The organism is Shewanella sp. S1-58-MNA-CIBAN-0166, assembly GCF_040310085.1.
In the GTDB taxonomy this organism is placed as follows: domain Bacteria; phylum Pseudomonadota; class Gammaproteobacteria; order Enterobacterales; family Shewanellaceae; genus Shewanella.
Genome location: NZ_JBEOPN010000034.1, coordinates 1 through 53,982, shown reverse-complemented (window position 1 = coordinate 53,982; position 53,982 = coordinate 1). Strand labels below are relative to the sequence as shown.

Sequence of the window (53,982 nt, the reverse complement as noted above, 5' to 3'; positions counted from 1 at the left end):
CTAAGCCACAACTCAATATTACGAATGCTGAGTTTGGCGCTATTGTTGTTATGGCTTAAACCGATCTCAGGTTAACTTATATTGTATAGATTAAACCTTGAACTCGCGTACCGACGCTTGTAGTTCTTCAGCAAGCATCGCAACTTGCTGACTTGATTGTGCCGTTTGATCCGCACCTATTGAGGTTTCTTCTGAAATAGAGGCAATATGTTCGAGCTTTTCTGAAACTTGTTGGCTAACGATATTTTGCTCTTGGGCTGCTTGGGCAATATGGTTACCAGAATCAAAGGCTCTGTGAACTGACTTACTAATGGTCTCTAAGGCAAGATTTGATTGTTCATTCTTTTCAACACAGCTCTGTGCTTGAGTACGACCCAATTCCATCACTGCAACGGCTTCTTGCGTACCAAGTTGCAATACTTCAATCATTTGCTGAATTTCACTGGTTGAGTGTTGGGTACGTGATGCTAAGTTACGCACCTCATCAGCCACAACAGCAAAGCCTCGTCCTTGTTCTCCAGCTCTTGCAGCTTCAATAGCCGCGTTTAGCGCAAGTAAGTTAGTTTGATCTGCAATCCCACGGATCACATCTAAAATAGAGCCGATTGACGCACTATCGGAATGGACTTTATTAATAACAATACCGGCTTTAGCGACTTCTTCAGCAAGGGCAATAATGGTATTTTTGCTTTCTTCTGCAAGCGTACGCATATGCTGTGTTTCTTGGTCAGCTTGTTTAATCTCATTCAGTGCTTGATCTGCGCTCATTGATACCTGTTGTGCACTCGAGCTCAGTTCCGTGGTTGCAGCAGCAACTTGGTCCACTTGGCTCTTTTGCTCTTGAATACCGATAGTGGTTTGCGAGGTAATTGCAGAGGTTTCTTCTGCTGCAGCAGCTAACTGATTTGAGCGATCAACTATTCCAATAATAAGACTTCGTAGGCTGTCGACTAACCGGTTGCAGTTTTTGGCTAATTCTGCGAATTCATCATGGCCAGTGTCGTCTAATTTATGGGTTAAATCACCTGACGCTAGCACATTTAACGCTTTATTGACTTTCTCTAACGAGCGGGTCAATGGTTTAACAACAGCAATACTGACAATAATGGCAACGATAATGGCAGTTAATACTACAAGTAACGTTTTAATGGCTGCTGAATCAATGATTTCTAAGGCTGTGGTGCTGATATCACTCGCGAAAGTGTCGATGGCTTTTGCCAAAACAGTCATTTTCTTATTGACGTCTTTTGCTTCGCTTTGTGTATCGATTAACTGTTTAGCGGCCGCAAACTCGTGATTTAATTGTTGTTGTTTTAGCTCGATAATTGAACCGCTGCCTTTTAGCAACTTAAATACTTTTGCACTTTCAGCGGTTAAATCTTCTAAAACTGAACTGCTGACAATACCACTGCCCTGACGACCAATATGATCTAATTTTGATGAAGCTTCGCTGACCATGTAATCGAGTTCTTTGATGATAAGGTCATATTTACTTTGTTCAGTTGAGGCCACCAAATCATAAATTGTGGTAATGATATTGATGAATGTACCATCAACTAAGCTGGCTGACGCAGCCAAACTGCGTTCAGTTTCATCTTCGCTGGTTTCTAGATCGATGATATCTAATAAAATAGATGAAGAGTCATCTGCTGCATTTTCCAGGTTACTGCGCATTTTGAGTAACTTCTCTTGCAAGCTAAGAGCACTCTCACGCTCTACGATCATTTTTTTTGCACTCGTTTCATACACAGTGTAGCTTTTCGTTAACGCAGCTAATGGCGCAGTAAGCTGATTCTGTTTGCTTACTAAATTATTTAAGCGTGTAAGATCTTTTTCGAATGCGTTATCTAAATCAGTGAGCTTCTTTTCTATCGCTGGAATCTTTGATGAATGCGCACTGTAATAAGCGAGTAACGCTTCAATTTGCTGGGTGCTTAAGTTTTCACTTAAAATACTCGTCGATTCAAGTGCCGGTAGGCTGATCGTCTTAAGAATAGTCGTCCCGTCTTTAATACTGTTGTTGCTCAGCATGGTCACGCCACCGAGGACCATCAATAACAGTGTCACCACGGTAAAACCGCCAATGACCCTGGTCGCTACATTAATTTTCATACAGTACTCCGGCTATTATTATTTGATCCTGATTTTTATCTTGTATGTGCTATCGCATACCACGATATGAATTTATTAAAGGGCGATTGTTTCTCAGGCAAGCGTAATAAATTCTACATTTAGCTATCGGCTAAATGGTACTTTAGTTTAACGTTAAATTAACTTTTTTTGGGTAATTTTTTCATTCTTTTCAAGATGCCATAGTGTTAAATGCTCTCCCCAGCAGCAGCCAGTATCTAATGCGAGAACGTGCGGATTACTTGTTTGGCCCATTAAGGCCGCCCAGTGCCCAAATATGATGGTGTTTTGCGGTACTGTTTTTGATTCAAATTCAAACCATGGACGTAACTCGGCAGAATGCTGTTCGCTGGGTGGTGATTTACATTTAAAATCAAGACGGCCATCAAGGTGTAAAAAACGCATACGTGTTAATGCATTGATATCATAACGTAGTCTGTCAATACCGTGCAAAGATGGAGACCAGTGCTCAGAATCTTCTGTGTACATTTTGGCAATTAATGCACTTAGATAATCATTTTGCTGTAATGCAAAGCTGACTTGCTCTGCTTCATGTTCAAGGGTTGCTATATCCCACTGTGGAGGCACTCCCGCATGGGTCATGATGATATTATGTTCAGGTAAGGTTCTGACTAAAGGCTGTTGGCGGAGCCAATTGACTAAATTATCAATATCAGGAGCGTTGAGTAATTCATCAAGATGATCTTGTGGATTGGCTCGTTTTAGCTTCCCGTGCAGAGCCAAAAGATGTAAGTCGTGATTGCCCAGTACCACTTTTGCTGAATCTTGTAATGATTGGAAGAAGCGAAGTGTTGCTAACGATTCAGTACCTCTGGCCACAAGATCGCCAACCGCCCAAAGTTGATCTTTGGATGGGTTAAAGGCCACCTTCTGTAGCAATAGTTGTAACTCGGAGTTACATCCCTGAACATCGCCGACAAAATAGTGTGCCATGGGTTATTGAAATATCCCAGGAACAGCAAGGCGAAAAGGTGGAATGGTCGCTAAAAAGCGCTCGCCTTTATGATTTTCCATACCATAAGATCCTTGCATAAAGCCCACCGGCGTTTCCATCACAGTGCCACTGGTATACTGGTAAGCAGTATTGGGTGCAATAGTGGGGGTTTCACCAACAACGCCAGGGCCTTTTACTTCATTCTGTTCGCCGTCAGCATCGGTGATGATCCAATGACGGTCTTTAAGAGTCACCTTATTATCACCTAAGTTGATGATGGTAATGGTATAGCTAAAAAGGTATTTATTATCGGCAGCATCGGATTGTTGTTCTAAATATTGGGTGTCGACTTTAATCTTAATAGGCGATTCAACTTGGGTCATGTTATGTCCTAAAGCAAAAGGGCATGCTCAATATGCATGCCCTTATAATTAATCTTTTTTATCACACAGCATATTAGCCATTGCCACATATTGTGGGACACTAATTTGTTCTGGCCGCAGACTTGCGTCAATTTGCAGTGTTGCAAAATCTTCGTCTGAGATTAAGGTTTTTAAATTATTACGCAAAGTCTTACGGCGCATATTAAATGCTGTCGTGACTAAGTGTCTTAATACATCGACATTTTTACACGGCCAAGGTTTGACTTCAAAAGGCAATAATCTTATCACTGCAGAATCGACTTTCGGAGCAGGAGTAAAGCTTGTTGGTGGCACTTCTAAAACGGGTACCACTTGGCAATAATATTGTGCCATCACCGTTAAACGGCCATAAGCTTTGGTGCCAGGACTTGCAGATAAGCGCAAAACCACTTCTTTTTGCAACATAAAATGCATCGTTTCTATTTGTTCAGCAAACTCAAACAAATGGAACATCAGTGGCGTTGAAATATTGTAAGGAAGGTTACCAAACACTTTCATTTTCTTGCCAGGCTGTTGCAACTGACCAAAATCAAACTGTAATGCATCACCTTGGTGAATGGTCAGTTTGTCTTTAAGTACTGGGTGATATTGTAAGCGTTTCACCAAGTCACGATCTAATTCAACAACGGTTAAGTTATCAATCATATCTGCAACAGGTTCAGTTAATGCACCTAAACCGGGTCCAATTTCAACCATTACATGATCATTATCAGGTGCAATAGCGCCTACGATGCTGCTAATCACGCCTTGGTCGGTTAAGAAGTTTTGTCCAAAACGCTTTCTGGCCGTGTGGCCTAAATGTACTTTATTACTCATTAAAATGGGTTACTTACTTTTTGAGGCCAATTCGATGGCTTTGTTTAATGCACAGGTAAAACTGCCGCAATCCGCTTTACCACTGCCGGCCAATTCTAGCGCGGTGCCGTGATCGACTGAGGTGCGAATATAAGGTAAACCTAAGGTGATATTGACCGACTTGCCAAAACCTAATGATTTAAGCACAGGTAATCCTTGGTCATGATACATAGCTAATACCACGTCAGCTTGTTCGAGATACTTAGGCTGGAATAAGGTATCGGCTGGCAACGGGCCAACAATATCCATGCCTTGTTCTCGTAACTCGTTGAGCGCAGGTATGATGGTATCGATTTCTTCACGGCCTAAATGGCCGTCTTCTCCTGCGTGTGGATTGAGTCCACACACATAAATTTTGGGTGAGCCTAAACCAAATTTACTGACCAATTCACGATGCAAAATGCTAATAATGTGATGTAGTCTGTCGCGGGTAATGGCCTTTGCAACGTAAGCTAATGGAATATGTGTGGTCATTAGCGCCACTTGTAACCCTGGGGCTGCAAGCATCATGACGACATCTGCGCAATTAGCTTGTAGTGCAAAAAATTCGGTATGACCGCTAAATGGAATACCTGCTTGGTTAATAATGCCTTTGTGCACAGGACCGGTAACGACCGCGTCGAATTCATTCGACATATTTTTTTCACCGGCGTAGCGCAAAGTTTCTACTACATAAGCGCTGTTAGCTTCATTCAGTACACCACACTCAACTTCTTCTGCTACTGCAAAAGGAGCAATGGTTAATGTGCCTGCTGTTTGCGGCTTCGGTGGTTGCGATGGTTGATAAGGCCTGAGTTGTAAAGGCAGTCCAAGCATTTTTGCTCGTGTCATGAGCAAATTTTGGTCGGCACAAACAACTAACTCAACAGGCCAGGCCTGTTGAGCGAGTTTGATGACTAAGTCGGGACCAATACTTGCTGGTTCGCCGGGAGTGATGGCAATACGTTTAGTCATTAATTTTGCTTAGCCTCGTTTGCTTTCTGGCTCAACGATTTCGATATACGCTTCTGAACGCATTTCGTCTAACCAGTTTTGTAGCTCTTCATTAAACTTACGACGGAAGATTAATTGATGAGCACGGTTACTGTTAAATTGTTCGGTTGCATCAGTTTTACGGCGCGATTCAAGTTGCACTACATGCCAGCCATGAGTTGTTCGGAAAGGCTCACTGTATTGGCCTTCCTGAAGACTGGCTAATGTTTGCGTAAACTCTGGCACATACATGCTTGGGTCTGCCCAACCTAACTCACCACCTTTAGCTGCAGAACCTGGATCTTCAGAGTACTGAGTGGCTAATTTAGCAAAATCTGCGTCACCTGCACGAACTTGAGTCAAAAAGTTAGCTAACATCGCTTTTGCGCGATCTTCCGATAATATCGGCGATGGCTTTAACAGGATATGGCGTGATTTTACTTCTTCAACTTCTTGGGTTTGTAAACCACGAGTGTCGACTACTTTAATAATATGGAAGCCTGAACCCGATTTAATCGGACCGATTATGTCACCTTTTTTGGCGTTACTGATAACTTCAGCAAACAAGGTTGGCATTTCGTTAATGTTCATAAAGTCCCAAATCCCGCCTTCTAACGCTTTAGGACCTGATGAAGACGCAATAGCGGTACTACGGAAATCGTCGCCATTATTTAAACGTTTAAGCACGATTTCTGCACGGCGGCTAGCACTTTCAAGTTGTTCGCTCGTTGGGTTGCTTGGTATTTCAATCAGAATGTGACCAATTTGAAACTCAACATCTTTTAAGCCTTGCTCTTGAATTAATTTCACTAAGCCACTAATTTCTTGTGGTGAAACCTGAATACGGCGTTGCACTTGAATACGCTGAATTTCACCTAGAGTGACTTCTTGACGTAACTGTTCGCGATATTGGCTAAAGCTCGTACCTTCGCTTTCAATCGTTTGTTGCATTTGCGCAACGGTGACTTTTTGTTCTTTAGCGATGTTTTCAATCGTTTGGTCTAATTGTAAATCACCAATCTGCAAGCCGATACGTTCAGCCATTTGCATTTGCAAGTGAGTTAAAATGAGACGTTCGATAACCTGGGTACGTAAGGCATCATCAGACGGTAATGTTTGTTTAGCTGCTTTAGCATTGGCTTTAACAGTTGAAACCATGTTGGTGATTTCACTCTCAAGAATGATGCCATCATTAATTTGTACTGATACGCGATCTAATGGCATTGGCGCAGCAACACTGGTGTTACTCATAGCTAATGCTAGTAATGCAAAAATTATTTTTTTACTGTGTTTCATCCACAAAATCCTTGGCACATTCGATTCAATATAAACTGGCAATACATCGCCAAAATAAGGTTACTACTTCATACTCAACAGCATGTTTGTTGTTATTGGACTATGAGTTTGTCGCTAGGTTCAGCAATCTATCACAAAAGAATGCTAATTCCTCAAGTAAAGTGGTTTACGGTAGTTAAATAAGCCTTCATTTAACATGTCGTCTACCCCTAACGGACCTGATCCGCCTAAGCCTTTAATGACAAAGTTTAGGTAAACACCGCTTTCAAACTCTTCGCGTCCGTCAACGCTTTCTGATAAATCATCATCGTAGTTGGTTTTGATACGATAATGATAACTTAAGCGCAATGCCCAGCAACATGACTCGTATTGTACGCCAGTGTAAGTTTCAATATTACGAGATTCATTGAGGTCGTAATAGTAGTTACCGACAAAATATAAGTTGTCACTAATAGGCCACGATGTGCGCACGCCTGCTTGGGAAATATCAACTTGATCATTGGTGTTGGTATTTAATAAGTCGGGTACATAACGGTAGCTTAACTGCAATAATCGGTCGCTACTTGGGCGATAATCCAAAGTGATTTCATTCTTTTTGTTTTCACCCGTTTCAGTGTCGTGTTGTACTGAACCACTCACAAACCAATCGTTGTATAACTGGGCATCTAATTCAGCCGCTAATACCGATGTTGACTGGGTTGTTTCTTCGAAAGCATCGTCAATACTGACTTTAGAGTTTTCCAAATACATGATTTGCCCCACGCTAAACTTGAGTTTTTCGCGGTTAGTTTGATCAAACAAACGAGTGGTAAAACCTAAGGTAAATTGGTTGGCATCAGCAACACGGTCTAAGCCTGAGTATTGGCGATCGCGGAACAGACCATAATAGTCTTCTTGTAATTGTGCTGTGTCATAAATACCAATATTGGATTGGTCTTCATAGCCGACATAAAGATATTGAATCTGAGGTTCAAGGGTTTGACGGTATTGTTCATCAAACAATTGGGTTGCTCGCTCAAAATTCACCTGACCGTGTAAACGCGCTTGAGGAATCGTACGGCTTATACTGTCGTCTAATGTTGAGTCTTCGTCGATGTTTTGCTGCCAATACTGAGTTTGCAGTAATTTAACTTCACTGGTAAATGAACCTGCTGGCCCTTGTATTGGCCAAATTAAGCTAGGCACTAAATGTAAGCGGGTAGCGGTATTATATTCATTATCTTGATGACGGAAATTGGTCAGTTCTGAATTAAATTTAAAGTCGATAGAGTTAAAAATGTCTGCAGAACGATAATTAAAGTTTAGCTGTGGCATCACTTGATACGGTTTTTCATCTTCACCGAGCACTTTAATGTCTTGCACGCGCATGTTGAAGTCCCAGTTGCGTTCAAAATAACTGGCTTCACCGATCCGTGATAACTGGTTGTCGGTTGACTGATTAACGTCGGAATTTAAATCGTTGAAATAATTGTTATCAGATACATCGGTATAGTCTGATCTTACTCGCCAGTTTTTGTTGACTGCGCCTTGATGGCTCCAGTGATACAAATAACGGTCAGCATTAGAGGTTAGCTTACTGTCGCTACCTAAATATTCGACATTGAACTGGCCATTTTGCTGTTCGCCAGCGAGATAGCGAAATTCCGTTTTGGTATACAACCCACGCGAAGACATGAAGTCCGGGGTGAAAGTTAAGTCAAACTCTGGGGCGATATTCCAATAATACGGGGTGCTAACTTCTACACCGTTAGTGGTGCTGGTACTAAAACTTGGGAATAAGAAGCCGGTTTTACGCTTATCTGATACAGGCACTGTCATATACGGGATATATAATACTGGGATGTTGGCAATACGCAGCTTGGCATTCCAAATTTCACCCCATTCTTCTTTGCTGTCAATTTTGATCATATCGGCTTCAAGTAACCATGATTCATCACCAGGAGGGCAGGTAGTGAAGTTGGTTTTTGTTAGCAATAGATTATTGTCTGAAGTTATCTGTAGTTTTTCTGCATCGCCATGTACTTGTTGCCCATGTAGCCAATACTGAGCCCCTTTTAAGGTGGCGTTATTAGTGCTCATTTGCGCTTCTAAGGTATCTGCTGTGACGGTAAATAACTCATCTTTAAAGATAAGGTTACCTTCTGCATTTAAGCGTTGTTGTTTTTGATCTAATACCGCATTGTCAGCAGCGATATGGCGAAGTCCCTGGCTGAAACTCACATCACCCGAAAACTCAGCTTGGTTATTGTAAGCAACGGCAGAGTGATCGCTAATGATAACAATTTGATCGTCTGATATGCCGGTTAATGCTGCACGGTCTTCGAATGAACGAGACACAGGCGGAGCAACAACGCATTGCAATGAAGGCGCTTCTGTCGTTGTAGGCTCATCGGCCAACACGATATTTGGGAGTAGGCTTAGTGCCAGAAAATAACGGATCTGCATTGTTGTCAATAATTTATGAATTCTGATTCCGGAAAGTTTTGGAGAGAAAAAGATACTCAGCTAGATGAAACATTCCATTCTTTAGCTGTTTCCAAATGTTATGCTGGCTATAATAAAGCAATTTTTCGTTAAGAGCCATTGAGATGATTTTATCTGACCCAAGATTTGTCGCGTTAAGTAACTGGTTATACCAATATTTCGGCGATAAAGTTGCCATTAACTTGATCTGCGGCGACGCCAGTTTTCGACGCTATTTTCGTCTTCATCATCAAGGTATTGATTACATTGTTTCAGATTCACCGATCGACTTAGTGCCCATCGCGCCATTTGTGGCAATGGCCAAGGCTTATCAACATGCAGGCTTACTGGTACCCGAAGTGCTTGCAACCTGCGAAGACTATGGTTTTGTCTTACAAACTGATGTAGGCGAATTACAACTTTTGTCGGTGCTGAATAAAGACAATGTGAGCGACTATTATAAGCAGGCATTAAACTTATTGCCGGTCATTGCCACGGTAACGGAAACCGAAGATGGACCTTTAGCTGATTACGATGACGTTTTTGTGGCAAGAGAATTAGCTATTTTTGTCGATTGGTTACTAAAAGAGCATTTAGATTACGCATTGACGGATAATGAGCAACAAATGATTGCGGCTACGTTTGCAGCCTTAACCGACAATGCACTGGCGCAGCCAAAAGTGGGCATGCATCGTGATTACCATAGCCGTAATTTACTGATAAATGATCAAGCGTTAGCGGTGATTGACTTTCAAGATGCAGTGCATGGGCCAGTGACTTATGATGCGGTATCATTGCTTCGCGATTGTTACGTGCGTTGGCCAGATGATATCGTTAATCACTTGATGAGATATCATTATCAGCTCGCTATAGATCACCAATTAATGGATGAAAATGTTGATTACGCTACTTATACCCAGTGGTTTGATTTAATGGGATTACAACGTCATATCAAAGCTGCGGGTATTTTTGCGCGGTTATATCATCGTGACGGTAAGCGCGGTTATCTGGCTGATATTCCATTAACCTTACAATATGTCGCAGATATTGGGATGAAATACCCACAAATTACCGATTTTAGTCTGTGGGTTCACAGGGTGATTTTACCGTTAGTAAACCACAAAAATACTCATGAGGTGGTAAGCGAAGCATGAAAGCGATGATACTGGCAGCAGGACGCGGGGAGCGTTTGCGCCCGTTAACAGACTCCTTACCTAAACCATTAGTGAGCGTTGCAGGTAAACCTTTAATTGAATATCACTTAGAAAAGCTCGCGTTAATTGGCGTGACTGAGGTTGTGATCAATCAAGCTTGGTTAGGACATAAGTTACCTGAAATGCTAGGTGATGGTAGTCGATGGGGTTTGCAGATTAACTACAGCGAAGAAACCACGGCGTTAGAAACTGCGGGGGGTATCAAGCAAGCATTACCTTGGTTGGGGGATGAACCTTTTTTGGTGATCAATGGTGATATTTTTATCGATCACTTGCCCGACATCACCTTGGCTTATCAACGCATTAACCAAGGTGAAGCACAAGCTTATTTGTGGTTAGTGGATAATCCAGAACATCATCCACAGGGTGATTTTGCTATTGATGCTCAAGGGAAATTAACCTTGAGCGATGAACAAAGGTTAACGTTTGCTGGACTGGGGATTTATCATCCTCAATTATTTAGCCAGTTGCCTGAAGGTAAACAGGCTTTGGGGCTTTTGCTTAAACAAGCCATTGGCCAGCAACAAATACAAGGTGAGCATTTTGATGCTTATTGGTGCGATGTCGGCACACTTGAGCGCCTGGATAAATTACAGCGCCGGTTAGTTGATATAGAGACTCAGTTACCGCTTTAAGCTACGCCTTTGATAATGGCTAGCTGTTTATTAATTATTAACCGTAGTGGAAAACAACATGCGAATTTGGGGTAAAGTTTTTGGATTTATCATTGGGTATATGTTCGGGCGTTTCTTTGGTGCAATTTTAGGATTATGGTTAGGCCATGCTTTCGATAGGCGCCAAGGGTTAACCTCGATAATGCGTAAAGGCAGTGAACGTCAGGCGATGTTTTTTAATTCAACATTTGCCGTAATGGGCCATGTTGCTAAAGCGTCAGGGCGAGTGACTGAAACCGATATTCGTATAGCGACCATGTTAATGGATCAAATGAAGTTGTCTGGTCAGTCACGTATCGATGCGCAAACGGCTTTTCGTCAAGGCCGCCAAGTTGATTTTGATTTGCTAAAGCAGCTAGAACTGTTTCGACAAGCCACTCAAGGACGAGTCGAGTTAGCGCAAATGTTCTTGGAAATCCAAATTCAAACAGCCTTGGCCGATGGTGAATTACATGCCAATGAAAAGCAAATATTGTCGGTTATTGCCACTAAGCTTGGCCTTGCTGCACAACTGGATGCTTTACTGGCACGTTGGCAAGCTGAGTTTAGTCATCATCAGTCGCCACAAGGTAATAAAATGCCGCTTACTGATGCCTATGTGCTGTTAGGCGTGCAAGAATCTGCGAGTGATCAAGACGTAAAACGAACTTACCGTAAGTTGATGAATGAACATCATCCAGACAAGCTTGTGGCTAAAGGCTTACCTGAAGAGATGATGGAATTAGCCAACACCAAAGCACAAGATATTCAAGCCGCTTACGAGCGCATTAAAACCTCTAGAGGAATGCGTTAGCGCAAGCCAGTAACGTATTTTTGTAAACAATGGAATGGGGCAATAAATGAAAATAGTGGTATTAGATGGTTATACACTTAATCCGGGTGATTTGAGTTGGCAAGCGCTTGAGGCTTTAGGCGAATGTGATATTTACGACCATACCACACTCGAACAAATCGTCAGTCGCTGTCAAGGTGCGCAAATCGTGCTGACCAATAAAACGCTATTGAGTGCCGCGACCTTAAAGCAACTGCCCGCATTAAGCTATATTGGTGTTCTTGCCACAGGAACCAATGTGGTCGATGTTGATGCAGCAACAGCGCAGGGTATTGTTGTCACTAATATTCCTGCTTATGGTCCTGATGCCGTAGCACAAATGGTGTTTGCCCATATTTTACATCATAAGCAACAAGTTGCCTTACATGACCAAGCCGTAAAACAAGGACAATGGGTAACGCAACGAGATTTTTGTTTTACCTTATCACCCTTAACCTCATTAAAAGGCCTCACGCTGGGTGTGGTAGGTTATGGTGATATTGGCCAACAGGTTGCCAATTTAGGTGTCGCGTTTGGCATGAAAGTGTTGATTACCAGTGCTAAACCTAAAACCAATTTACCTGATGCTATTCAATGGTGTGAACGCGACACCCTGCTTCAACAAGCCGATATTGTTTCGCTGCATTGTCCGCTGAGTACAGCAACCAAATACATGATCAATAGCGACAGTTTACGCTTACTTAAACCGGGCTGTTTATTAGTGAATACCGCCCGTGGCGATTTGATTAATGAAAATGATCTCGCTCAATGGCTTAACAATGGTAACGGCTTTGCGGCAGTTGACGTGTTATCCACTGAGCCGCCAAGTAGCAATAATCCGTTACTTAGTGCTGCCAACATTACTATCACGCCGCATATTGCATGGGCGACATTACAAGCTAGACAAAATCTACTTAATATTGCGCTTGAAAATGTTCTCTATTTTCAACAAGGTAAAATGTTGAATAGAATTATCGGCTAAAGCTATCACTAAACCAACCACTTTTAACCTGTTTAGTCTCGAGTTTAAAGCTTAGATTAAAATTTAGAGTCTCGAGTTTAAAGCTTAGATTAGAGTTTAGAGTTTAGAGCTTATAACTTAGATATAGTGCTGGGTGTTTAGATCTGTCATTTATAGCGTTCGATTAACACTCACAACTAGAGCGGATAACGACACATGTCACTATGGAAAGTCCTGTTTGATTTTATTGTGGATGGTTTGGCGCAACAACTTAGTACAGCCGACATTATCAAGGGGCTAGAAACCCAAGCGTTCGATAAAGCGATGCTGTCGGGATTACATATTCGTCAGGCTAAGTTAGTACCGCGAACTATTAAGGGTTATAAAGAGTTCGATAAATACCTAGGTGAGCCAAGCGGCGTGTTGATTAAAAAACTGTACATAAAAATAACGGTACTGAAAAAACTGATTCACGCGTGTAAGCTTGATCAAGATCTTAAACTTAAAGCGCTGTTTCGTTTGTTAATGTTAGTCCACTTTCACTTAGCAGATAAACCACTGCCTAAACCAATGCCAATAGTAAAAAACTAAGCCGCAGATACTCCACGGCTTAGTTCATCGATATTCAGCTAGGTGACAGAACAATATCCTGTGACGTTAAAATAATATCCTGTGACGTTAAAACAGTATCTTGATATGGCTGGCAACAGTTTTTGCTTTTTCGACCGCTTGTTCTACCGAGTTATCGCGGGCTAACGCCACACCTAAGCGGCGACGACCATCAATGTCTGGCTTACCAAATAAGCGTAATTGGGTATCCGCGGGCGCTAAGGCGGCAGCCATACCCTGGTAACGGATATTGGTGGATGTGCCCTCGGCAAGAATAACCGCAGAAGCACTAGGACCATGCTGCACAATATTGCTTATTGGTAATCCTAAAATCGCACGTACATGCAAGGCAAACTCAGATAAATCCTGGCTGATTAAGGTTACTAAACCTGTATCATGTGGCCTTGGCGACACTTCAGAAAAATACACTTCATCACCACGAATAAATAGCTCAACACCAAAGAGTCCATATCCACCTAATGCCTCAACAACTCGTTGGCTCATGGCTTGTGCCTTGTGTAATACCTCAGCCGACATCGCCTGCGGTTGCCACGATTCACGATAATCGCCATCTTCTTGTCTATGGCCAATAGGGTCGCAAAAATGGATGCCATTTACGGCGCTAATCGTCAGTAAGGTAATTTCGTAATCAAACGGAATAAAGGCTTCAACAATTACTCGTCCTTTACCTGCTCGTCCACCTTCTTGGGCGTAAGACCATGCTTGCTGGATGGTTTGTGCTGACTTAATCACACTCTGGCCTTTACCAGACGAACTCATTACTGGCTTAACCACGCATGGAATACCAATGTCGGTAACGGCCTGTTCAAATTCAGCTAGGGTGTCACAGAAAAAGTACTTTGATGTTGGTATCGCTAAGGTTTCTGCCGCAAGTCGGCGTATGCCCTCACGGTCCATAGTGAGTTTGGCTGCGTTAGCGGTTGGCACCACATGTAAACCTTGCTGTTCTAGTTCCACTAACGTTTGGGTGGCAATAGCTTCAATCTCAGGGATCACTAAATCCGGCTTTTCAAGCTCGATAACTGCTTTTAATGCTTTTGCATCCAGCATGTTAATCACATGAAAACGATGGGCAATTTGCATTGCTGGGGCATTGGGGTAGCGATCAACTCCGATAACTTCAATTCCGTAACGTTGAAGCTCAATGGCAACTTCTTTGCCGAGTTCACCGCAACCTAATAGCATCGCCTTAATCGTGCCAGAAGTATTTGCTGTGCCAAATGTAGTAGCAATAGACATGGTAATTTACAGCCTCTGTGTAGGGATATTCTTATATGCCGAACAGTGTAACGAGATGAGGTATTAAAAATCCAATATAAAATGCACTAATTGGCTAAAAACGCCTGTATTTCGAGGTTTTTTGTGATGAAAGATTGTATTTAATTACGACAAATCTAGATGTATCGGTGTGTAGAAGTGTCGTTGTTGAAAGCACCAAGTGTGAGTGGGTAAGTGTCATAATACTATAGTGTTGAATTAGAGGGTGCTGACTCAAAAGAGTAAGTTAAAAAAGCCAACATTATTGGATTAATGTTGGCTAGATTCTATTTGAATTTGGCGTTAACTAAGGTTTAACGAGTAACTCAGCAGCGGTTAAAATTAGCTCTGGCGCAGGGCGAACCTTGTAGTTTGGATTCACATATTGAAAATGAATTAAACCACTTTTATCTGCCAAATAGACAGCTGGCACGGGTAACACTAAGCGTTTTTCACCTGCTGGGGTAGTAAACAGTTCATTGGTTACCGCTAAACTGGCAGTATATTTTTTAGTGATATCTGCACTGGTGTAATAGGCTAAACCAAATGCTTGCGATGCCGCCATTGAGGTGTCAGACAGCAATAAATAATCGAGTTCTTGTTTATTCATCGACGCGCGCATCTTTTCTGGCGTGTCTGGTGAAATACCCACTAACTGGAAACCCATTTCAAGCAATTTAGGTTCAATTGCTTTTAGCTGACCCATTTGCGAATTACAAAATGGACACCAACCGCCACGGTAAAAGAAAAATATAGTCGGCTTTTGCGCCACAAGTTTACTGAGTTCAACCGCTTTACCATCAACATCTTGCAGGGTTATTGCTGGTATCTGGTGGCCATTGAGCAGTGGCATGACATTGTTCTCGTCACTGGCAATAGGCTTAGCCACACTGGCTAAACTGGTTAACGTAAGTGCGGTGGCAATAAGCAGAGTTTTTAACATGATAAGTCCTTATAGAGTAATGTCCCGACTAAAGTAGACCTCATAATCACACAATTCATTTCATTCAAACACAAAAAAAGCGCCTAAGCGCTTTTTTCGATTACCATTAACTCTTTCTAGTTGAGTTATTTAATCTTTTTGTATTTAACCGTGCTGCTGACTTTACCCACTTTAACACGACGTCCGTCCATGTTTTTCTCAGCAATCATCTGGGCGCCAGCGTTATCACCACGTTGTTGTTTTTTAGCAAAACTACGGCGCTTTTCAATCTGCTTAAGCAGTACTTCACGGCTACCGACTTCATAACCCGGTACTGTGACTCGACGAATTGGCTGACCGATTAGCTTTTCAATATCAGCTAGGGTGCGTTCTTCTTCGCGGCTCACAAACGAAATTGCCACACCGGTTTTACCTGCACGACCTGTACGGCCAATACGGTGCACGTAATCTTCGGCTAAAAATGGTAAATCGTAGTTAACAACGTATTCAAGATTTTTAATATCAAGGCCACGAGCGGCGACTTCGGTGGCCACTAATACGCGAATTTTACCTTCAACAAATTCACGTAACGCACGACGACGGCTGCCTTGTGCTTTCTCGCCATGAACCACACCCGATGGAATACCATCTAAGTTAAGCTCTTTGACCAATTTGTCTGCTGCGTCACGAGTCGCGGTAAACACCAACACCTGTTGCCAGTTTTTGGTACCGATTAACTCAGATATTAATTCACGCTTACGGCGCTGCTCTACTGGATATACCACCTGGCTTACGGTGTCAGCAGTAGTATTTTGTTTATCAACAGTAATCACTTTAGGCTTTTCAAGCATGTCATTCGCTAGCTTTTTAACCTCAGAAGAGAAGGTCGCAGAGAACAACATGTTTTGACGTTTTTTGTTTACTGCTTGGAGAATCTTTTTAATGTCAGCACTAAAGCCCATATCAAGCATACGGTCGGCTTCATCGAGTACTAAAAACTCAACATTCGACAAACTTAAGTTACACGCCACAATGTGTTCAAGTAAACGACCTGGTGTAGCAACAATAACGTCGGCACCGCGTTTAAGTTTTTGTGATTGGGTCTCTATTTTAACGCCACCATAAATGGTTAATACCGTTAAATTAAGATGCTTACTGTAAGCGCTAATGTTGTCTGCAACCTGTGCGGCAAGCTCACGAGTTGGAGTCAGAATTAAAGTACGAGTGTTAGACGGCATCGTCTCTTTTGGGTTATCACACATTCTTTGTAATATAGGCAGCGCAAATGCTGCTGTTTTACCCGTGCCAGTTTGAGCGCTTGCTAGGACATCTTCACCACGACGGATCGCCGGTATCGCTTGTTGTTGAATTGGCGTCATAGATTGATAACCGCACTCAGCGATCGCGCGTAATATTTCTGGGGCGAAGCTAAAAGATTCGAATTTCATGGTGCGGTTCCTGTATGTACATCAAAACAAAGCGATTTAGTTGCAACAAGCTAAGTTAGCTGCACAAGGTCAATCTAGAGTATTTGGGCCTATAGCCATTGTTAATGGCAGATATCATGCTTAACTGGGTTGATTAACGTCTTAGGATAGTTGAAAAACGTTAAGCTTGAATGATACACCCCATTGAGTGCCATCGATAAGCGGCCGCGGAGTATAACAAACTTTTGTTTAAATCCTGAACTTTATCTGTGCCTAACGATAAGATTTTTTAGCGGAGAATTGTTTAGATGATATGGATTGATAGTCATGGCAATTACAGCATCTTAAGTGCGGGGCTGCTAACTCGTTTTTGGACAGAAGTGGATTAGAACTTATCTTTTTATATAAGTTTACCCTGATTCCACTAAATGCGGCTATATTTTAGCTTATGGTTTATAACTTATGGCCTGCGGCCACTAACGTCGTGGCGCTTCGCCCACACCAGACCAAGAGGAAACCAACGGCTGTTCCCTCTTTACTATTTATAAAAAAATTGGCCCAGCCGCCCCGCAACATTTTCAAACAGCGAAAAGGTCGCCATGGGGATTTATCCAGTTTTTTACTTAGTTTGTAGTCTGCTTCGGCCCATTTTGCAATAAAGAGTAAAAATGCTATCGCCTCCGATGGGGTGTCTGAAGTGAATGGATCCACGAATGTCGTGGTGGCAGGACGCCAAAGAACGACCTGTATCGCGAAAGCTAGCCTGACGTCCTGTCAGGCTCACGCATTTTTTTTATAAAGAGTCTTCAACGGCTTCAAGTTCAGAGTTAAATTTAGACTTTTGCAAGCGTTACTAACTCGTTTTTGGACACAAACGTGATAGAGCTGAGAGTCTAAAGGTGCTTCTCTGGATTAGGACATCTATGGTAATCAAATAAATTTTACTCTGCCCCTACATACCTAAAAGCATCGCTGGGAGAGCTGTGGTGGTGCAGAAAACGTTATTGAAGGTTATTGAACGTTATTCTAGTGAATTTAAACCACGATGTCACTCAGATTAAGAGTGCCATCGCAGGTGTTTATTTTAACACTATAATTTTCTTATACCATTAAGCTTATTTAGGAATTGTTGATCTTTTTTAAGGATAAAACACTTCAAAAGCTCAATATCTGTATTTTCTTTACTTGATACGTCAGGGGCGTATTCTTTGACTAATATTGCTGTTTGTTCGAATTTTTCAGCCGAATAATGACTTAATTCTACAATGCCAGAAGTTATTTTTTTGATGTCAGATAAATCATAGTCTTTTGATTTAAAATACCAAAACATACAATTAGACTCAGCGAAATCGAGTAAGTCATCAGAATGATATTTATTTTTTTTTACTTCAGAACACCCAAACAAAATTAATGCACTACAAATAAAGAGTGATGCTAATTTATATTTAATCATTAGATGCTTCCCAAAAATGAATTTTGTGTGATACATCGCCATAACCTTGGTAAACGCAGTTTGATCCATCCCAAAGATCTGCATGTCCGGTCGCATCAGACCATCCATTTACTTCATAAATAATTATACCCTTACGGTTTTTAATATTATTTTCATATTCCTCTGGTGTGAAGGATTCTGGTGCACCATAGTTTTCAGTTAAATATTTTTTTAATATTTTTACTCTAAAAATGTACCAGTCTTTATTTCTGCCAGAGGACACTTGTCCCTCAAGTTTTCCGTTGGGACCAACGGCTTTGTAAAAAGGGATTTTATGTAAGCCTCCTGAACCGTTAAGAGCTTTAGATACTCTCGTTGCACATGCATTTCCAAACACACCAATATCAAAATTCAGTTCAACTTTACCTCCAATCTGCTTAAAAACAGCAGGGGCTGGAAATGCTGGGTAGTTTTTTTTCAAGATATCCCAATTGGGCATTTTTTTCATAAACATTCCTTTAACAATGAGTCGTCTAAAAATAAGTATTTATTCTGGCGTGAAATTATTTAGCATATAGCAAAATTTTTAATATATTATTTTTATTATATAATTCCAGCAGAATATCAGATGAATGTATTTAAATAAATTATCCATTAGGGTGTATTTAGAGGGGGATGAACTACAATTCATTATATTCAGGACTAGTGAATACTTAAGCTCTAAATTTACCATTTAATATCATTTTTTCTGCTTACTCAATTTGGGAATATGTTGTTCTAATAGGTTCAATGTCATACGCTTAAGTAACACCATTATTTTCTAATATTCTCTGTCTCAAATACGGGAATGTATGCTGAAATTCAACTATGAAGAAACCAGGGCGAGATCGTGAATGTTTTTCAATCAATTTAATGGACGATCTGACGTTAACATTTAGCTATGATCTTATACTCCCTTTTTCCGGGAGCTCACCATGCATATTGACCACTTCAAAGAGACTTTTCAAACCATAACTGACTAACGCCAACGGGCTAAAGTGACCTATTGCCTTTTTGAGGTTTTGTTTGGTTCTATATATGCCGTTATTGCAGGAGCTAAAGGCTGGTTTGATATTCGATAATATTTCCGTCAATAACAAAAAGGCCAGCCTCGACGGCTGGCCTTAATATTGAATTTACAATTGGGTTAAATCGCCCAGCCACCCATGTAAAAGGCGACTAAACCGAGAGTGATTAAGATAACCCCAAGTCGCAGTTTACGCCACTCGCCACTGCATATGCGGCCAATAACCAAGGTAACAAACCCAAGCATAATCCCAGTAACGATATTACAGCTTAAAATAATAAATACCGCGCAGGTTAAGCCTGCCATTGCATCCACTTTATCGTCAAAATTAAGCTTGGTGACGTTACTTAGCATCAGTAATCCAACATACATTAGCGCTGGAGCTGTCGCATAAGCAGGTACTAAAAAGCTTAACGGCGCTAAAAACATCATTATCAAAAATAGTAAGCCGACGATGGTCGCGGTCAGGCCGGTTTTGCCACCTGCTGCAGTTCCCGCTGCGGACTCAATATAAACAGCGGCTGGAGCGCCGCCGACTACGCCAGCAAAAATACTGCTGACAGAGTCTGATGTCAGTGCTTTTCCACCACCAACAATATTGTCTTTATCATCGAGAAGTTCCGCTTGTCCTGCAACCGCTCTAATTGTGCCTGTTGCATCGAAGATAGCGGTCATCACTAATGCCAACACAATAGGCAGTACCACTGGATTCAGTGCGCCCATAATATCGAGCTGGCCAATAAGCGACGTTTCAGACATCAAATCAGGCAAAGCAAATAGGCCTTGATAAGTTACGCTAGGATCAAATATTAACCCAAAGATCGATAGCCCGACGATGACCAGCAATATGCCACCCGGCGTGCCTCGGCGCTCAAGCCCAATTGTCATAGCAAGACCAATTATTGTTGCTATAACCGGTAAACTATTAATATCACCAAGCTTTACGGGTAAACCGGCATCGTTTGATACAATCAATTTCACGCTATTGGTCGCGATAAGCAGTAAAAACAAACCAATACCAATACCTGTACCGTGAGCGATACCGGTTGGCAAGTTAGTGAGTACCCATTGACGAATACCGGTGACACTTACAAGTGTAAATACGATACCCATTAGGAAAATAGCGCCAAGGGTGACAGGAATCGATATTCCCTGGCCTAGCACCATGCTAAATGCAGTAAATGCAGTGAGTGAAATTGCGCAACCGATGGCCATCGGCAAATTAGCCCATAATCCCATGAGCAACGAACCAAACGCGGCAATTAAACAGGTAGCGATAAATACCGCCGCAGGATCAAACCCCGCAGTGCCCAACATGTTTGGCACCACAATCACCGAATAAACCATAGCCAAAAACGTCGTTAAGCCAGCAATGACTTCACGTTTTAAGGTACTTCCACGGGCAGAAATATTGAAATAGCGATCCAAAAACGAATCAGAAACAGCAGCAGAATTAGAGAGAGTCTGTTCAGACTTCATAGTGATGATACCTTTTGATCTCTTAAATTATCAGTTAACCAATGGTTATTCATTGGCGACACGGCTATGGCAGGTAGAGCCCCAAACGAGAACGACTTAGGTGAGAGATCCACTTGGCGCATATAGCGTTAGTGACCTGCGAGTATTGTGGTAAACAAATTTGTTATACACATGTCTGGTAAAATTTACTCTTACCAACACAGCCTTTGTTGGCGCGGAGTTTACAACAATCGACAATGGGGAAATAGGAAGCGGCTAACATTTTTTTGCTATGTGGGTAAAAAACGTACCCAAAAAACAGATTGCTCGTATATCTCACCATAAAAGTCACTCGCTGTTGTAATCACTGCCTTTGAGTATTCAACACTAATAACTGATTACCGTCTTGGCATGGCAATTAATACCATTTTTTAGGAATTATAATGTTTGCTGTGAGTCGGTAGATTCACTGGCGCTTTAGTTTGCACTTGATGGTGCTTTAATTCAAAGGGCTTTGGACATGTTATTGCTCCAAAGCCCTATATTCAGTGCTTACGCGTTATGTTGAACTGGATGGCGCTTAAATCGCGACAGTCACTTTATTGAGCCATGCTAACTCGTCACCTTGCATTAATGGCGCTAAGGTTTGACGAACTTTTTGCTGATATTGATTAAACCAGTTCACTTCAAAATCAGTTAACAATGACTTATCGATTAAGCGTGCATCCATTGGAATATGGGTTAATACATCAAACTCATACATTTCACGCTCTGCACCTGCCAATGCTTGGCAATGTTGCACTGTGACTAGGTTTTCGATGCGAATACCAAAACCATCGGCGCGGTAATAACCAGGCTCATTCGACAATACCATTCCTGGTAGTAATGCCACGCCATTGACGTTTTTACCAATGCGCTGCGGGCCTTCGTGAACACTTAGAAAGTGACCGACACCATGGCCCGTTCCGTGGTCATAATCAAAACCATGCTGCCATAAATACTGACGAGCAAATGCATCGAGTTGCACACCAGAGGTGCCTTTAGGGAAGCGGGCTGTATCAAGGGCTATGTGGCCTTTTAATACCAGGGTGACCATTTTCTTCTGTTCATCGGTCACTTTGCCAATGGCAATGGTGCGGGTAACGTCGGTGGTGCCGTCTAAGTATTGCGCACCAGAATCGACCAAGTAAATGCTGTCCATGGTCATTGTGCTTGGGGTGCCATTATTATGGTTGTAATGGCACATAGCGGCATTGGCACCAGTGGCTGAAATAGTGTCAAAGCTTGGCTCGCGATATAGCGAATCTTGTATTCTAAAGCTTTCTAATTTGTCAGCCAGTTGTGCTTCATCGTGCATAATGTTTTGTTCAACTTGGCTGTCTAACCAGGCTAAAAAACGGCTAACGGCAGCGCCATCACGAATATGACACGCTCGCATACCAGCTAATTCGGCGTTATTTTTTTGTGCTTTAGGTAATGCAACCGGGTCGGTACCCACAATGAGTTTAGCGCCACCTTTTTGTGCCAGTAACTGCGAATAGGCGTTGGCAGAATGAGGGTCGGCCAATAGCTTAACGCCTTTCATTTGCGCTAATACGGTTGCCAGTTCTGCTTCATCTTTAAAGCTCACGCCAGCACCTACATGCTGTTCAATATTTTGCGGCACTTTAGTTAAATCGGTAAAAAAGGTCATATCGCCATTGGTCGATAATAATCCGCAGCCAAGTATGACGGGGAAGCGTGGAACGTCATTACCACGGATATTCAGCAACCAACAACATGAATCTAATGCGGCAATAAGGGCAACATCGGCGCCTTGCTTGTTAACCAGCTGACCAATTTGTTGACGTTTCTCGACGCTATTACGTCCTGCACCTTGGTGGCTAAATAAAGTCATGGTGGATGCTGACGGTGCTGGGCGGTCCAACCAACTTACATCAATCGGGTTGTTATCAACTTCAACTAAATTGATTTGGGCTTTATCAAATTGCGCTTTGGTTTGTTGAAACCAAGCAAGGGTATGTAAGCGACTGTCGATGCCGACGCTCGAGCCTGCAGGTAATGTATCAATTAACCAGTCAATCTGCGGGTCGTCATACAGGCTTAAATATTCAAATAAGTTACCGTCTACTTGTTGGCGTACTTGCACTGTGTAACGGCCGTCGGTAAATATTGCTGCGCGGTCTTTTAACACGATAGCCATGCCAGCAGACCCCGTAAAGCCAGTGGCCCAATGTAAACGCTCATTACGAGCAGGGACATACTCACCTAAATATTCGTCAGCGCGAGGAATGATGAATGCATCTATTTGGTTTACTTCAAGCTGTTGGCGAATGGCGTTAAGACGCGTAGCAATAATATTGAACATGGTTTCTCCGTTGGAGGCGACTGATGAACTCAGCTCTGTAGAATGAAGTGCGATTATCGCAAGCGTGACGGCAAACTGGCAAGTGAAGTCGCTGACATAATGTGGAACAGACTGATTAAAATTGTAAACTTATATTGTATACAATGGTAACAAAGCGATACAGACGGTATCCTTGTCGGTATTGATTATCTTGTATATTTGAACAAGGTAAGACGATTTGATTTCCACAGACTCTAGATAAATAACAATAAAAATAACCAAAGGAAAACCTATGACAATCGGTGTCGGCGGCGTTAGCCCGCAACAAGCATTAGCCACACTCACTAATATGACTCACGGTGTAGCAGCGATAAGTGATGATGAATTTAATCAACGAATTCAACATGCACAACGATTGATGGCGCAACATGGTTTAGAAGCAATCTATGTGAATGCTGGTACTAATTTATACTATTTCACCGGTACTCGTTGGTTTTCTAGCGAACGTATGGTGGGTGCTATTATCCCCGCTGTGGGTGAGGTTCAGTATATTGCACCTGCATTTGAGCTCGACACGTTACAGGGTTATATGACCATTAAAGGTCAAGTAAATACGTGGCATGAAGATGAAAGCCCATATCAGTTATTTGCCGATGTGCTGGATAACATCGGCTTGAGCCAAGCAAAAATCGGTATTGATGAGTCAACCGCCTTTTTTATTAGCGATGGCATTGCCCAAGCAGCTCCTCAGCATCGATTTGTAAGTGCGACAACAGTAACGGCAGGATGTCGGATGATTAAGTCGGTTGCCGAAATTGCCTTAATGCAACGCGCTAAAGACATGACCCTTGAAGTGCATAAAGCCACTGCCAGTATTTTACGTGAGGGCATCACCACTGCAGAAGTGGAAGACTTTATTAACCAAGCTCACTATGCCGTGGGCGCAGCCAAAGGTTCGTATTTTTGTATCGTGCTATTTGGTGAAGATACAGCGTATCCGCATGGGGTTAAATCACCTAAAGCGCTTGAGAAAAATGACACGGTATTGATTGATACCGGTTGCCAGTTACAAGGCTATAACTCTGATATTACTCGTACTTACGTATTTGGTGAGCCTAATGCTCGTCAGCGTCAATTATGGCAACTTGAACAGGATGCACAAATTGCTGCGTTTGATGCTGCTACCTTAGGAACCTTGTGTAGTGAAGTGGATGCAGCTGCTCGTGTCGTGTTAGAAGCCGCAGGCTTTGGTCCAGATTACAACGTGCCAGGTTTACCTCATCGTACTGGTCATGGTATCGGTTTAGATATTCATGAATGGCCATATTTGGTGCGTAATGATGTTACGCCACTGGCGGTTGGTATGTGTTTTAGCAACGAGCCAATGTTATGTGTACCTGGGGAGTTTGGGATCCGTCACGAAGACCATTTTTACATGACAGCGCAAGGGCCTAAATGGTTTACAGCGCCAGCGAAGTCGATTGATGATCCGTTTTATTTAGCATGATAATCAAATGCTTATGGAGTAAAGGCTCAATTTAAATAACCAAGAGCCGATAATCAATAGCAAAAAGCCTCCGACATGGAGGCTTTTTCATTTTCTGCTTAAACTGATCTTCATTGCTGATTAGTTAATTTCAAATAACTCAACATCAAAAATCAGTACTGAGCCGCCGGCGATTTTACCGGTTGAGCGATTGCCATAAGCCAATTGGCTTGGAATATAAAAACGGAATTTATCGCCAATATTCATGAGTTGTACACCCTCGGTCCAACCGGCTATCACTTGATTTAAACCAAAGCTGATTGTTTCGCCGCGATCAACAGAGCTGTCGAATACGCTACCGTCAATGAGTGTGCCGTGGTAATGCACGGTAACCTTGCTTTTTGCGCTAGGGTGTTCAGTATTATCGCTTTTAACGAGTACTTCATATTGTAAGCCAGATAAGGTTTGGATTACGCCTTCGCGTTTGGCATTATCAGCTAAAAAAATCTTACCTTTCTCAATATTTTCTTTGGCGGCTTTAGAATTGTTAGATTGAGTGAAAAAATAAAAAATAACGCCCGCAATGACCAGTACGGCCAAAATCATACGCATAATTGATCTCGAATTGTTGGGTAGATAGTGCGACTAGTTTAGCGTAAAAATTGCTGAGCTAATACTCATCAACACGATTGAAGCGACAATTGAACCAACAGCTTAACGGTATGCATCTAATAACGGATACCACAGCTGATAACACAATAAGCTGACCCCAACTGAGTTGAGTACGATGCAACACCACAATATCCGTTTAAAAGACGATTTTTGGGTTTTATGACGTAAGTGATACTGACCGAGTAGCGCTGCTGGCCAGCCGCCAATTAAAGAAAAAAATTGTAAGGTGCTTTCTTTTATGCGCCATTGCCCCTGTTTAGCGGCCGATTTATCACGATAATACAAACTAAAAGTGACCAGATTAATTAGGCCATATACCCCAGCTAACCAGGGCTGAATAGTGGCAAAAATAGCGCCAATGAGCAGCAACATCAACCAAGCAAACTTATTCATTTTAGTGTCTGCTCTGTGAGATTAATTTTATCATATTGATTTCGTCATACTGATGAGACCAATCAGCATTGCACACAATGGTAGTTGCATAGATTCTTCTTTTAAGTGTATATGTTTCATTAGCTTGTGCGGGAGACTAACACACGCCAAAGCTTTTCTAATGGGCCTTGATTGAATTTTCGTAAATAGACATCCGCTAACAACAGTTGAAATACACTGTAGATAATCGCAATTGAGACGTAACCTATCCGGTCTAGTGAGTACAGCCAGTCTGGTGCGATATAACGTAACAGTAAAATACCGACTATTGACTGGAGAATGTACAAACTAAACGCCATCCGCCCGACGTTTTGCAGTAGTTTCAGTCTATGTGGCGTATTTTGGCAGAATTTAACAATAATGTGGATATAAATCAAAGCTGTCGCAATAGCGCTGAACCACAATAAAAGATCAGACATCGACTCCAACATCTGATTGCCACTTAGACTTAATATCGAGTCTAATGATGCTAATGTGATGGCCCAAAATACACATTGCCACAGGGTTTTATTATCCAATCCATCAACAAAGATATTGCGTTTATATAACGCCATCCCTAAAAGCATTAAGCCGGTGATATACCACATTAACGTTAATGGAATAACCGCCAGCATGTACGCAAACATGGTTAGGTGCAGGGTCAGTTGTTGTTGGTAGCTACCGGTCCAAGCAGCAAGTTGCTCGATGAAGAAAGCTGAATCTCGTGAATAAACTTGATCGTCTGGCATGAGCGAAATAAGTGCGATGGGTATAAATGATAAAAAGATAAACCATTTAGCTTTACGAATTAGTTCATCGGCACTGAGGCTAATGTAGCGAAAAGCCAATAATCCACTGACACCATAAGACAATAATATATCGCCAGGAAAGATGAAAATAGCGTGTATTACGCCAAAGGCAATTAACCAATACAGACGGCTTTTTATGCGTTTATTCTGCTGAGTAGTGGTGGCTGTCTCCATTCTCATTTGCTGGCGTTGGTATTGGATTAGCATTCCCACCCCAAAAATCATCGCAAATAGGCTAAAGAAACGACCTTCTAAAAAGAAATTGCTAAAAATGAGTAGGATAATGTCGCTGGTGGGTTGAATCTCATGAGGAGCGTAACCGAAAAAACTATTGCCCATAAAATAGATATTAAGGAAGAAAATACCTAATACGCCAAGCCCTCTGATAGCGTCAAGATTAGCCAAACGAGCTTGTTTGATCGGAGCGCTATGCTCATCCATGTAGGTTGCAGTGTTAATCGCTTAATTCCTTTTACTTTTAGCTGTTTATAAACCCTCTTTATTCATTAAGGAGGCGCTGTTAGAGACTACCAGCCAAAAGCGGTAATGCAACTAGATAATACGTTTAGGTGAGGCAAGATGATGATAAAAAAACAAGCGTTCAGTATTAATACCGAACGCTTGGTTTGTGAAGTATGCAGTTTGGTTTATTTGGTTGTTTGCACTTCAAGAAACGGGATAGTACCAGTAGGTAGCATGGTTGTTGGTAAGCGCCCATCCCAACGTTCTGCTTTAGTCAATTCAACTAAATTTTGATTTTGCGCTAGCGCTTCAGCACGAATTTTAATGGCTGATGCTTCTGCGTTACCTTTAATACGGATACTTTCTGCTTCGGCAATTGCGCGGGCCAATTGTGAATCTGCTTCCGCTTGTGCTTGAGTGACGGCAATTTGGGCACTAACACGTTCTTTTTCAAGATTCTGTAATTGGGTTTGTACTTCTACTTCTGCACGCATTCTGTCTTCTACTGATTTCTCGTATGCGTTGCTAAAGTCGATATTTTCAATCTGTACCGAATTAATGGTCACCGGGCCTTTAATTGATTTAGTAATGGCGTCAGTGACATCAATACCAAACTTGATACGTTCTTGGACGGCAGAAATAGCAGTGTATTTACCAAAAATATTCTCAATTTGGGTTGGCACTTGGCGGTCGAGTAAGCGCGACACCATTAAGTCGATACTTTTGAAATTAGCATATACTTCTTCAACACGATCTGGCGGTATGCTAAATGTGACTGATGCGCGTAAAGTGGCAGGTTGTTGATCGCGGCTATATGCCTGTAAACCTTGGTAGTTTGCGGTATGAGTTTGGGTTGATATTTTAACCACGGTATCCATCAGTGGAATTTTAAATCCAAGACCGGGTTCTGCAGTATCGATAATTTTACCGTTACGCAGCAATACCCCACGTTCACCCTGATCAATGGTATACCAGCTACCATATAAACTGATCAGCATTAGCAGTAAAACTGCGACAGGAATGATTTTACCGAGATGATTTGTGTTAGCTTGCGCCAGACCATTTTTTAACATTATGCTTCCCTAGCAAAAGTGAATAAAGGTGATTAAATTACTTGGTTATTTTTGAGGTTTCTCTGAAATCCATAGCTTAATATGCCCTTGGACCACCACAACACCATTAGTGTCATAGGCTTTTACGTCGACTAACATATCACCCACTTGCCATTGCTCTGGTTTTACCTCTGCAACACATAAAATGTCGCTGCCCGCTTTTGCGGTGTAATCAACGCTCATGCCTTTAGGGATCCAGCGTAAATGAGCCGGGATAGATGCTTCTGCCATCGTACCCATGGCCATTTCAAGACCATTACAAATGGCAATCACATGCACGGTTCCAATATGATTTTGGACTTTCTTGCGCTTTTTGATTAAACATTCGCAGCGGTTAACGCGTAAATCACTTATGAAAGGGTGTACTGTGCCAAAATAGGGCGCCATTCGAGACACCATTTTAGAAAAAATCTGTTTACCAAATGGATAAGCAGTGACTTTCTTATATAGCGACATGACTTTATTGGGTTTAGTTGGGATCATAAATGAACTCTAATCGTTATCTGGTCGGATGAGATTAACATTGTTGTAACCTGCGGAAAAGCCCCGTTGAATATTTTCCATCGCTCATTGCAAAGGGCACAGGTATAATTTACGTGATTAGACACATTAAGGATGAATTTTGAAAACTGACTCACTGTTATTGAATTATTTCAAAGGTATGGCCATGGGCGCTGCAGATGTTGTGCCGGGCGTGTCGGGTGGCACTATTGCGTTTATTACCGGTATTTTAGACCCATTATTGGATGGCATTCGCAAAATAAACTGGTCGTTAGTGGGCATTATCAAACAAAAAGGCATTAAAGCCGCCTTTTTACACATTAACGGTCCTTTTCTCGTGTGTGTATTTGGTGGGATCCTCACCAGTATTTTTACCTTAGCTAAATTGATTTCTTGGCTATTGGTCACTCACCCCATTCCTGTGTGGTCGTTCTTTTTTGGATTAATTTTATTTTCAGTGGTTCATATGCTTAAGCAAGTGAACAAATTCACTGCTATGCGGATTGCCATGTTCATTGTCGGTGTCGCCTTTGCGTGGGCTATTACAGTGTTACATCCTATTGAAATGCAGGTGAGTTACCTTAATTTCTTCTTTTGTGGTGCTATTGCTATTTGCGCCATGATATTACCTGGGATTTCAGGCAGCTTTATTTTGTTGCTTTTAGGGATGTATCCAGCGGTATTAGCGGCAGCTAAAGGCTTTGATATTGTTTATTTAGCCTGTTTTGCGATTGGTGCTGTGGTTGGATTATTAAGTTTTAGTCATGTGTTATCGGCCTTGTTACGTAAATTCCATGACACGACGTTATTATTTTTAACGGGATTAATGCTCGGGACGCTAGGTAAAATTTGGCCATGGAAACAAGTGATCAGTTGGCGCGAGAATTCTAAGGGTGAATTAGTGCCTTTGGTTGAGCAAAATTTATCTCCGTTTCAGTTTGAGCAAATCACTGGCGAATCATCACAAATTATCATTGCCATAGTGTGTCTGTTGGTGGGGATTGGTTTGGTGTGGGGATTAGAACGCGTCGGCAACAAAGCGAATAGTTAACCTCAACTCGGGATAATAAACGCCTTTCAAGCAGTCCTTTGCCCTGCTAACTGCGTTGAATCGACTTGCAATAGGCTAGCTATTGACGTGTCAATTCGCCTTGTTAGCATAACAAATGACAAGCTTGAAAGTGAGGTGGGTTAACGTGCTGATTTTAAATAGTATAAGTTCATCCCTTATCCCGAGTTCAGGTTAGTTAAGCTTATTTTTGCTTATTCTGGATGACTCAGGTTAAAGATAAGAACAAGATGAATGAAAAAGCAGAACTGAGGTTCTGCTTTTTTGTGTGCGTTATTTGACTAATATGTAGGCTCATATTGCAAAAACGATAAATAACCCTATAAATAATGAACTTAATGAGTGTTTTATTCGTATTTTTGCTTAATAGTATGTGTAGTTAGCATGACATCTTTTTTTATCCCACTTTGGGAATATTACAGTTGCCACAGGAGTGCATAATATGCCAAATATCGATACATTTGTGCCAGAAAAAATCCAAATTGGGATCAGCAGTTGCTTGTTGGGTAACCAAGTCCGCTTTGATGGCGGACACAAAAACTCTTATTACTGTAGACAAGAAATAGAACCATTTTTTGAATACACCACTGTTTGCCCTGAAATGGCGATTGGCATGGGCGCACCACGCAAAAGTATCCGTCAAATACGAGATGGCGATGTAGTGCATATTCGCAGTGCTGATGGAACGCTCGATGTGACAGACAAGCTTAATGAATACTCCCAAGCAAAAGTGGAAGAGCTTGACTACCTTGGCGGTTATATTTTATGTGCCAAATCACCAACCTGTGGCATGGAAAGGGTTACCGAGTACAAAATTGGTACCAATCATGGCACTAAAACCGGCATCGGTGTTTTTGCAAAAAAATTAATGGAACGCTACCCATTTCTGCCAGTAGAAGAAGAAGGCCGTTTACATGACTTGCCACTAAGAGAAAACTTTTTCACCCGTGTATTTGCTTATAACGATTGGAAGCAAATGACTAAATCGGGTCTCACTAAACATAAGCTAATGCAGTTCCATTCGCGTTATAAGTATCTATTAATGGCCCACAGCCCGCAGTGGTATCGCGATTTAGGACCTATATTGGCTGATATTCAAGATGTTGAGCAAACTGCGCAACAATATTTTGAAGGCTTTATGACGGCACTTAAAATTATTGCTACTCGTAAAAATCACACCAGTACTTTGCAGCATATTCAAGGCTATTTTAAGAAGCAATTGACCGCTGAACAGAAAGAAGAGTTGAGTGAGTCAATTTTAAAATATCGCCAAGGGTTGTTGCCTTTGCTGGTGCCAATCACCTTGATTAACCATTATGTACGTGAGTTTCATACCCCGTATATTCAAGAGCAGGTGTATTTAAATCCACATCCAGAAGCGCTTAAGCTTCGTTATGCTTATTAGGTCTATTGTGAATGACTTCTATGAATAGTTTGATGTGGTTTAGGCAAGATTTACGGGTGGCAGATAATCCGGCTTTAGTGGCTGCATGTGAGTTTGCTGCCAGTAATCATAGTCATGTTCGAGCTGTGTATTTTGTCACACCAGCACAATGGGCGCAGCATGATGTCGCGCCGATACAAATTGATTTTATCCAGCGACATGTCAATTTGTTAGCGCAGGCATTGGCGGTGTTAGGTATTCATCTAGATGTGTTGCACGCACAAGACTTTGATGAAGTACAAACCCTGTTAGCCGCTTATATCGCACAACATGATATTGCCGCTGTGTATGCTGCCAATGAGCCTGAAATAAATGAACGTCGTCGAGACCGCGCATTAATTGATAGCGGTGTACCATTAACGTTAATCGACCAAGATTGCGTATTAGCAGCTGGGCAAGTGAAAAACTTGGCTGGTGATATGTACAAAGTCTTTAGCCCTTTTGCTAAAAAGTGGAAAAGCATTGCCGGCCAGCGCGCGATTGTTCCGGTCGCGGTGCCTGCGCCAATCGCTGCAGTACTGTCAACTCCCAGTGAAGTGGTATTTAACTGCGATAAAATGTCTAGTGAGCAATGGCCTGCAGGAGAGGGCGCTGCAAAGCGAATACTTGATCAATTTTTAGCAAGCCAAGTAGAAGATTATCAAGCCGAAAGGGATTTTCCTGCCCTAGAAGGTACTAGCCGCTTATCACCCTTTTTAGCTATTGGGGTCATTAGTTCACGTCAATGTGTCGCAGCCATATTAGCGCGTTATCCTCAAGCCTTAGTTGATGATACTTGCCCCGCAAAAACGTGGTTAAATGAATTGATTTGGCGTGAGTTTTATCGCCATTTACTGGTGGCATTTCCACGCCTATCCATGAACCATAACTTTAATGAGTTAGGCGACGGCATTGTGTGGCGCAATAATCTTGCTGAGTTTACCGCCTGGTGTGATGGTCAAACAGGCTATCCAATTATTGATGCTGCTATGCGTCAATTAAATCAAACCGGTTGGATGCATAATCGATTACGCATGGTGGTAGCCAGCTTTTTAACTAAACACCTATTGGTGGATTGGCGTTGGGGCGAGCGATATTTTAGGCAAAAACTAATTGATGGTGACTTAGCCGCCAATAATGGTGGTTGGCAATGGTCAGCAGGAACAGGCTGCGATGCGCAACCTTATTTTCGCGTATTTAACCCAATGACGCAAAGTAGCAAGTTCGACCCTGATGCCAGTTTCATAAAGCGTTATGTACCCGAATTGTCTACTTGGTCTTTGGCCGATATTCATCAACCCAAAACCATCAATGTGAATGACTTATTTGCACAACGCCAGGATGACCGATACCCACAACCTATTGTCGAACACAAGATGGCACGCTTGCGGGCGATAGAAGTACTAAGTGCGCTAAAGCGTGGTTAATTGTTTCGTTCAACATTTAACGCAGTTAGTAAGACAAAGGGCTGTTTGAGAGCCGTTTGTTATCTTGAACTCAGGTTACTGAGTCCATTTTAGTTCGAGAAATCAGCAACAACACAATTAAGCCGCTATTATCTCTTATGATAATAGCGGCTTTTTTTGCGTTAGATCACACTATGAGCTTGGCTGATGAGTGGATTGATGAGTATTGATTGAAGCACATCAATTAACAGCATAGAATGGCCATATTAAAGATTTATATATTATACATGTTTAAATCTTGTTGATGTTAATCCACTAAGTGAGTGCACTGCTTATGCTGAATATTGATGATCCTGCTGAAATTGATAACACTCCTGCAATATGGCGTTTGGGTTTTAGACCGTTTTTTTTAGGTGGAGCAAGTGTCGCAGCGTTATACATCCCGTTGTGGTTAATGGGCTGGTTTACTCCGCAATATAGCTTATTTAACAGTGAGTTTTGGGCCAATGTTGTGCCGCTATGGTGGCACCCTCACGAAATGTTATTTGGTTTCGCTATGGCTATTGTGTGCGGTTTTTTACTCACAGCAGTGCAAGCGTGGTCCAATCAACCCACTATTACGGGGCGCGCGTTAATGGTCACCTTTGGTTGTTGGCTCATTGCCCGCTTAATGTTGCTATTACCAATGAACATTCCTTTGATCTTACCTGCGATATTTGACAGCTTATTTTTAGGGTTAAGTGCGTTGGCATTGTGGCGCTGTATTTATCCGGTTAAACAATGGCGCAATATAGGTTTTCCTATCATGCTGGTGGTCGCATTGTTGGTTAATTTAGCCAGTTATTACGCCTTGTCCGAACGTAACTTTTCGTTATCGACCCAATTATGGCAAGGAATGATTTGGTGGCTTGCCATGGTTATTACCATTGTTGGCGGTCGAGTTATCCCATTTTTTACCGCAATGAAAATTCAACAACCCAAGCCTGATCCCATTAATGTGTTAGAAAACACATTATTATTAGCAATGGGTTTACTGTTTATTCAAGCAATAAGTCATTGGTTTCCAAAGGGGATTGAACAAGCACTGCTTGCAGTAGCAGGCATATTGCATTTAGTCCGTTTTGCTCGTTGGCAAGCACATAAAACCCTAAAAGAGCCGATGCTGTGGTCATTGCATATTTCGTATCTATCGTTGCCAATCACATTGTTATTGATGGCAATCAACATTGATAACGAATATGCCTATCGTACCTTATTGCATTTATTTGCTATTGGCGGCATCGCATCATTATGTTTATCAATGATTTCACGCGTTTCACTTGGGCATACTAGTCGCAATATCTATCAAGGCCCTAATATGACGTGGGCATTTTTATGTTTGCCTCTCGCCGCTATTTTACGTGCAGGAATGCCTTTGTTGATGCCTGAATACACCCAAATTTGGTTATGGGCAGCTGGAGCATGTTGGTTTATCGGTTTTGGTTTATTTGTATGGTTTTACGCGCCGATTTTACTGCGTCCACGTCTTGATGGTCGTCCTGGATAACGTGAGCTAAATTGATGACGCAAGTTAACGAAACAGTTAACTATACTAAACAGTTCAAAAGTAGTGCTACAGACTTATCGAACAATGTAGCGCTGTAAATTAAGAGATTGGAGAAAGGTTAGCAATATGATGGATCTACTTATCGATGTAATAATGAAAGCGACTCGGCCAATGCGAAGCAAGGTAGGGTTAAGCATTATTATTAGCGCAATGGCATTGCTGAGTTTAACGTCTTGGTCGCTTAAAAGTGCTGAAGTGGATCCTAATCAACTTAAGTTTCCACAACAATATGACTCTTGGCAAGCAACAGAAGAACAAGTTGAACGAGACGATATACTGGCGCAATATCCTGCCAATATCATTTTATGGGCGGGTTCGTCATTTGCCAAAGAATACCATAGCCCTCGTGGGCATCAGTTTGCTGTTGCTGACGTGACGCATACCTTGCGTACTGGTGTTGCAATAGCTGAAGGCGACAAAGGTTTATCTGCCAGTTGCTGGACCTGTAAAACACCTGATGCCCCTAGATTGATTAAAGAAATGGGTATGCAAGGTTTTTCAGGTGCCAATTTTGTCGATTTAGGCCGTGAAATCAAATCCGTTGTTTATTGCAGTGATTGTCATGTTGATGGCAGTGCTAAACTCGCATTACCACGCCCTCATGCGCAAAATGCGATGGAAAAAATTAAACTGCCTTTTGATAAGCAAGACCGCAGCATGCAAGGCGCTCAGGTTTGTGGTCAATGTCATGTGAGTTATTATTTCCAGCCTGAAAATAATAACAAAGTTAATATTCCATGGATTTTTGGCAGCACTGCTGATGAAATTGAAAAATATTATGACACTCGTCGCTTTTACGAATGGATCCACCCCATTTCTAAAACCCCAATATTAAAAGCGCGTCATCCAGAGTTTGAGCATTGGAGCCGTTCGGCTCATGCTAAGCAAGGTGTGACGTGTATAACTTGTCATATGCCGCCTGCGACCGATGAAAAAGGCGCTACATTTACTGACCATAAGGTGGGTGGCGCATTAGACAATTTTGATCGTAGTTGTGCAAATTGTCATAGCAGTAAAGCGGCCATCACCAAAAAGCTTGATAAAACCAAAGCTAATATTGATGCTAAATCACGAAATGTAGAGTCATTGCTGATTAAAGCACATTACGAAGCCAAAGCAGCATGGGATGCCGGAGCCACATGGCCGCAAATGAATGATGCGATTATGGCTATTCGTCATTCACAATGGCGTTGGGATTTTGCCACCGCATCGCATGGTATGTACGCTCATAATCCTAAAGAAGGGATTGAGTTACTGGATAAATCAACTGAACAGGTTACGTATGCCCGTGAAGCATTAGCCCGCATATTGAGTCAAATGTCTGTTACCGAAGTTGAGTATCCAGATTACAGTACCAAACAAAAAGCCCATGCCGCTATTGGATTTATTGAAGCTGATGCCATTAAAGCCAAACAAGCTTTTATTAAACAGGAAGTTGATAAGTACTGGCAGCCGGTAGCCAAAAAGGGTTACTAAAGAACAGTTTCAATTTATAAACGTTATTAACGCCTAAGCCATGCTTAGGCGTGTTACTTTGTGATTCGTTTAAAGGGTGATCTACTTCCTGCGCTATCTCGTATGGATACCAAGTTAGTTTTTATTTACTGCACGGCCATGAAATACTTTTATCTTATTGTCATATAAGGCATTGTTATATCTGGTTACGTGTATTCTTTCTTGGTCGTGTAATAGGAGTCCGTTAATGCAAGGTGCACAGTCGACAGTTGATACTCAATCCGAATCATTAAATGCTGACAGCTCTGCGTCCGTTAATGGTCATCCGGTTATTGTTGATGACTTTATTAATATGTATCAACAGCTTAATAAAGATAATCTATTTTTACTACGTCAAGTTTATCGGGATGATATTTGCTTTCGAGATCCCATGCATCATGTAGAGGGAATCGAAGCATTAACCGATTATTTTGCCAACATGTATCAAAATGTCACCCACATTGAATTTGATATTAAAGAAGTGGTGATCAGTGCTGATAAGCAACAAGCAGCATTGTATTGGACTATGAGCTATTCACACCCTAAATTAAGTAAGGGACAGCTGATTAATGTTGAAGGCATGTCGCAACTTAAATTCTCTGATAAGATTTTTTCTCACCGTGATTATTTTGATCTGGGCCAAATGCTGTACGAGCAAGTGCCGTTTTTAGGTGGATTAATTGGCTTACTCAAAAATAGGGTGACTAAGTAATGGCAATGGTTCCTGCGGATACAAAAGCGGTTTTGATAACCGGTGCAAGTTCAGGTATTGGTTTAGCTTTAGCAGAGCATTATCTGGCTAAAGGTGTGGCCGTTATAGCCTGTGGTCGAAATGCCCAAGCCTTACAAGCCATAACTGGTGCCACTCCGCTTGAATTTGATATTACCGATAGTTCTCAGGTACAAGCCGCCGCCGCCAAACTTAAGCAGCTGTTACACGATAATCACTGGCAGTTGCAGCAGGTGATTCTTAATGCTGGCAGCTGTGAATACATTGATGATGCATTGCATTTCGACTCAGCGTTATTTGCCAGAGTCATCAATACTAATGTGGTTGCCATGGGTTACTGCCTTGAGCATTTTTTACCTTTATTGAGCCGTGGTGCACAACTCGGGTTAATGAGTTCAAGTGCCACTTATTTACCGTTCCCGCGTGCTGAAGCCTATGGTTCATCAAAAGCGGCTATTGGTTATTTAGGCCGTAGTTTACGAGTTGACCTTGCTCAGCATGGTATTGGGGTGAGCGTCATTTGTCCGGGCTTTGTTAAAACCCCGTTAACCGCCAAAAACGACTTTGCTATGCCAATGCAAATCACCGCTAAGCAAGCGGCTGAGGCTATTTATAATGGTATGCAGCGTCAACGCCGTGAAATCCATTTCCCAACTAAATTTACTTGGTTACTTAAATTAGCCTCTTTATTGCCAGAAAAATTACTAGTATTTTTGCTGGCACCTAAATAATAAACCCAAGTCAATTCACCACAAGAACAAGTATTAGCGTCAAGGATTAACTAAATGAAAAATATTGCTGTAATTGGTACTGGGATTTCGGGGTTAACGTGTGCCCACCTATTAAGCCGTGAACACACGGTAACCGTGTTTGAAGCTAATGATTATATTGGTGGCCATACAGCGACCATTGATGTGGAAGTAGCAGGGCAGCAATACGCAATTGATTCTGGTTTTATTGTGTTTAATGATCGGACTTATCCGCTGTTTGAAACATTAATGGCGCAACTTAATATTAAGTCTTTACCGACTGAAATGAGTTTTAGTGTGAATAATGCACTCACAGGACTTGAATATAACGGCCATAATTTGTGGAGCTTATTTGCCCAACGTCGTAATTTGTTACGCCCAAGTTTTTACCGGTTTTTAGGTGAAATTGTTCGTTTCAACAATGGTTGTAAAGTTATTTATGAGGCCGACAATTACCCAACGTCTTCACTCGGTGAGTATCTTGATCAACAAGGTTTCTCAGCCTTTTTCTGTGAGCATTACATTTTGCCTATGGGCGCGGCGATTTGGTCTGCCAGTATTGATGATATGCGCGGCTTTTCATTGCGATTCTTTATTCGTTTTTTCCAGCATCATGGTTTATTAAATATTAATGATCGCCCGCAATGGTATGTACTTGAAGGTGGATCGCGCAGTTATATCCCAGCCTTAACCGCACCGTTTAAAGAACGTATCCAGCTTAATTCTCCTGTGAGTGGTATTAAACGTAGCGATGATGGTGTGTATGTTCAGGTTGTCAACGGTGAATGGCAGCACTTTGACGATGTAGTGTTGAGTTGCCATAGCGATCAAGCGTTAGCGATGTTAACCGATGCCACTCAAGATGAGATAGACGTGTTAGGCGCAATGGAATATCAAAATAATGAAGTGGTGCTGCACACAGATATTAATTTATTACCCAAGCGTAAAGCGGCATGGGCAAGTTGGAACTATCGTTTAGATGGTGTTAATCAGCAAGATATTGCTCAGCGTCCGGCTAGCGTGACGTATAATATGAATATTTTGCAGTGTTTACCGAGTAGTGCACCTACATTTTGTGTCACCCTAAATCAAACTGCATCGATTGATGAAAGTAAAATTTTGCGAAAGTTTAATTATGCTCACCCAGTATTTAATGATGCCAGCATGAAGTCGCAAGCGAAAAAATCACTCATTAATGGTAAACATAATACCTATTTTGCTGGTGCTTACTGGCATAATGGATTTCATGAAGACGGCGTTCGTAGCGCAGTTGAAGTATGCGATCTGTTTGGGATTAGTCTATGAATCAAACCACATCGATAATGGAACATGATCAATTAAACAGTGGCATTTATTGCGGCAAGATAAACCATCGCCGTCATACGCCTAAGTTGCACAGTTTTGGTTATAACATTGCGATGATGGCAATTGATTTAGATGAACTGCCGGCATTAACGGCGGTCAGTAAATTGTTTTCCACAGACAAGTTTACCCCGCTTAAATTTATCCCTGGCGATTACCTCAATTCCCTAAAGCAACAATTTGGTGAGCAACTCGTGCTGAGCTCGGCGAGCCGAGGGGATGATGCCGGCGCATTAAAGCAACGCGTGTTGGCAACTATTAAGCATTTAGGTGCCACACAAACATGCGATAAAGTGATATTTTCTGGGCAGATACGCCATTTTGGTTTTTATTTTAGTCCGGTCAATTTTTACTTTTGTTATCATCAAAATGACATGGTTTATATGCTTGCCGAGGTCAGTAATACCCCTTGGAATGAGCGCCATTGTTATCTGGTTGATATTGCGAATACCGCTCAAACAGACAAAGTCTTTCATGTGTCTCCGTTTATGAATTTAGACATGCATTACTTGTGGCGTATTACGCCTCCGGCCAAAAACTTGAAAGTGACCATCGAAAATCGAAATGCCAATAACGATAAATTATTTGATGCCGGTTTAGTGTTAAAACGCCAATCGATAAATTCGCGATCTATGCGCCGATTTATGCTGAATTATCCCTTGATGACTAGCAAAATTATGCTGGGTATTTATTGGCAGGCAATGAAGCTATTTATTAAACGAATCCCTTTTGTAGGCAAGCAAACGATTAAAGCTAACTAATTTTACAAAATGTAAACCAAATAGATGCTTATCACGTATTAGTCTTTAATTACGCCAATAAAGCGAACGAATTAGACAGTGTATGAACTGGAGAGATGACATGGAAAATACGGCGACAGAAAGCAGCATGACTCAAGCGAGTTTGTCTGACAGCCTAGCAAGGAAAATTCTTCTTCGTGCATTAGCACATCTTGCAGAAGGTCATTTAACCATTGTCGATGGTAATCAAACATCAGAGTTTGGCGATCCTAAAAGCGAAGTTCACGCAACTATGCAAGTTCAGCATGCCAACTTTTATCGTCAAGTGGTATTTGGTGGTTCAATTGGGGCTGGCGAAGCTTATATTCAAGGCCATTGGTGTAGTCCTGACTTAACCAAAGTGGTTCAGGTTTTTGCGCAAAACTTAGCACTACTAGACAACATAGAACGTTATTTTTCATGGTTGAGCAACGGCGTTAATCGCATTAAGCATATATTTAATCGTAATTCTGAAACGGGTTCAAAACGCAATATTCTGGCTCATTACGACTTAGGTAATGACATGTATAAGGAGTTTCTTGACCCAGAAATGATGTATTCAAGTGCACTTTATCCTGCAGATGACAGCAGCTTGAATGAAGCGCAATTACATAAATTGCACACCATTTGCGAGCGCTTAGAGTTAACCCCAGGTCAAACCTTGCTTGAAGTAGGAACTGGTTGGGGCGCGTTGGCCATTTATGCTGCAAAACATTATGGCGTACATGTGACCACTACTACCATTTCTGATGCCCAGTTCGATTATGCACAGGCGCGAGTAAAGCAAGAAGGGCTTGAAGACAGGATTACCTTACTAAAACAAGATTATCGTTTACTGACTGGTGAATATGATCGCGTGGTTTCAATTGAAATGATCGAAGCTGTGGGACACGAATATTTAGCAGGATTTTTTGAAAAGCTACAACATCTGCTTAAGCCAAGCGGTCGCATGCTCATTCAAGCTATTACTATTTCCGATCAACGTTACGACAGTTATCGTAAGAGTGTTGACTTTATTCAGCGTTATATTTTTCCCGGTGGTTGTTTACCGTCGGTGAGTGAAATGACCAAACATATTGCCAAGAAAACCGACATGGTAACCTGGTCTATCGACGATATGGGCAAGGACTATGCGCGTACCCTAAAACACTGGCATGAAAATTTTGATGCTGCCTACGATAAAATAAAAGCCTTAAATTACGGCGATGACTTTATCCGTATGTGGAAGTTTTATTTGAGCTACTGCGAAGGTGGGTTTTTAGAGCGCACTACTAGCACGGTTCACCTTGTTGCCGTTCGACCGCAATACCGCCCACTATAATATAGTTCTACAGCCCAATAGCCATTATATTCCCCGGTAATACGTTGCCGGGACGTCTCATCCTGTTAGTGTGAGGTGTTATGTCTTCTTACGGTATTCCTCCAAAATTATATATTTTAATCAATGCATTGTGCTTTCAATTGGTGTGGTGGGCAGGCGTATTAGCTCATAACCAACTTATCTTACTGTCTATTTTATTGCTCATTGGCCATTTTTTGTTATCAACATCAGTTCGTCATGATGCACTGGTAATGTGTGTCTGTGGTGTGATTGGCATCGCGGTTGACAGTCTATTGGTGTGGTTTGGCGTATTTAAGTTCGCCAATATTCCTTACTGGTTGGGATTGTTGTGGTTCTACTTTGCGCTTTGTTTGGATTACAGCTTAGCTTTTTTTAGAAAGTTTCCTATTTGGTTACAAGCCTTATTTGGTGGTGTATTTGGCTGTTTAAGTTATCTCGCAGGAGCTAAATTTAACGCAGTAATGTTGCCTTTAGGCGAGATGTGGAGCGCGTTTATACTGGCATTGATCTGGAGTTGCTTATTTCCCGTATTGCTAGCTGTTAGCTCTCGAATCACAACGGTGGATCTTGCTTTGGAGAATCGTAGATGAAAACTTTACATAATGGCGTCAAGTCGCAACCACACATTAAGTTACATCAATCATCACATTGGTTGGTCGAACTACTGTTCGGTGTGGTGGGCGCATTAGTGTTAACGTTGATTGTTGCGGTGAGCATTAACGATGCGTCTGCAAATGATATCAACGATAAGGGCGAAAAAAGCGATATAAGCGACAAGAACGACAAGAACGGTATAAGCGATAAGAGCGATATAAGCGATATAAGCGATATAAGCGATATAAGCGATATAAGCGATATAAGCGATATAAGCGATGCGACATTGATTCAAGTTGGCACTGCTGAAATGAGTCTGTTATGGCTTGATATTTATAGTGCGAAGTTATTCTCTATTGACGGTAAATACCAAGCTAATCGCTTTCCAATGATTCTCGACATTCAATACCACCGCGATATCGATGCTGTTGATTTGGTTGATGCCACTATTGAACAATGGCAGCACTTAGGTTTTACCGAAGCCAATATTGAATTGTACAGGCAGCAGTTAGTTAATGCCTGGCCAGATGTTAAACAGGGCGACAGGCTGACCTTTAAGGTTAACACCCCTGAAGATGCGGCATTTTTACTCAACGACACCCCTTATTATCAAGTCAGTAATGCCCAATTCCCAGAGGCGTTTCTCGACATTTGGTTGTCTGAAAAAACCAGCCGTCCTGAGTTACGTAACCAACTGATTGGAGTTAACTAATGCACGCGATTCTATTATTCATCCGCCAGCAGCGACATTTTTGTGCCCGAACGCTTATTCAAGGTGTAACTCAACCCTTAACTAAGCAATTAGCGCGAAGGCTGGCTCAAACCGGCTTATATGTAGGACTAGCATTAGGCGTTATGTCATGTTCATCAGCATCGATTGAAGATTATCAACAAACGACTCCAACGTTAGATTTAGCCACATTTTTTGACGGTAAATTAACGGCAGCTGGAGTAGTGCAAGATTTTTCAGGTAAGGTGACCCGCAAATTTACCGTCACCATGGAAGCGCACTGGGTTGATTCGCCTGAAGGTAAGCAGGGTGTGATAAACGAATGGTTTATTTACGATGATGGCGAAAAGCAAACTCGTGTGTGGAACATTACTGACAAAGGAAATGGCCTCTATGAGGGCACCGCCAATGACATATTAGGCATTGCTCAAGGTGAGTCTCGCGGTAGTGCATTGCGATGGCGTTATGACATGATATTGCCAGTTGATGGTAGTGAATATGAAGTCCATTTTGATGACTGGATGTTTCTGGTCGATGAGCAAACCATTATCAATAAAAGCGATATTATTAAATTTGGTATCACAGTCGCCCAAGTCACCTTGGTGATTTCTAAACAGCCTGACTAAGTGGTATCGTTAAGTCATTGAATAGTTAAATCGACTAAGCATAAAAGCTGAGCCCTGAAAGTATTAAGCAATAGTCGGGCACTAAGTTAGAGCGTACAGTCACTTTTACTAAATCTAAATAGACATGAAAACAGACACAAAAATGGACTCATTAGAGTCCATTTTTCGTTTGCTCAACAGGCCATGTTAGCCTTTAAGTTTAGACGCGTCTGACTGTTTCTTATCGTAATACTCAAATGGAAACTGGTTACGAATTTGCTGGACTAAGTTATCGCCAATATTGGCCGACACGTGTAAACGTACGTCACCAGATTTTTCAGCTCTGACCGTGCAAGTCAGTTTATTAGATTTGGCTATGGCACGACAATCACGTTCAAACTTCTCCGGTATTTTTCCTTTATGCTTATTGAGCTTGCCATCTTTAAAATGCATCTCAAAAAGTGTTAATCCACGGTTACCACTAAAAATCAGTTTATAGGCCAGAAAAAATAACCCTGCGATTATCAGTATTTTTATGATGGTATCAGCCATAGTTCGCTCCTTTGTGCCGTATATTCAACGGTTGCTATAACAATAAGATACTCTGGTATGCCATGGATGCAATGCTATTTTATTGAAATCTATGCGCAAGATCTAAATTATATCGCATCAATAAAACCTCATTTATGAATCCATCAAATGTTGTCATATCATTTTTTCATATAAGTGCTTTAGATTAGCAGTTCATTGTTTGACTCATATTAATTGAATGCGTGTTTCTTTTTTATGAAACAAATTTCTTTTAAATCAGCTAAAAGCTTAATTGGTATGTGTGTGGCGTTTTTTTAAGCTGATTTACGGTGTAAATATAGCTTTCTAAAAAAGTGTGCTGTGCTACATTAATGTACATACATGAACGCATGTAAACGGATGTACAACTTATTTAAGGATTGAAAAATGCCATTATCTAATGCTGATCGTTGGGCCGAAATTTGTGAGATTCAATCATCACTGATGCGTAATTTAGCCAGCCAGTTTCCGCAACGAAACGAGCAATTACAAAATCTTGCAGATGGTTGGCAATGCGTTAAAAAACAAGCACTAGGGCAGCCGCTAACAGGTTTGAATACTAAGTAATTTCCGTTTTTTCTTTTGTTGTATCGCTACTGTTTTTCGTTAAATATTAGTCATAAAAAAACCGCCATTGGCGGTTTTTTGTTTTTAAGACTGACTTGTAATCATGGGTACTGATTAACTCACTCGGCTTAGAACGCGTAACTAACGCTCGCTAATAAAGTACCGGTGTTTTTATATAGATCAGAACTTACTTCATTATCACCATCAATGTCGGTGTCTAAATACGCAACCGAGATGCCAAAACCTGACACTTCTGTTGATACACCAATAGAGTAGTCTGAATAGCTGTCAAAGCCTTCTCCGTCATCAATGGCGTCGCCAAAATTGTAACCATAATGCAAATCTAGGCTCCAGTTTTCAGCAAACTCCCAGCCATAATTGATTTCGGTGTAATGTAGGTCAAGATCGCTGCCACCATAATCATTAGTAAACCAGTAAGCGGCTCTAAAACCACTAAAGTCGATACCTGCGCTGACTTCTAGATAGTCTAAATCACTTTCTCCAGGGTAGTTATAACGGTACAAGGTTAAGTCATAGCTAGTGTCATCGTTAATTTCACCGTAATAACCAGCATACAAATCAATCTCTACATCTGGGCCATTGTATTCAGGCTCATCAAAATCAATGGTACTTGCCCAAGCACCGACGAAAAATCCGCTATCATGGCTCCAGTCAATATTACCTTGTAGTGCGGGATCTGCTGCACTTTGTGACACACCTCGGAAGCGGTAGTCGTTGGTTACAGTGATTGCACCAGAGACTTCTGCCGTAGCGAGTGGAGCCAGTAGGGTAGCTGATAATGTTAATCCAGTTAACAGTGCAATTCGCGTTCTTTTTAATGTGTTCGACACGATATTATCTCCATTTACATAAAATACAGTTGTTGGTATTTAGGTACACAACGGCTGCGAATGCCACTTATCAGACCTAAAACCGTAACGATTTAGTCTGTACCGCATGGCGGTTAAACACTATGTTTGTTCAAGCTGTTGTTCAAACATAACGTAGATTTTTTTACAATGATTGACGACTTCCCATGTGCCGGTAAAGCCAGCAGGAATAACAAATTTATCACCAGCATTGACGGTTAAGCTTTTGCCTTGGCTGTCGGTGATAATGCTACAGCCTTCGAGAATATCGCAATACTCATATTCGCTATAATTGATATTCCAACTGCCTGGTTCACTTTGCCAAATGCCAACATTAAACTGCTTGCACGGGCTTTCGAAATGGTTTTGCACTGACTGCAGTGGATCGCCTGTAAGCAGTTTTTCATCCGTTAAGTGATACGACTCAACCGCAGTTGATTGACTACTAAAAAGCGTAATATCGTTAATATGCTTCATTGTGGGTATCACTTATTTCATGGTCGGCATAATAAATGCTGAAGGTTCATTAGTGTCGGTTTTAGCTTGTGGCCAGCGAGCGGTAATGGCTTTGCGCTTGGTATAAAAACGAACGCCATCGGGTCCGTGCATGTGCAGCGGCCCAAATAGCGATCGTTTCCAACCGCCAAAGCTATGAAATGCCATTGGCACCGGGATCGGCACATTAACGCCAACCATGCCCACTTCAACATGGTGACAAAAGTGACGAGCTACTTGGCCACTTTGAGTAAAAATAGCGGTGCCATTACCAAATTCGTGTTGGTTAATCAGCGTCAATGCATCGGCATAGTTGTCGACGCGGACGATGGCTAACACAGGACCAAAAATTTCCTGTTGGTAAATGCTCATCTGCGGAGTCACATGGTCAAATAAGCACGCACCTAAAAAGTAACCCTGCTGGTGGTCTTGAATACTGATGTCTCGGCCATCAACGACTAATGTTGCACCTTCCTTAACACCCGCTTCGACATAATCGCGTACTTTAGCTAAATGCTGGGCCGAAATTAACGGTCCCATGTCCATTTCAGGGGTAATACCGCTGCCAATTTTTAAGGCACTAATTTGCGGTAATAATGCCTCGACTAATTTGTCACCCACATCGCCGACCGCTAGTACCACAGAAATAGCCATACAGCGTTCACCTGCACTACCATATGCTGCCCCCATTAATGCATTGACCGCTTGATCTAAGTCAGCATCTGGCATTAATAACATGTGATTTTTAGCCCCGCCCAATGCTTGCACTCGTTTACCGTGGGCAGAGGCGGTGCTGTAAATGTATTCGGCAATCGGGGTTGAGCCAACAAAACTAATCGCGTGAACATCGGGATGAGTTAATAAAGCATCAACGGCTTCTTTATCGCCATTAATCACGTTAAACACGCCATTTGGCAGGCCTGCTTGTGTCAGTAATTCGGCAATAAACATTACTGCACTGGGGTCTTTTTCAGACGGCTTCATGATAAAGGTATTACCGCAGGCTATTGCGATAGGGAACATCCACATTGGCACCATGACAGGAAAGTTAAACGGTGAAATACCTGCGACGACACCCAACGATTGGTTAACAGACCATGAGTCAACGCCACCACCCACTTGTTGAGTATGTTCACCTTTGAGTAAATGCGGAATGCCGCAAGCAAACTCAACAACTTCAAGCCCTCGGGTAATTTCACCTTTAGCATCATCCAACACTTTGCCATGTTCAAGAGTGATGAGTTGTGCCAATTTATCAATATTTTGCTCTACTAACGCTTTAAACTTAAATAATACCCGAGCACGATTAAGTGGCGTCACTTGCGACCAAGTCTGATAGGCATTTTTGGCAACCGTTACCGCCAAGCTTACTTCATCGTGACTCGCCAGTGATACTTGGCCACGAGTTTCCCCCGTAGCAGGATCATAGATGGTTTGATTACGTTGACTGGCTGGGGTGTGTTGCCCATCGACAAAATGAGTGATGTTAAGCATGAACGGGATCCTTTTAAGCAAAATATGTATTCAGAAAATATTAACTAACAGCGTTAACCAACAGCGTTAATTGCATCGGTAATGTGATTAACCATGTCGTCGATTTGTGACTTTTCCACTATAAGTGGCGGAGATATTGCAATAATGTCAGCCGTTGCCCGTACTAACGCGCCATGCCTAAAGCAATGATCAAAAATGTCATAACCTCGTTTACCCACGCCTTTATCACTTGGTGCTAATTGAATACCTGCAACTAAACCGGTATTACGAATATCAATGACGTTTGGTAGACCTTTAAGGCTGTGAACCGCTTGCTCGAAATAAGACTCAAGCCCTTTTGCGCGTTCAAATAATTGCTCATCTTCATATATGGATAAGGTCGCAAGTGCTGAGGCAGCCGCGACCGGATGACCGGAATAGGTATAACCATGGAAAAATTCTATTAATTCATCAGGGCCATGCATGCAGGTGTCGTGAATGGTATTGCTAACAAATACCGCCCCCATTGGAATTGCACCATTATTAATGGCTTTGGCTGTGGTTATCATGTCTGGGGTAACTTGCCAGCGCTCGCTGGCAAAGGCGGCACCGACTCGGCCAAAGCCGGTGATCACTTCATCGAATATTAATAAAATGCCGTGCTTTTGGGTGATTTCGCGTAACCGCGTTAAGTATCCATCTGGCGGTAAAATAACCCCAGCAGAACCAGACATAGGCTCAACAATGACCGCGGCAATGTTCTCGGCGCCATGTAAGGTAATCAGTTGCTCAAGCACTTCGGCTTTATCCAAACCGTGTGGCGGTAAACCGTGGCTAAAGGCATTATTGGCAATATCGAGTGTATGAGGCAGGTGATCGATCCCCTGGAGTAATTGCTGACTAAAGGTTTTGCGATTATTACTGATCCCACCGACTGAAATCCCGCCAAAACCGACACCATGATAACCAAGCTCGCGGCCGATAAACCGAGTACGCGTGGCTTGACCATTAGCGCGATGATAACAAAGCGCCATTTTTAGGGCGGTATCTACCGATTCTGAACCGGAATTGGTAAAAAACACCTTATCCAATCCGTCAGGGCTCAGCTGACTGAGTTTATGCGCTAATTCAAAGGCGAGCGGATGGCCCATTTGAAAAGACGGTGCATAATCCATTTGGCTAATTTGTTGGCTTACCGCTTGGGAGATTTCTTGGCGGCCGTGGCCAGCATTGCAACACCATAAACCGGCAGTAGCATCGAGTACTTTATTGCCTTCAATATCGGTGTAATACATTCCTTGTGCCGAAACCAAAAGCCTAGGATTAGTCTTAAATTGCTTATTGGCAGTAAACGGCATCCAAAAATGTGCCATGTTCGGCAATGTTTGCGATGAATCGCCAGTTCCATTTTGCTGATATTCGCTCATAAATTGACTCTACATTGATAGCTACAATTACTAGGGATTCATCTCAAATTGATTAAATAATGAGTGACGAATATTCGCTATGCTATGTCAAAAATAATGAACGTTAAAGTGTTTTGTGCATTTATTTAAACTAAATGTGCCTATTTTGTAAAATATATTGAAAATATCTTGCTGTTGAGCATAATCAGGTGACAATATTCATCAAGGTTATTGTGTCGATAATCCATTTTATGTGGCACAAATTTTAGGTTTAGCACCTGCTTTTTAGCGCAGTTTGGTGCTTATCAATCCATTTATTATTTCGAGGTCACAATGAGTACTCCAACAAGTCGTAGCGATTGGGAAGCACTAGCAGCAAGTCTAAAAATCACTGGGCAAGCTTTCATTAATGGTCAATATCAAGGTGCCGCTTCTGGTGACACATTTGACTGTATCAGCCCTATTGATGGCCAAGTATTGGCTAAAGTGGCTAGTTGTGATTTAGCCGATGCTAACCTTGCTGTCGCGAACGCGCGTGAAGTGTTTGAAGCGGGTACTTGGTCAATGTTACCGCCAGTAAAGCGCAAGCAAGTAATGATTAAGTTTGCTGATTTACTCGAAGAAAATGCCGATGAATTGGCGTTACTTGAAACGCTTGATATGGGTAAGCCGATTCAGCATTCCAAAGGCGTTGATGTGGTCGGTGCTGCCCGTGCTATACGTTGGTATGGTGAAGCGATAGATAAAATTTATGATGAAATTGCTCCCACTGCTCATAATGAAATAGGCATGATCACTCGCGAACCCGTTGGTGTGGTTGCAGCCATTGTGCCATGGAATTTCCCAATGATTATGGCATGTTGGAAGCTTGGGCCTTCACTCGCCACGGGTAATAGTGTGATTTTAAAGCCATCTGAAAAATCACCACTTACGGCTATTCGCATGGCGCAATTAGCGATAGAAGCGGGTATTCCGGCAGGGGTATTAAACGTATTACCAGGCTATGGTCATACAGTTGGTAAAGCGTTGGCACTGCACATGGATGTCGATACTTTAGTATTCACTGGTTCAACTAAAATTGCTAAGCAGTTAATGATTTACGCAGGCGAGTCGAACATGAAGCGCGTGTGGTTAGAAGCGGGCGGTAAGAGCCCTAATATTGTGTTTAATGATGCGCCAGACTTAAAAGCCGCTGCAGAAGCCGCCGCAGTCGCCATTGCTTTTAACCAAGGCGAAGTGTGCACTGCCGGTTCTCGTTTATTGGTTGAGTCAGGCGTAAAAGATGAGTTAATCAAGCTTATTGTTGAAGAAATGCAAGGGTGGCAACCTGGGCATCCACTTGATCCTAAAACAACCTGCGGCGCAATGGTCGATCAACAGCAACTGACCAACGTGCTTAATTACATCAAGGCCGGTAGCGAGCAAGGTGCTACCTTAGTTGATGGTGGTAAACAAGTGATGGCAGAAACCGGCGGAATGTACGTGCAACCAACCATTTTTAGTAATGTTAGAAATGACATGACCATTGCCAGCGAAGAGATTTTTGGCCCTGTGTTATCGGTAATCGAGTTTGATGGCATGGAACAAGCCGTCAAGATTGCCAACGACACTATGTATGGTTTAGCGGCAGGTGTGTGGACATCAAACTTAAGCAAAGCTCACAAAACAGCCAAAGCGCTGCGCAGCGGTATGGTATGGATTAACCATTATGATGGTGGCGACATGACTGCACCGTTTGGTGGTTATAAACAGTCAGGTAATGGCCGTGATAAATCATTACATGCGTTTGATAAGTACACCGAAATCAAAGCAACTTGGATAGCCCTATAATAGGTATTTCAATGTAGATTAATAGCAAGCCCTTTAGCAATAAAGGGCTTTTTTATTGGTCATATTAGCGCTGGATAATTCATAGCAACCACTCAAATTTTGTTTAACAAGTGCATCTATATTGCTGAAGCCTTAATGCGAGCGGAGGTTAAGCAAAATTAACGCTAAAATGCTAACTATTCGCTGTAGACTCAAAGGCATTATTTACCTCAACATGTCATACACGGATGAATACAGATGACCCATAAGACCTTCTCTCGTTTAGCTATTATTGCTGCTGGTGGCTTTTTTGGTTTTATTTTGTGAATTATTTACCTCGCCAATACTGGCAGTCAAAGTGTGTTTTTCGACGTAATAAAACATGTTCCCTATGGTGACAAGATTTGTCACATGTTGTTATTCGGGTTATTAACTTTTGTGGCCAATTTAGCGCTGCAGAGTCGTCATTTTTGTATCGGGCGTCTTCCGCTTTATTACGGCACTGTGTTAGTGTCGATATTCGTCCTGAGTGAAGAAATCAGCCAGGGTTTTATCCCATCAAGAACATTAGACATCATCGATTTAGTTGCCGATGCTGTAGGTATAATTTTATTCAGTTATTTAAGTGGGTTAACTCAGCGTTATATAGACAATCATCATGAGAGTACTCGTGTGAGTTAGCATCAATATTTTCAATCAATATTTGCCATCAATTGTAAGAGAGGTTTAATGTGAATTTTCCTTTAGTGACCACCGATTGGTTAGCGCAACACTTAGAAGACCCAGACCTTGTATTACTAGATGCCAGCATAGACATTGTGCTGGGAAAAGAACCACTTGTTTATGATGAGCTTTACGTTATTCCTGGTGCATTATCGTGCCAAATAGATAAACTTTTTTTCAATCATCAATCTCCACAAACTCACGCTATGCCCACGGAAGATCAATTTACTGTTGCAACTAAATCATTAGGAATAAGCCATAATAGCACCGTAGTTATTTACGATGACCAAGGCATTTATTCTGCACCGCGTGCGTGGTGGACCTTTAAAGCAATGGGATTTGATAAAGTATTTGTACTCGATGGTGGTTTACCACAGTGGCGCAGTGAAGGGCGAGACACAGTGCGTCAGTTTGCGACAGCAACTGACTCTGGTGATATTAAAGGCCGCTTGCAGCAATATAAGGTGTGTGACACTGAGTTTGTGTTAACCCATCTTGGTCATGCAAAAGTTGATATTATTGATGCGCGAGCAGCAGGGCGGTTTAACGGTACGTCACCAGAACCTCGTGTTGGCATGCGCAGTGGTCATATACCCGGTTCACTCAACTTGCCTTTTGCACAGGTATTAAACGGTTTTAAAATGAAATCTATCCGTGAATTGCATACAATTTTCGCCACCTTAGATACCAGTAATAATGCTCAACGGGTGTTTAGCTGCGGTTCAGGAATTACCGCCTGTATTTTGATTCTGGCTTCGTATGTAGCAGGGCATCATCAAGCGGCTTTATATGATGGTTCTTGGGCAGTTTGGGGCGGCGATGCTGCACTTCCTATTGAATAATAGGCTTAATTTTTTATGGCCTATGGCCACTAACGCTTAAGATCGCAAGGTTTCACCCTGCACGGGCTATTAGATTATGGCCTACGGCCACTAACGTCGTGGCGCTTCACCCACACCAGACCAAGAGGAAACCAACGGCTGTTCCCTCTTGGATCTCCCAGCCGCCACATCAAAATCATCTGAAAAGCGATAATTTCGCGACGCGGTCAGATCCAGCTTTTAACTTTATGTTTAGTCAGCCTCGGCCTTATTCGAAAATGCTAACGCTTCCGATAGGCCATCCATGGCCACCGAAAGCTAGCCTGACGTCCTGTCAGGCTCACGCATTCTTTTATAAAGAGTCTTCAACGGCCTCAAGTTCAGAGTTAAATTTGGGCATGACTAATTCGTTTCGGACACAAAAGTGGCTTAAAACTTATCTTTTTATAAAAGTTTATGTGGACCCAATTAAATTCCCAGCTTTTAACTTCGTCTGAGTGTTCTTCGGCCAACTCTTTATGATAAAGAATGAAAATGCTAACGCTTCACATAGGGAGTCTGATGTGATTGGATTCACAAATGTCGTGATGGCATGGTCAATGATGTTCCCTACATCATAATGACATTTCCAATATCCATATAGGTCAGATGTGCGAGAAAGGCCATGTTAGGCTCACGCATTCTTTTATAACACGCATTCTTTTATAACACGCATTCTTTTATAAAGAGTCCTCAACGTCCTCAATCAAGCTGAAACCGGATGGTTAAAGTAGCAAAATAATCTTAAAGCTATATAGTCCAACGACCTGCAATGAGAAGTCTCTGGCGATAATGTTCAGTTAGAGTCTGATTAATCAATATCATCGAGGAATTGAAATTATTTACTTGTGAATAATGAGCTTGTTATGCTAATTTTTTGCGAACTCAACATCATGATGGAATATGAATGCGTTATCTACTGCTAGCCATGCTGCTAACCTTAACTGGTTGCGCAAATAAACAACCCTCTTTTAGTCTTGTTATCGACCCCTTATTGCCCTCGGTCATTAATTATAGCGGTGAAATTGATCCAGATAATGTTGCCGCTTTTGAACAAGGCATAACAAATAGTCCAACTCAAATAACCTCATTGGTTATTAACAGTGGTGGGGGAGATGTACTTGCTGGCATACGATTAGGTGAGTTGGTATATCAGCACAAATTAAAGGTTACAGTTGATAAAGTCTGTGCATCATCGTGTGCTAATTATGTTGTAACCGCCAGTGATGAAGTGACTATAAAACAAGATGCCCTGTTAGGTTGGCATGGTGGGGTGTTACAACCACTATTATACGGCTCGGAAGACTTCCATAAGTACAACAAAAGTATGGTTGAATATATTATGGCGTGGGCAGAGGCCGAGCGCGTCTTTTTTGACATGGTTAAGGTTAATCAAGCTGTCACGGTATTGGGGATGATGCCCGGTTTAAAAGGTAAACGAAACACGCCATTATTTAGTTATGATCAACAGACGTTAAAGGCGTTAGGTTTACATATTACTTTTGAAGACAAGCAAGCAACAGTTTCTAAAACCGGCGAAGAAATTGTACAAATATTTAGCTTAAGCCCTGAAGTATTAGACACTTTACTGATGCAGCATGCACAAAGGTTGCAGCAATTGTAATTAAGTTAGCTTGTCTTTTAAGCGATGGACTGCGGACACTAACGCTTAAGATCGCAAGGTTCCACCTTGCACAGGCCAAAAGGGGGTCAACAGCAACCCCCTCTTTATTCTTCAATAAAGAATTGGCCCCTGCCGTTCAGGCAACATTTTCGCTATTTAACCAAACAACAGCAGCGAAAAAAATTGCGACGGAAATTTATCCATCTTCTAACCGTGTTTTAGTCTGCTTTAGCCTTATTCGAAAATGCTAACGCTTCCAATGGGGCATCCCTTCCCCTCGAAAGCTAACCCGCCTCCATGGCTAGATCACGCATTCTTTTATAAAGAGTCTTCAACGGCCTCAAGTTCAAAGTTGATGCTGACCATTTCGTAGTCAAGATCACTAACTCGTTTTTGCCCCAAAGTTGGTTAGGCTATGGCCTACGGCCACTAACGTCGTGGCGCTTCGCCCACACCAGACCAAAAGGAAACCAACGGCTGTTCCCTCTTGGATCACCCAGCCGCCCCGCAACATTTTCAAACAGCGAAAAGGTCGCCATGGGGTAGATCCAGCTTTTGACTTTATTGGGTAACTGCCTCAGCCTTATTCGAAAATGCTAACGCTTCCGATGGTACATCCTGTACCCCGAAAGCTAGCCTGACATCCATGTCAGGACTCACGCTATTTTTTTCAACGCCCTCAATTTAAATGTTGAACCGGTCCATTTCCAAGTCAAGAAAACTAACTCGTTTTTGTCGGATAGACGACACTTGTTACCAAGTGCCGCCCTCCTAAGAACCCAGCGTGCAACTTTCACTGCACTAGGCTCAAGCCTCCACAAAGGTATCGTTAGATACCCAGCAACTTATAAAGCAGTGAGAGCTGATTCATTCCATATTGTGGCTTAATGAAACTGTACACCGATTGAGGTAAAATCCCCTTAAGATAAAACGGTGTAAAAAGTAATGAAGA

Annotated in this window: 48 protein-coding genes and 1 pseudogene; 25 read left to right on the top strand and 24 right to left on the bottom strand. The window is 42.0% G+C overall.

The window, feature by feature from the left end; genetic code table 11:
• Window positions 1–90: 90 nt before the first annotated feature.
• From AAEY99_RS17820 to lptD, 7 genes are all read right to left on the bottom strand, one after another.
• Window positions 91–2,112, bottom strand: a complete 2,022-nt coding sequence (locus AAEY99_RS17820) for a methyl-accepting chemotaxis protein (RefSeq protein WP_162023752.1) — start codon at window positions 2,110–2,112, stop codon at window positions 91–93.
• Window positions 2,113–2,265: 153 nt separating this feature from the next.
• On the bottom strand, window positions 2,266–3,084 hold the full coding sequence (locus tag AAEY99_RS17815; RefSeq protein WP_351011433.1) for a symmetrical bis(5'-nucleosyl)-tetraphosphatase: 819 nt from the start codon (window positions 3,082–3,084) through the stop codon (window positions 2,266–2,268).
• 3 nt (window positions 3,085–3,087) lie between these two features.
• A complete protein-coding gene (gene apaG, locus AAEY99_RS17810; RefSeq protein ID WP_101088754.1) occupies window positions 3,088–3,468 on the bottom strand; it encodes a Co2+/Mg2+ efflux facilitator ApaG/CorD in 381 nt (126 codons plus the stop codon).
• 48 nt (window positions 3,469–3,516) lie between these two features.
• Window positions 3,517–4,323: a 16S rRNA (adenine(1518)-N(6)/adenine(1519)-N(6))-dimethyltransferase RsmA gene (gene rsmA, locus AAEY99_RS17805; protein ID WP_101088755.1), complete on the bottom strand. Its 807-nt coding sequence runs from the start codon at window positions 4,321–4,323 to the stop codon at window positions 3,517–3,519.
• Window positions 4,324–4,332: 9 nt separating this feature from the next.
• The gene (pdxA, locus tag AAEY99_RS17800) at window positions 4,333–5,316 is read right to left on the bottom strand and encodes a 4-hydroxythreonine-4-phosphate dehydrogenase PdxA (protein WP_162023751.1); all 984 of its coding nucleotides are present in this window, start codon (window positions 5,314–5,316) and stop codon (window positions 4,333–4,335) included.
• Window positions 5,317–5,325: 9 nt separating this feature from the next.
• On the bottom strand, window positions 5,326–6,630 hold the full coding sequence (gene surA, locus AAEY99_RS17795) for a peptidylprolyl isomerase SurA (protein WP_101088757.1): 1,305 nt from the start codon (window positions 6,628–6,630) through the stop codon (window positions 5,326–5,328).
• A gap of 144 nt (window positions 6,631–6,774) precedes the next feature.
• On the bottom strand, window positions 6,775–9,075 hold the full coding sequence (lptD, locus tag AAEY99_RS17790) for an LPS assembly protein LptD (protein WP_101088758.1): 2,301 nt from the start codon (window positions 9,073–9,075) through the stop codon (window positions 6,775–6,777).
• 143 nt (window positions 9,076–9,218) lie between these two features.
• Between lptD and AAEY99_RS17785 the strand changes: the two genes are divergently transcribed.
• The 5 genes from AAEY99_RS17785 (at window position 9,219) to AAEY99_RS17765 (ending at window position 13,344) form a co-directional block, all read left to right on the top strand.
• A complete protein-coding gene (locus AAEY99_RS17785; RefSeq protein WP_335692405.1) occupies window positions 9,219–10,247 on the top strand; it encodes an aminoglycoside phosphotransferase family protein in 1,029 nt (342 codons plus the stop codon).
• Window positions 10,244–10,942, top strand: coding sequence for an N-acetylmuramate alpha-1-phosphate uridylyltransferase MurU (gene murU, locus AAEY99_RS17780; RefSeq protein ID WP_335692404.1), 699 nt, complete (start codon window positions 10,244–10,246; stop codon window positions 10,940–10,942). The genes AAEY99_RS17785 and murU overlap by 4 nt, the downstream gene beginning before the upstream one ends.
• A gap of 58 nt (window positions 10,943–11,000) precedes the next feature.
• Entirely contained in the window at window positions 11,001–11,774 is a 774-nt protein-coding gene (gene djlA / locus AAEY99_RS17775) for a co-chaperone DjlA (RefSeq protein ID WP_351011430.1), read from the top strand.
• A 46-nt stretch (window positions 11,775–11,820) separates the two neighbouring features.
• Window positions 11,821–12,774, top strand: a complete 954-nt coding sequence (locus tag AAEY99_RS17770; RefSeq protein ID WP_335692403.1) for a D-2-hydroxyacid dehydrogenase — start codon at window positions 11,821–11,823, stop codon at window positions 12,772–12,774.
• Between the two features lie 195 nt (window positions 12,775–12,969).
• Window positions 12,970–13,344 carry a hypothetical protein gene (locus AAEY99_RS17765; protein WP_351011428.1) on the top strand — a complete coding sequence of 125 codons (375 nt, stop codon included), beginning with the start codon at window positions 12,970–12,972 and terminating at the stop codon, window positions 13,342–13,344.
• Between the two features lie 87 nt (window positions 13,345–13,431).
• Here the strand turns inward: AAEY99_RS17765 and purT are convergent, their stop codons facing one another.
• The 5 genes from purT to AAEY99_RS17740 form a co-directional block, all read right to left on the bottom strand.
• Window positions 13,432–14,622: a formate-dependent phosphoribosylglycinamide formyltransferase gene (purT, locus tag AAEY99_RS17760; RefSeq protein WP_182744175.1), complete on the bottom strand. Its 1,191-nt coding sequence runs from the start codon at window positions 14,620–14,622 to the stop codon at window positions 13,432–13,434.
• Window positions 14,623–14,947: 325 nt separating this feature from the next.
• Entirely contained in the window at window positions 14,948–15,583 is a 636-nt protein-coding gene (locus tag AAEY99_RS17755) for a peroxiredoxin-like family protein (RefSeq protein WP_182744176.1), read from the bottom strand.
• A gap of 125 nt (window positions 15,584–15,708) precedes the next feature.
• Window positions 15,709–17,010 (bottom strand): DEAD/DEAH box helicase, encoded by a 1,302-nt coding sequence (locus tag AAEY99_RS17750; RefSeq protein ID WP_059744719.1) that lies wholly within the window; start codon window positions 17,008–17,010, stop codon window positions 15,709–15,711.
• 1,069 nt (window positions 17,011–18,079) lie between these two features.
• Entirely contained in the window at window positions 18,080–18,442 is a 363-nt protein-coding gene (locus AAEY99_RS17745) for a hypothetical protein (protein WP_182744177.1), read from the bottom strand.
• The gene (locus AAEY99_RS17740) at window positions 18,435–18,929 is read right to left on the bottom strand and encodes a type VI secretion system amidase effector protein Tae4 (RefSeq protein ID WP_182744178.1); all 495 of its coding nucleotides are present in this window, start codon (window positions 18,927–18,929) and stop codon (window positions 18,435–18,437) included. Before AAEY99_RS17740 ends, AAEY99_RS17745 begins: the two co-directional genes overlap by 8 nt.
• 466 nt (window positions 18,930–19,395) lie before the next feature.
• On the opposite strand from AAEY99_RS17740, the pseudogene AAEY99_RS17735 reads away from it, so the two are divergent.
• A pseudogene (locus tag AAEY99_RS17735) lies at window positions 19,396–19,539 on the top strand (transposase family protein); the annotation flags it as partial.
• 68 nt (window positions 19,540–19,607) lie between these two features.
• Here AAEY99_RS17735 and AAEY99_RS17730 read toward each other — a convergent pair.
• Window positions 19,608–20,966: an NCS2 family permease gene (locus AAEY99_RS17730; protein ID WP_351011427.1), complete on the bottom strand. Its 1,359-nt coding sequence runs from the start codon at window positions 20,964–20,966 to the stop codon at window positions 19,608–19,610.
• A gap of 559 nt (window positions 20,967–21,525) precedes the next feature.
• Window positions 21,526–23,313 (bottom strand): aminopeptidase P family protein, encoded by a 1,788-nt coding sequence (locus tag AAEY99_RS17725; protein WP_182744180.1) that lies wholly within the window; start codon window positions 23,311–23,313, stop codon window positions 21,526–21,528.
• A 271-nt stretch (window positions 23,314–23,584) separates the two neighbouring features.
• Here AAEY99_RS17725 and AAEY99_RS17720 point away from each other — a divergent pair, with 271 nt between their 5' ends.
• On the top strand, window positions 23,585–24,799 hold the full coding sequence (locus AAEY99_RS17720) for a M24 family metallopeptidase (RefSeq protein WP_101088774.1): 1,215 nt from the start codon (window positions 23,585–23,587) through the stop codon (window positions 24,797–24,799).
• A 120-nt stretch (window positions 24,800–24,919) separates the two neighbouring features.
• Here the strand turns inward: AAEY99_RS17720 and bamJ are convergent, their stop codons facing one another.
• The 5 genes from bamJ to AAEY99_RS17695 all read right to left on the bottom strand — a co-directional run bounded on the left by bamJ (window position 24,920) and on the right by AAEY99_RS17695 (window position 28,727).
• Complete coding sequence (bamJ, locus tag AAEY99_RS17715) at window positions 24,920–25,390, bottom strand: BamJ family beta-barrel-assembly machinery protein (RefSeq protein ID WP_182744181.1); 471 nt, start codon at window positions 25,388–25,390, stop codon at window positions 24,920–24,922.
• A gap of 102 nt (window positions 25,391–25,492) precedes the next feature.
• Window positions 25,493–25,843, bottom strand: coding sequence for a DUF1294 domain-containing protein (locus AAEY99_RS17710; protein ID WP_182744182.1), 351 nt, complete (start codon window positions 25,841–25,843; stop codon window positions 25,493–25,495).
• Window positions 25,844–25,962: 119 nt separating this feature from the next.
• Entirely contained in the window at window positions 25,963–27,111 is a 1,149-nt protein-coding gene (locus AAEY99_RS17705) for a DUF418 domain-containing protein (RefSeq protein WP_351011425.1), read from the bottom strand.
• A gap of 206 nt (window positions 27,112–27,317) precedes the next feature.
• On the bottom strand, window positions 27,318–28,205 hold the full coding sequence (locus AAEY99_RS17700; protein ID WP_101088779.1) for a prohibitin family protein: 888 nt from the start codon (window positions 28,203–28,205) through the stop codon (window positions 27,318–27,320).
• A gap of 45 nt (window positions 28,206–28,250) precedes the next feature.
• Entirely contained in the window at window positions 28,251–28,727 is a 477-nt protein-coding gene (locus AAEY99_RS17695) for a hotdog fold domain-containing protein (protein WP_182744184.1), read from the bottom strand.
• Between the two features lie 139 nt (window positions 28,728–28,866).
• On the opposite strand from AAEY99_RS17695, the gene AAEY99_RS17690 reads away from it, so the two are divergent.
• The 13 genes from AAEY99_RS17690 to AAEY99_RS17630 all read left to right on the top strand — a co-directional run bounded on the left by AAEY99_RS17690 (window position 28,867) and on the right by AAEY99_RS17630 (window position 42,655).
• A complete protein-coding gene (locus AAEY99_RS17690; RefSeq protein ID WP_502959465.1) occupies window positions 28,867–29,796 on the top strand; it encodes a polyprenyl-phosphate transporter in 930 nt (309 codons plus the stop codon).
• 460 nt (window positions 29,797–30,256) lie between these two features.
• Window positions 30,257–31,219, top strand: coding sequence for a YbgA family protein (locus tag AAEY99_RS17685; protein ID WP_502959512.1), 963 nt, complete (start codon window positions 30,257–30,259; stop codon window positions 31,217–31,219).
• Window positions 31,220–31,230: 11 nt separating this feature from the next.
• Entirely contained in the window at window positions 31,231–32,664 is a 1,434-nt protein-coding gene (gene phrB / locus AAEY99_RS17680; RefSeq protein ID WP_351011423.1) for a deoxyribodipyrimidine photo-lyase, read from the top strand.
• Window positions 32,665–32,977: 313 nt separating this feature from the next.
• Window positions 32,978–34,189, top strand: a complete 1,212-nt coding sequence (locus AAEY99_RS17675) for an NnrS family protein (protein WP_351011421.1) — start codon at window positions 32,978–32,980, stop codon at window positions 34,187–34,189.
• Window positions 34,190–34,315: 126 nt separating this feature from the next.
• On the top strand, window positions 34,316–35,725 hold the full coding sequence (locus AAEY99_RS17670; protein ID WP_502959511.1) for an ammonia-forming cytochrome c nitrite reductase subunit c552: 1,410 nt from the start codon (window positions 34,316–34,318) through the stop codon (window positions 35,723–35,725).
• 331 nt (window positions 35,726–36,056) lie between these two features.
• Window positions 36,057–36,455 (top strand): nuclear transport factor 2 family protein, encoded by a 399-nt coding sequence (locus AAEY99_RS17665; protein WP_049763600.1) that lies wholly within the window; start codon window positions 36,057–36,059, stop codon window positions 36,453–36,455.
• On the top strand, window positions 36,455–37,204 hold the full coding sequence (locus AAEY99_RS17660; RefSeq protein ID WP_182744187.1) for an SDR family NAD(P)-dependent oxidoreductase: 750 nt from the start codon (window positions 36,455–36,457) through the stop codon (window positions 37,202–37,204). Before AAEY99_RS17665 ends, AAEY99_RS17660 begins: the two co-directional genes overlap by 1 nt.
• Window positions 37,205–37,258: 54 nt before the next feature.
• Window positions 37,259–38,527, top strand: a complete 1,269-nt coding sequence (locus tag AAEY99_RS17655; protein WP_351011420.1) for an NAD(P)/FAD-dependent oxidoreductase — start codon at window positions 37,259–37,261, stop codon at window positions 38,525–38,527.
• Window positions 38,524–39,345, top strand: coding sequence for a DUF1365 domain-containing protein (locus tag AAEY99_RS17650; protein WP_351011418.1), 822 nt, complete (start codon window positions 38,524–38,526; stop codon window positions 39,343–39,345). Before AAEY99_RS17655 ends, AAEY99_RS17650 begins: the two co-directional genes overlap by 4 nt.
• 100 nt (window positions 39,346–39,445) lie before the next feature.
• A complete protein-coding gene (locus AAEY99_RS17645) occupies window positions 39,446–40,684 on the top strand; it encodes an SAM-dependent methyltransferase (RefSeq protein ID WP_162024387.1) in 1,239 nt (412 codons plus the stop codon).
• An 80-nt stretch (window positions 40,685–40,764) separates the two neighbouring features.
• The gene (locus tag AAEY99_RS17640; protein ID WP_101088789.1) at window positions 40,765–41,295 is read left to right on the top strand and encodes a DUF2878 domain-containing protein; all 531 of its coding nucleotides are present in this window, start codon (window positions 40,765–40,767) and stop codon (window positions 41,293–41,295) included.
• Entirely contained in the window at window positions 41,292–42,011 is a 720-nt protein-coding gene (locus tag AAEY99_RS17635) for a chalcone isomerase family protein (RefSeq protein WP_351011417.1), read from the top strand. The genes AAEY99_RS17640 and AAEY99_RS17635 overlap by 4 nt, the downstream gene beginning before the upstream one ends.
• Window positions 42,012–42,154: 143 nt before the next feature.
• Window positions 42,155–42,655, top strand: a complete 501-nt coding sequence (locus AAEY99_RS17630; protein ID WP_254439938.1) for a DUF3833 domain-containing protein — start codon at window positions 42,155–42,157, stop codon at window positions 42,653–42,655.
• 186 nt (window positions 42,656–42,841) lie between these two features.
• On the opposite strand, the gene AAEY99_RS17625 is transcribed toward AAEY99_RS17630, so the two are convergent.
• Window positions 42,842–43,186 (bottom strand): DUF3634 family protein, encoded by a 345-nt coding sequence (locus AAEY99_RS17625; protein WP_182744190.1) that lies wholly within the window; start codon window positions 43,184–43,186, stop codon window positions 42,842–42,844.
• A gap of 405 nt (window positions 43,187–43,591) precedes the next feature.
• Between AAEY99_RS17625 and AAEY99_RS17620 the strand changes: the two genes are divergently transcribed.
• On the top strand, window positions 43,592–43,771 hold the full coding sequence (locus tag AAEY99_RS17620) for a hypothetical protein (protein WP_101088793.1): 180 nt from the start codon (window positions 43,592–43,594) through the stop codon (window positions 43,769–43,771).
• 128 nt (window positions 43,772–43,899) lie between these two features.
• Here AAEY99_RS17620 and AAEY99_RS17615 read toward each other — a convergent pair whose 3' ends face one another.
• The 4 genes from AAEY99_RS17615 to aptA all read right to left on the bottom strand — a co-directional run bounded on the left by AAEY99_RS17615 (window position 43,900) and on the right by aptA (window position 48,035).
• Complete coding sequence (locus AAEY99_RS17615; RefSeq protein WP_162023730.1) at window positions 43,900–44,622, bottom strand: TorF family putative porin; 723 nt, start codon at window positions 44,620–44,622, stop codon at window positions 43,900–43,902.
• Window positions 44,623–44,742: 120 nt separating this feature from the next.
• Window positions 44,743–45,117, bottom strand: coding sequence for a cupin domain-containing protein (locus AAEY99_RS17610; protein ID WP_101088795.1), 375 nt, complete (start codon window positions 45,115–45,117; stop codon window positions 44,743–44,745).
• 12 nt (window positions 45,118–45,129) lie between these two features.
• Entirely contained in the window at window positions 45,130–46,629 is a 1,500-nt protein-coding gene (locus tag AAEY99_RS17605) for a CoA-acylating methylmalonate-semialdehyde dehydrogenase (RefSeq protein ID WP_351011415.1), read from the bottom strand.
• A 53-nt stretch (window positions 46,630–46,682) separates the two neighbouring features.
• Complete coding sequence (gene aptA, locus AAEY99_RS17600) at window positions 46,683–48,035, bottom strand: omega-aminotransferase AptA (protein WP_182744192.1); 1,353 nt, start codon at window positions 48,033–48,035, stop codon at window positions 46,683–46,685.
• A 312-nt stretch (window positions 48,036–48,347) separates the two neighbouring features.
• On the opposite strand from aptA, the gene AAEY99_RS17595 reads away from it, so the two are divergent.
• From AAEY99_RS17595 to AAEY99_RS17580, 4 genes are all read left to right on the top strand, one after another.
• Window positions 48,348–49,844, top strand: a complete 1,497-nt coding sequence (locus tag AAEY99_RS17595) for an aldehyde dehydrogenase (protein ID WP_011638465.1) — start codon at window positions 48,348–48,350, stop codon at window positions 49,842–49,844.
• 339 nt (window positions 49,845–50,183) lie between these two features.
• Window positions 50,184–50,504, top strand: coding sequence for a VanZ family protein (locus tag AAEY99_RS17590; RefSeq protein WP_351011413.1), 321 nt, complete (start codon window positions 50,184–50,186; stop codon window positions 50,502–50,504).
• A gap of 50 nt (window positions 50,505–50,554) precedes the next feature.
• The gene (locus AAEY99_RS17585; RefSeq protein ID WP_162023726.1) at window positions 50,555–51,388 is read left to right on the top strand and encodes a sulfurtransferase; all 834 of its coding nucleotides are present in this window, start codon (window positions 50,555–50,557) and stop codon (window positions 51,386–51,388) included.
• A 925-nt stretch (window positions 51,389–52,313) separates the two neighbouring features.
• Window positions 52,314–53,030: a hypothetical protein gene (locus AAEY99_RS17580; RefSeq protein WP_351011411.1), complete on the top strand. Its 717-nt coding sequence runs from the start codon at window positions 52,314–52,316 to the stop codon at window positions 53,028–53,030.
• Window positions 53,031–53,982 lie beyond the last annotated feature (952 nt).

Coding starts and splice junctions, on each gene's coding strand:
- AAEY99_RS17820 (WP_162023752.1), bottom strand. CDS start 2,112: ATGAAAATTAATGTAGCGACCAGGGTCATTGGCGGTTTTACCGTGGTG.
- AAEY99_RS17815 (WP_351011433.1), bottom strand. CDS start 3,084: ATGGCACACTATTTTGTCGGCGATGTTCAGGGATGTAACTCCGAGTTA.
- apaG (WP_101088754.1), bottom strand. CDS start 3,468: ATGACCCAAGTTGAATCGCCTATTAAGATTAAAGTCGACACCCAATAT.
- rsmA (WP_101088755.1), bottom strand. CDS start 4,323: ATGAGTAATAAAGTACATTTAGGCCACACGGCCAGAAAGCGTTTTGGA.
- pdxA (WP_162023751.1), bottom strand. CDS start 5,316: ATGACTAAACGTATTGCCATCACTCCCGGCGAACCAGCAAGTATTGGT.
- surA (WP_101088757.1), bottom strand. CDS start 6,630: ATGAAACACAGTAAAAAAATAATTTTTGCATTACTAGCATTAGCTATG.
- lptD (WP_101088758.1), bottom strand. CDS start 9,075: ATGCAGATCCGTTATTTTCTGGCACTAAGCCTACTCCCAAATATCGTG.
- AAEY99_RS17785 (WP_335692405.1), top strand. CDS start 9,219: ATGATTTTATCTGACCCAAGATTTGTCGCGTTAAGTAACTGGTTATAC.
- murU (WP_335692404.1), top strand. CDS start 10,244: ATGAAAGCGATGATACTGGCAGCAGGACGCGGGGAGCGTTTGCGCCCG.
- djlA (WP_351011430.1), top strand. CDS start 11,001: ATGCGAATTTGGGGTAAAGTTTTTGGATTTATCATTGGGTATATGTTC.
- AAEY99_RS17770 (WP_335692403.1), top strand. CDS start 11,821: ATGAAAATAGTGGTATTAGATGGTTATACACTTAATCCGGGTGATTTG.
- AAEY99_RS17765 (WP_351011428.1), top strand. CDS start 12,970: ATGTCACTATGGAAAGTCCTGTTTGATTTTATTGTGGATGGTTTGGCG.
- purT (WP_182744175.1), bottom strand. CDS start 14,622: ATGTCTATTGCTACTACATTTGGCACAGCAAATACTTCTGGCACGATT.
- AAEY99_RS17755 (WP_182744176.1), bottom strand. CDS start 15,583: ATGTTAAAAACTCTGCTTATTGCCACCGCACTTACGTTAACCAGTTTA.
- AAEY99_RS17750 (WP_059744719.1), bottom strand. CDS start 17,010: ATGAAATTCGAATCTTTTAGCTTCGCCCCAGAAATATTACGCGCGATC.
- AAEY99_RS17745 (WP_182744177.1), bottom strand. CDS start 18,442: ATGATTAAATATAAATTAGCATCACTCTTTATTTGTAGTGCATTAATT.
- AAEY99_RS17740 (WP_182744178.1), bottom strand. CDS start 18,929: ATGAAAAAAATGCCCAATTGGGATATCTTGAAAAAAAACTACCCAGCA.
- AAEY99_RS17730 (WP_351011427.1), bottom strand. CDS start 20,966: ATGAAGTCTGAACAGACTCTCTCTAATTCTGCTGCTGTTTCTGATTCG.
- AAEY99_RS17725 (WP_182744180.1), bottom strand. CDS start 23,313: ATGTTCAATATTATTGCTACGCGTCTTAACGCCATTCGCCAACAGCTT.
- AAEY99_RS17720 (WP_101088774.1), top strand. CDS start 23,585: ATGACAATCGGTGTCGGCGGCGTTAGCCCGCAACAAGCATTAGCCACA.
- bamJ (WP_182744181.1), bottom strand. CDS start 25,390: ATGCGTATGATTTTGGCCGTACTGGTCATTGCGGGCGTTATTTTTTAT.
- AAEY99_RS17710 (WP_182744182.1), bottom strand. CDS start 25,843: ATGAATAAGTTTGCTTGGTTGATGTTGCTGCTCATTGGCGCTATTTTT.
- AAEY99_RS17705 (WP_351011425.1), bottom strand. CDS start 27,111: ATGGATGAGCATAGCGCTCCGATCAAACAAGCTCGTTTGGCTAATCTT.
- AAEY99_RS17700 (WP_101088779.1), bottom strand. CDS start 28,205: ATGTTAAAAAATGGTCTGGCGCAAGCTAACACAAATCATCTCGGTAAA.
- AAEY99_RS17695 (WP_182744184.1), bottom strand. CDS start 28,727: ATGATCCCAACTAAACCCAATAAAGTCATGTCGCTATATAAGAAAGTC.
- AAEY99_RS17685 (WP_502959512.1), top strand. CDS start 30,257: ATGCCAAATATCGATACATTTGTGCCAGAAAAAATCCAAATTGGGATC.
- phrB (WP_351011423.1), top strand. CDS start 31,231: ATGACTTCTATGAATAGTTTGATGTGGTTTAGGCAAGATTTACGGGTG.
- AAEY99_RS17675 (WP_351011421.1), top strand. CDS start 32,978: ATGCTGAATATTGATGATCCTGCTGAAATTGATAACACTCCTGCAATA.
- AAEY99_RS17670 (WP_502959511.1), top strand. CDS start 34,316: ATGATGGATCTACTTATCGATGTAATAATGAAAGCGACTCGGCCAATG.
- AAEY99_RS17665 (WP_049763600.1), top strand. CDS start 36,057: ATGTATCAACAGCTTAATAAAGATAATCTATTTTTACTACGTCAAGTT.
- AAEY99_RS17660 (WP_182744187.1), top strand. CDS start 36,455: ATGGCAATGGTTCCTGCGGATACAAAAGCGGTTTTGATAACCGGTGCA.
- AAEY99_RS17655 (WP_351011420.1), top strand. CDS start 37,259: ATGAAAAATATTGCTGTAATTGGTACTGGGATTTCGGGGTTAACGTGT.
- AAEY99_RS17650 (WP_351011418.1), top strand. CDS start 38,524: ATGAATCAAACCACATCGATAATGGAACATGATCAATTAAACAGTGGC.
- AAEY99_RS17645 (WP_162024387.1), top strand. CDS start 39,446: ATGGAAAATACGGCGACAGAAAGCAGCATGACTCAAGCGAGTTTGTCT.
- AAEY99_RS17640 (WP_101088789.1), top strand. CDS start 40,765: ATGTCTTCTTACGGTATTCCTCCAAAATTATATATTTTAATCAATGCA.
- AAEY99_RS17635 (WP_351011417.1), top strand. CDS start 41,292: ATGAAAACTTTACATAATGGCGTCAAGTCGCAACCACACATTAAGTTA.
- AAEY99_RS17630 (WP_254439938.1), top strand. CDS start 42,155: ATGTCATGTTCATCAGCATCGATTGAAGATTATCAACAAACGACTCCA.
- AAEY99_RS17625 (WP_182744190.1), bottom strand. CDS start 43,186: ATGGCTGATACCATCATAAAAATACTGATAATCGCAGGGTTATTTTTT.
- AAEY99_RS17620 (WP_101088793.1), top strand. CDS start 43,592: ATGCCATTATCTAATGCTGATCGTTGGGCCGAAATTTGTGAGATTCAA.
- AAEY99_RS17610 (WP_101088795.1), bottom strand. CDS start 45,117: ATGAAGCATATTAACGATATTACGCTTTTTAGTAGTCAATCAACTGCG.
- AAEY99_RS17605 (WP_351011415.1), bottom strand. CDS start 46,629: ATGCTTAACATCACTCATTTTGTCGATGGGCAACACACCCCAGCCAGT.
- aptA (WP_182744192.1), bottom strand. CDS start 48,035: ATGAGCGAATATCAGCAAAATGGAACTGGCGATTCATCGCAAACATTG.
- AAEY99_RS17595 (WP_011638465.1), top strand. CDS start 48,348: ATGAGTACTCCAACAAGTCGTAGCGATTGGGAAGCACTAGCAGCAAGT.
- AAEY99_RS17580 (WP_351011411.1), top strand. CDS start 52,314: ATGCGTTATCTACTGCTAGCCATGCTGCTAACCTTAACTGGTTGCGCA.